The sequence below is a fragment of the Hydrogenophaga sp. genome (assembly GCF_050182545.1).
Classification (GTDB): domain Bacteria; phylum Pseudomonadota; class Gammaproteobacteria; order Burkholderiales; family Burkholderiaceae_C; genus Hydrogenophaga.
The window spans coordinates 1-57204 of record NZ_JBFXCD010000014.1; the positions used below are offsets into that span (position 1 = coordinate 1).

Genomic DNA, 57204 nt, shown 5'->3' on the forward strand with positions numbered 1-57204 from the left:
AGATGAGAACTTAGGGCGAAACGGCCATCGTGCCGCCGCGCCTGGAATCGCCACTTCGCCGCCGCCAAGCCGCGGCAATCACCACGGTGTGTTCGGCCGAGCATCGAAACTGTTTACACACAGCCTCAGTCTTGAGCCGTCGTAGTGGAATCAGAGGGTCGCTCCGCAGCGGTTGCCGCCGATCAGCTCGTCGCTACGACGGACTGCCACGGCTGGTAGGGGATAGGTCAAGTTCGCGTGCTTCCGGACACCCGTACCTATTGGTGACATTCTTGCGAATCACCGATTCCATCTGAAAAGGGGCGCAAGCATCTTTTCGTAGTCACGACCAATCGCCGTTATCAGGCTGAATCCGATGAGCTGGAATAAGAATGGGCGCATCTCAGTCGCTACTGCAAAGGGCCAGCTCACTACAACAAGCAGTATCGAGACAACTGCAGTCCAGCCAAATACTGCGGTCACGACTTCCCATCGAAACGATGAGCGTGGTCCACTGAAGACTGCGGCGATGAGCGTAACCATGGCCGGGATGATCTGGGATGCGAGGTCCATAGGCGCCCTCAGTTTTTGATGACGTTGACTGATGTTGAGGTCAAACTCGAGGAGCACCTGGACTGAGGAGCAAACCCGCTGCCGGATGCGCGCATCATCGTGACCTCCAATACCGTAATGTTCGCCAACTGCTCTCCCACATCTTTGGGCTGACCTTTGGATTGGTAGCCTCCCTCATGGCTGAATAGTGTTGCCATCACCTCGGGCGCTGCTTGGATCTGCTCCTTTGCCTCCCACGCGTAGTTCAGGAATGCGCCCTTCGCCTTCTTGATGTGTTCAATACAAGCTGCATCCGTGACGGCGCTCGCGTCTCCAGTGAACATCGCGTTCAGCTTGATCCGGTTTTCCTTCCAGTCGTACTGAGCGGAGGCGTGGAAATACTTGGCCGAAAACGTGACATCAACAGCCTTCAGCCTCTCTCTCATGTGCTGATCAGTCTTGTACATGCCCCAGTCAAAGAGGGACATTGGCTCGTTCATCAGCCAATTCGGGACTCGACTTGGTTCAGCCTGGGCAGTCGATGCCAGCAGGCAGGTCAGGGCTGCAGCTTGAGGAAATAACTTAATCATGCGGGCACTTTATCCGAGGCGCTGGCGCGCCCCAAAAAATACGGGCTCCAATCTTCGGTCGACTGCGGTCAAATGGCAGCTTCTCTGCGGCCATCGAACGCGCATCCTCCCTGCGAAGGCTTGCGCCATCTATACCGGGAACGCCAGGTCTTGACAACAGCTGTCATTCGACGGCTGGTGATGAACTACAGCAACCAGTCTAGATCTGACGGTACACACCAAAAGGCGAACAGCTGCTCATAGCCGATTCCTGAAGTCCAGCTTCTGCTCGCGCGAGCTGTCACCGGCTAAGGTTGGATGGCAGGACGCATTCGGAAGCCCAGCACAGGTTGACCAAAGAAGCTCCCTGATTGCGGTGGTGACCGCATTGTCAGCGGTGCCGACTTGATATCCAGGACGTCCGAAAAACGCACGCGCACACTATCCGGTCACTTCCGTCGCCGAAATGCTTTTTCGGCAGGTCCGATCAATTCCACTACTTCGCAGTCGAGCCCCTTGGCCAACTTTAGCAACGCGAGAAGAGTTGGTTGGCTACCTCCACGTTCAAGTCGGCCAACATACGAGCGCTCCAAACCCGAAGCGTCGGCCAACTGTTCTTGCGACATCTCGTTGAGCAAACGCCTTTCTCGGGCGGCTGCGCCAAGCATTTTCGCAACGTTTTCATCAAAGCTCCGTGCTCCTTTGGGGCGGCCAGACTTTGGAGCTGTCTTTGGTCGGATTGGCATCCGCCCAAGACTCCAAGAAGTGAGTTATTTACACCACGTTATAAATAACTCAAAAAAGCGAAGAAAATCAGGCCTGTGCTCTCGAAGAGGCTCTGCGGCGTATCAGTCGTGTGTCCGTTGTGGGGTGCTGTCGGAGTTCCGCATCTAGGCCGCTTACAAAACCAATAAAGTCTGCGTCGAGAGCGTCGAGCCAGTCCCGTAACTCAATCACATCAAGCCTGCGCTCGCCACGCTCGACCTTGCTCACAAGACCTTGACCTCGACCGAGACGGACTGCGAGGTCGGCCTGGCGCAGCCCGCGCTCCAGGCGTAGCCCTCGCAACATGGCGAGGAAAACTCCGTTGTGTCGGCTGTACAGAATCTTGAGCATGGTTACCTTTCCCGGCAACCCTAGCCCACTTCAACGTGTATTCGGAAAGCGAATTTTCTCCATGCATCAGACCTGAGCATAGGTGAAGCGACTTTGCGATTTGACGATGATCGAGCAAGATGTAGATGAGTTATTAAAACACCTTCCAAAATTCAACCACGGCTGAAAAAGCTCGGTCTAAACGAATGTTCGCTACGCACCCGGAGCACGAGTTCCCTGTACCCAAGGGCTTGGCGGATCCCGGCTCTCAGCACTGGCGTCTGATTGAACTCGTGCTGCATGTGCCCTGGTACCTTCTCACGGTCGCTGCCGTTCCAGAAGAGGACGAAGTCATGTTGACGCAAACCTGGTGCCTTGCATGGGAGCACGATCTCACGCACCTGTTGACAACTTTAGACACCAGTAGGGTGAGTGGGTTAGTTTGCATGATGCCGGGGCGGACTTCGAAGAACCATCAATGGACATCTAGAGAGGTACGGGAGGTCTGGCTGGCTCGCACTCATGATGATTCAGAGTTCGTGCAGTTCATCGACTTCGAAGGAAATGAAATGGAAGAGTGCTCGAGAGTTCATTCCTCCGCGAGCGTGGTGGAACGTAGACTTTTACTTCGGATGGGACCATTGCATCCGTACTCAGCCTAGTCATGGGGAATGTGCATGACCGTGACAAATCCCGAAGTACCTAGAGGTGAGAGGGTATACACATGACTACACCCGAAGAACGTACCCGTGCTTTGCGCCTCGCCGGTGAACTGCTGCAGGACTTGGTACAAAACGAAGAAGTACCTACCACTCTTCGTGTTCGAGTACGGGGCGTTTTGCGCCACTACCCGGAGGAGTGGCAGCTGCGCATGATGGCCGAAGATTGGCTACGCTTAGGTGAGCCCACCTTCGGGCTGGCGCCGGAGCCTGGACGGCCTGACCCGCTGCTGATGTTGAAGCCCAGCCATGGTTGATCTGATCTGTCGTCCCACATAGAAGCGATTCTTCGGCAGCTACAAGCCCGACATGGGCGAAGCATTTCAAGACGCACGCCATGAATGCATTGACTTCCCCCGTTTCTGTCTCCTTTGACGCTGTCAAACCGCGTCGCTTTGTCACGGTAGACCCCTACGCCAGCGAGGCGCAGACCACTGCACTGTTGCGCCGCGGTGCCGAATACAGGTTCCACCGAATCAATGCTTCTGACATGATCACAACCGATGAAGCGGCTCTGCTGAGCAGCACAAGCCGCGTGACGATCAATGCATGGATAAAGAGCGGCCGTTGCATTGGTGTGGCGTATCTGCGCAGCGGCATCAAGATCCCAAAATGGCAATTTGAGCCATCCGTATTCCCCGTGCTTCCGGCGGTGTCCGAGGCCTTGGGCGCCACGGATTGGTGGCACGTGCTGTCTTTTTTGGAAACCCCGCACGTAGCACTTGCCGGACTGCCGCCACGCATCGCCCTGGAGCGAGGCATGACGAGGCAGCGCATTTTTGAACTGGCAACAGCAGAAGGGCATTGACCTTGGCTGCCCATGAAACTGTGGCCGGAGTGGCCGATACGCACTGGAGAGCAGTCGTGCAAGGCGCGGGCAATTGCAGAAGTCTGGAAGCGCATGTGTTGCGAAGGGCCATGACCACCGTAGCCGAACTGCAAGAACTGATCCAGCGTGCCGTGTTAGTCAAAACCAGGCGCGCGTTTTTCCAGGATTTGGCCGACCGCCACGATGTGGTCCGAGGTGTTGGGGCAAATATCCTAGGCCGCGCGGCTCCGCCCTTAGTACCCGTTGTAATCGAAACCACAGCGGAGCAGCGCCTCGGTGGGACCGTACTCTCCGCGTCTGCCACGCGATCGACCCGCCTCCGAGATCAGGTGCAAGTTTTTTCGAGCGCGCGAAGCCAGGACGTATAGCAACTTGCTCGCCGCGACATCACCGTCGATATCGCTGAAGTGGGGCACCATGCCCTGAAGAAGTCCGAATGCAATAACGACGTCAAATTCGGCGCCCTTGACTCCGTGGATAGTCGACACAGTAATCCCGCTTCGCTCGCGGAACACCTTTCTGAAGAACGAAATGTCAGTGATGTAGGCCGCCCCTGAGTTCTGCAGCTTCTCCAGCCGCACCTGGGAACTGGCAAAGAACGCCTCGCGGTGCTCCAGCAGCCCGGGAAACGAACTCAAGTTGATCCCCAGGCGATCAAATAAAGCGACGAACGCCTGGTCCAGATACGCCAGGCCATCTGTTTCGGTAATGTTCAGGGAGTTGGACTCCCGCAGAAACGTCCTTTGGGTAATCCCCGACGTATCGACACCGAGATCTCTCAGGTCGGCGATGACGTCCCTGGCCCATCGCATGCGTCGCACCAGCATCTGGGGTGACGACTCCGTCAGCAAGATCTTGGAGAGTTTGAACCAGAAGTTGTCAGGATCATTGCTGAACGGCACCAATCCTGGGCCATCGAACTGCTGCTCGGGGAGCAGCGCCACGAGTTTTCGGGTGGTCGATGCCAGCAAGATCCACCACGGAGCAAGCACGCAAATCTCTTCGGGTGCATGTCCTTCGGCCAAGCTCTTTTGAATGAGCCTGACCAGCTCATCGTGAAGGTCTTCGTGCGCAACGAGTCGGTTGTAAGAGACTTGGCTCGGAAATCCAACCATCTTCCCTGCGCCCTCGATGTCGGTGGCGTGCACCTTGAATTTGGAGAAGTGCCCGATGATCCTGGCGCTTGAGCGGTAGTTCAAACGCAGCGCCATCTCCCGAATGGGGATGTTCGTGAGCGCGCGAAAGTCCGCCGCTGAAATGGCATAGCCGCCTAGCGAGCCGTAAATCGCCTGATTGGGATCTCCCACGATAAACGTTTTGATGCTGCCGGCACCCGCCCGCAGGATGGCTCCCACCAAGTTGTATTGGATCCGCTTCGTATCCTGGTACTCGTCGACGAGGACATAGAGGAACACTTGGGACAGCAGCCCCGCGATATGCGGTTGATTTCGGATCAGCACCTGGGAGTACCAGAGGATCAACTCGAAATCGATTCTTCTCGTGTCCGCCAGTTCTTGGAAGTAGGCCGTCAGCACCTGACGGATCGCGTCATGCTTCCATGTGTCTGCGCACCCCAGCCGGTACTCATCCCCTTCGAAGTAATAGTCGCAGTCCCATGAGGTCACGCCGCGATACGGTGCGCAAAGCCGCTCCAGCATCTTCTCCCGGTCGTGCCGATCCAACACCGCGTACCCACGTGCCAGTTCCGGGACGTAGATCCCGTAAGGCTTGATGATCCATTCGAGACAGAACGAATGGATCGTCCCGATCCAAAGGGCAGTGGTGTCAACTCCAAGGGCCTCGATGCGCTCCTGAATCTCGTCAGCGGCCCGGTGCGTATAGGTGATGGCCACGACGATGCGCTTGTCCGTGCGCCGGGACAGCTCATAAGCGATCTTGTATGTCAGCGTGCGCGTCTTCCCGCTGCCCGGACAGGCGACAAGAAAAACGCTCAACGGTTCCTCGACGGCGGCCGCTTGCTCAGGATTGAGCTCGGTGGCATCCCAGATAAACATCAGGTCATCCCTGCCAGGAACTCATGGACCGCGTCGCCCGGCAACGCCGTTGCGGCGGCCGCGCGAAGTGCAGGCAGATCGATCTTCTGGTCACGGAATCGCTCAAGGTCCGGGGCAAACGCCTTCAGACGAGCATGCGAGGCGACATCAGTGCGCCGCGAGCATGTCATCCGGTGGTGGAGGATTCGAATGATCAGCGGGCGCGAGAACGCTCCATGCGCGAACAGCACCGCTTCTCGGATGTAGGGCGGCACCACGACTTGGTGATCCAGAGTTTGGGCGAGCAAGACCGCAAACCATCCTTTGCCTTCCTGCTCGGCCATCGTCAGGGTGCGGAAGCCACTCTGATGAGGGAGGCCCGAGCGAAGGTCGGTCGTTGCCTGCGTGATCGTCGCAGGCGCCTTGTAAACCTTGTCGACGCTGCGCACGATCGCTTCATGGTTGCCAGCCCCGACAAAATCCACCTCGAAGGTATGCGTGGCGTAGAAGCTCCGCACCCAACCGTTTCCAGCTCCAAATGCGTCCAGATCGATCTTTCGATGCGCCCCGGCCGTTTGCGAGCCGATCGCCTTGCGCTTCCTGGCGGCCATGGCGTCGCCGTCCGCCGGATTCGGCGTGGTGTCGAAAAAGATCATGTCCAGGTCAGTGACGATCGCGCACCGCTTGCGGATCCTGGTGTCGTGAAACAGGACTGCGACGTTCTTAAACCCGGTGCTGCGGATGTTGATGACGCTGAGCCCCAACTCGTCCACGCTCAGGCCCAGGACCTGCTTCACGAGCGCAGGGATCAGGATCTCTTCCGCATCCCCCTCCACCAGGATCACGCTCTTGGCGAACAGCAGGTTGCTCCGCACCGCGTCCAGGTATCGCTGGATGCTGGTCACCTGGGTAGGATCCAGCCCGGTCGCCGGTTGATAGGCCTCACAGAATGCGCCGCGTCTACCCAAGATGTTGACGTTGCTCACATTGCTCACTTCGGAGATCTGCGTGGAGTGGGTCGTGTAGATGACCTGGGCATCCTCGTAGGCGATTCGATCGAAGAGCGTCTTCTGGATATGGGTGTGGATATGCGCTTCGGGCTCTTCTATGAGCAGGAAATTCGCGATCGCCATCTTCTCGCGCTGATACTTAAACTCCAGCAGTTTGAGGGTCAGGTAGATCAGATTGGCGCCGCCGAGGCTGAGTTCGTTGATAGTCCCTTCATACCCGTCCTCCGACTCCCCGACGAACAGACGCAGCGACTGAAACAGCTGCTCCGCTTCCTCGGGCAGGTCCGACCGGATCGACAGCGACGTCGGGGAGTAAGTTTCGCCGGCGGTGTCCTTGATGGTCTTGCGGATGTGCTTGCGGACAGACTGCACGTCCTCGAGTCCTTCAATGGCGCTATTGAGATCGCGCACCTGGCCCACGATAGGCACGAGGGCCGCCGCGTCGATCTCACCGCTCTTGCTCTTGAGCAGAGTGAGCAGCGGATTGGTGCGGTTGTTGTGAAACTCGGCCACGACGTCGCGAAGTGCCTGGATGAAGGTAAGTGACACCTCCTTGGTAACCGACAGAAACCCGGGCACCTTGGCCCCAATCTCAGGGAACTCGGTTTCGTCAGAGAAGGAACAAAAGTCGAAGTCTCCAACGATCCGCTTATAAGTCGCCGGATCACCAAAGTCAGCACTGCTTCGGCCGGTGAAGATGGTCTCGTAGTCGTCGATGGTTAAGCCATCCCGAATTGCCTTCAACTCCGCATAGTCAAAGTCATCGACGGCCGCCAGCTTCAGCCGGATTTCCTTCTTGGGGCGGAAGATGAGGTTGTAGGTGGCCTTGGAAATCGGTCCAGCGTCGATACCGGCGGTGCCGTGCAAGAACAGCGCCTGGACCGCCTCATCCGGGCTGAGGTCCTCGAACTCCATGCTGATGATGATCCAGTGGCCCTGCCACTGATCCAGCGCGCGGCTGAAATCGGACTCTTCAAGCCGATAAGCTGCGCGGACCATGTTGTCGTCCAGGAGCAGCCGGATAGCGCGGAGGATGTTGGACTTGCCCGCGCCGTTCTCTCCGATGATGGTATTGACGCCGCGCTGAAACGTCAGACTGGTGTTCTTGAAGTTACGGTAGTTGACCAGCTTGAGTTTGGAGATATGCATGTCTTAGGCCTTCGTGCTCCCTGGGGCGCCAGTGTCTATTTGTAAGCTATCGTAGTGTGTAAGTAACGGCGTGGGCGCAGTCCTGGCGGCCGACTGCCGCAAACCCGCTGCGAGAGAGGGTTTCCACACAAAGGGGACGGACTGGACAGGTGTTGATAGCGCCCGGCGTCTGCGCAGAGCGACGACGCCGTTAGACCATCGACGCATGAACAGCGACAGGTGGCGGCGCCGCGTGCCTGGCAGGCATTGAGTCAGTTGCGCCTGCGTCTGCTCGGCGACACGCTCGATGCTGGCAATCGCTACCTTTTTTCACCTTCGCTGACCAAGGTGCTCCCTGCTCCCGCACCAAGTCCAGCAGATTGCCCATCGCCACGTTGACATCGACCAGGGGCAGGCCCCAGCGGACGGCCTTGATGGCCTGAGGGGATTCGTTGGTACCCTCCGGAACTCAAAGGCCACCGACATCGAACTTCGTGATCTCCGGATTCAAACCCGAACCGAAGCACTATTAGCAGGTGAGCCGACGCCACTTTTCAAACGCCATGTAGCGGCCGAACCTTCTGCGCGAGTTGAGCCTTGAGTTCCTGGACCTGGCTCTCCAGCGCGAGGTTCAGTGAGGCGATTTCCGTCAATTCGGCCAGCAAGGTCGCCACGTCCTCGGTCAACTCGCGCACCCGAAACCGCGCTTGCGCCAGTTCGACATGCTTCTTGTCGCGTTGCGCGCGCGAACCGCGCCCGCTGATCGCGCGGATCTCCTCCGCGATGTCCGGATAAACGTGATGGACCAGCGACGGGTCTACTCCAGCCTCCTCCGCAACCGCCTTGATGCTGATGCGCCTGCCAGCGTTTTTCACCCGCAGCATCGCGTAGCGCAGTGCGGTAGCGGTCTTCGCTCGATCACCGGTGGCGCCAGCCACCCTCTGTTGTGTTGCCATCGCTTCTGTCCTATGCAGCGTCTTCTGCTTGCACATCGACGCCCAAGTCGCCCAGGACCTTCGCGGATCGCGCGATCTCGCGTTCCACCCGCTGCGCGACGGCCGGTCCGCAGTCCTTCACACTGCGCAGTTCCAGGTTCTGCAGGTGGATCTGACGCCAGGTTTCGAGGTACGACGCGTCGATCACACCCGAGCTGCAGTCCACACACCGCGTCGCCTCGTACATGCCCTCGCCGACACAGCCTCGCTGCTGCGCAAGGCACCAGCCATGTCCGGTCGCACGAATGTTCACGCTTTGCGCAGTGTGGCGCAGCAAACTGGCCCTGCTCTCAACGCGCACGGCGCGGGTGTCCATGATCTTGCGGCCTGCCCCACCAGACAGCAGGCTCCCCTCTTCAAACCACGACGAGATGAGCTGGCCCTTAGATTCGACGATCTCGCTGTAGAACTCGTCATACAGGGCATCGTCCTGCAGCGGGTTCGAGGCGTAGAGCTCGGTCATGCTGATGCTGGAGTGCTTGAACTGCCACTTCAGGAAGATCAGAGCTCGACGGCCGAGTTTGCTCTGAGCGACGTTCCACGCAAAGGTGCGTCGGCATTGGTGATTCGCGATGCGCCACTGTACGCCCGCTGCGCGCGCTAACGTCGCGAGCTGGTAGATGCACGCTTGCCTAGTCATCACCGCGACCCGTGTCAGCGAGCCGGGCAAGTCGCCGGCGCTGCGGCTTATCGCCAGGAAGAGGCAATCTACGGTTTCACGCGCGACCTGCAGGCGAAGCAGCGCGTCTGTGCGCGTCATAGAGTTGCTCAGACGCTCTAATGAAGGCGATCGGCGAAGTTCCTGCTCCAGATACGCGATCTCCACTCGGAGGCGCTCCTGGTACGGCGCCGCATAGCGCTGCGCGAGCTCCAGCGCAGCGAGTGTTTCCGGTGTTGCGAGGAATTCAACGAGGCCCTTGCCTGTCTTGTGCTCGAACGTGCGAACCCAGTGGTACGTCACGCCATTCTTGACTTCCGTTCGCCATGAGCCGTTCTTCACGCCCATGGCCTCGCTGTTGCGCATGCCCGTGCTGATCAGCAGCATGAAGAGGACCGCGTCCCGCACCTCTGTATCGCGATCCCCGCAGATGCCACGGATCGTAGCGACACCGCGCTGCTCGAAGATTTCGTCGGCTCTGGCCAGTACCGACTCGGCATGGTTGAACACTGCGGCCTGCACTGACGGAGGGATCACCGGCGTTTTTCCGATGGAGCCTTTCTTTGTCTGGTGGATGCCACAGAAGTCGAAGAGCCCACGACGTCCCCACGGGTCAAACGTCAGCGGGTGTTGCAGCTCGCTCGCAAAGCAAGCCACCACGTCGATGAGATGCAGCTTGTGGTAGATACCCTTCGGGGCGCGCCCGAGGTCCACACGCTGCTGCAGGTAGTCTGCCAGGTGAATCGGCTTCACTTCCGCGAAGGTCGTAACTCCGCGCGCCGCAAGGTAACGAAGCACGGAAGCGCCTTGACGAATCGACGAGATCAACGAATTAACCTTGACCGTTTTCCAGCCCGGTTTCCCCTGCTTCCACCAAACATACATTGCGGCCTTCGCGTCGTCGATCAGCGGCCGGGGAACCTCAAGTCGCCATGAGAGGAACCGCTGGTTGAACACCGTGTTCTGGGTGCCAATCAAACCTTGGAAGTCCCAAACGTCGTCCCCGAATCGGCTGACCACGTGCTCGGCTCCCAGGTGATCAGAGACGGCCGTAACGACGATCGCGTTGCGCTCCTCGGCGCTCAGGCCGATGAGGGACGCCGGTTGGGCTGCAAGCAACTCGTACGCTCGGTTGCTTCGCGCCGGAAGTACGGTAACAGCTGTGGCTTGCTCCTCCTGCACATCCGGGGTGGAGACGGCCGCACGATGTCGGCGCGTTACGCTGCTATTCATGCTTGGAGCCCTCCGAACGCAGATGGCCGGTCGCTGTATCGTGCAACTGCACTCCGTCACGTCTCATCGCGCTGCGCTTCATGAGGTGCTGCCAGAACGGATGCACCTCGCGCTGCACACGGTGCTTTGCCTGGACGCACATCGCCTTGCCGAACGACTGCTCGCAGAATCTATCAATGAATGGAATCGCGGCCTCGTAGAGCAGGCGCAGATCGTCGGGTTTGGCTATGCCTGAGGGCTGGTCGCCATTGACTGCGGCAAGGTGGTCAAGCTCCGCCATCGCATAGCGCTGGAAACTGTAGAGCCGCCAGAGATCGTTCGACTCACCCGCTACCGCGAACGAAGGGCAGAAGAGGCACATGACGAACTGGTCGCAGTGATTGCCTCCATCCTTAGGCGCATACGCGCCAAACAGGCTGTTCTTGCATCGGCCGGTAGGCGTCAAGGTGCTGGTCGAGCTGCCGTCGTTAACCACGAGCGGAACTGTCCTGCGACCGTCAGCACCGGCACGCAAGTGAACGCTCAGCTCCCGGCCCATATAGGATGCGGCCTCTGCCTGCAGTTGTTCGTCGATGCGAAGGTAGTTCGAGTCGGCAACCCGAGGTGTATTGCCAAGAACTGCAGCGACGGCCACAGGATCGCCTTCGCTGAGACGCCAGGCGCGTTTACCGAGCGACTGCCGCAGCCTAGTAGTTGCGACGAGCAATGGCTTGCCGGAGTCATCCAGGAGGTTTCTGCGTTTTGCCATGCTTCTCGTTGCGGTGATGATCGTCTCTCGTCGCAGGCACTTGATCACGCCCCTTTGGCGGGAGTCGAGCGAGCGGAACAGCCAGACCCGATTGGTCAGATGAGGCGGTGCGTGAGATGCGAGTTCAGCGGTTTCGTCCAGCGCGCGCTCCAGGACGGCGACTGCGTCCATCGGGATGACGAGTGTCTCGCCGCCATCTCGCTCGGCCTCCTTGAGAACACGGCTCACGATTCTTGCACCACGATGCTTGCGCAGTCGCAGGAACTGGGTGCCCGGCACCAACCCTGGTCGGATCGCGTCTCGGGCGACCTCCAGTAGGGGCGTCAAGTTGCACCCGGTGCGCATGGCGACCACCAGGAAGTAGGTGACCAACACGGCCGACGGCGCGAGGTGCAGACGTCCGTGATGTACATCGATGAGGTCCGCCCTCAGTGCATCCGCCAATCGCTGCTGCTCGGCATCGGAGTACGGCTGCGCCCTTGCAGGAGCGAAGTGCTTGTTCGGCAACGCACGCGCCGGGAAGAACAGCTTGGGGTCGCCCTCAATGAGGCCATGGTGCATCAGCGTCACGAAGGTCGACTTGGCGCCTTTGTAGACGCTTCGCGTCGACTCTGAACTCAGGCCGCGGGCTTCCTGACGACGCTGCAGCCACCCGACGAATTGCGTCACGTGAAGCGGCCGCAGCTCGCCGGGTACCACGAGCAGAGGTTGCCCCCTTCCGTCCAGAAGGAATTCGAAGAACTTGGCTACCCCTCTCGATTCGTTGTGCACGGTGGACGTCTGGCACGTGCCCGAGCGAAGCTTCGCGACGTAGCAGTCGAGCGCAGCCCACACCCACTCGTCGATTCCACGGCCAAGCCACTCGGTCAGGTCAATGCCCCGTGCCGATGGCGTACGCACTCCAACTCCCAAGAGCTCGGTAAAGACGATCCGCGCCGTCGCAGGCCTCGCGGGAACTGCGTCCGGCGCTTTCCCGACTGCCGGGGGTATCGGCATGAGCATCGCTGCCTTGTAGTTTTTCTGTCGCGGCATGCTTCTCGATCCCCTCAGTTCTTCTCAAACATCTCGTTGAACTCGTCCTCGATGGCCAACGCGACGCCGCCAGCAAGTTGCTCCAGTTGCCGGAGGTAAACCATCGTTGTCTGGACGCTCGAATGTCCCATTCGGTCTCGCACGTACAACAAGGGCTCGCCCGCGTAGCTTCGATCAGTGCGTAGCCGCGCCAGCGTGTGAATCGCATAGCTGTGGCGCAGTTGCAGCGGCCGCACCCTAAATCCGGTTCGCTTCGACAGCGCCTTGAATACCTCGACGACCGCGCCTTTCGTGTAAGGCCTGCCTGTCGCATTCAGAACCAGCGCGTCTCTATCGGCGCCGGAGATATCTATCAGCCGGTTGCGCTCGTAGAGCGTGTAGGCATGCAGGTCCTGCATCAACGAATACGGGATGTCTACCTCCCTTGGCTTGCGGAACTTGATCCACATATCCGCGGGATCGAGCCGGACCCGGATCATCTGCCGCGGTTCGCAGTCTGCACGCGCTCGGGGGTCGAAGACGTACTTGAGCGGGAAAGTGCGCGCCTCGCAAGAGCGCAGGCCGACACGCACCATCAGGTCGAACATCAAGCGGGCCCCCGCGCCAAGCCGTTGCATCAAGCAAGCTCGCACCTGCTCACGCGACAGGAACTCGGGAGGCGCGGACCATTCGCGCTGCAGGAGCACCGGGACAGATACCGTTGTCGTCTCCTGCGCGTGCGCGAGTAGCCCGACGCGCTTGACGGTCTTCGCGTTGTCGAAGGCGTAGGGTAGCTTTTCGATCAGGCCTTGCTCTTTCGCCCAAGCGTAGAACGCCATAACGACGCGCAATCTGCCGTTCAGCGTCGAAGGGTTGAGCGCCAGTTCGAACAGGGACCAGTCTCGATACCGAGCGATGGCACTTTTGCCTGGCGCAGTGCCGATCTCGTCCCATGGGAGATCATTCGCCTCTAGAAATGCGATGAAGTCCCACAGCCGCCTGCCGTAGTCTTCCCACGTCAGCCGGCTCAGAGCCTTGCCACGCCCCAGCAGCAGCCAAATTAGATACTCCTGTGCGGGTTGCAAAGGACGCATGTCGTCGCCGAGGATGATGGGGAAGCCTGGGCGCGGGCGCCCCGCATAGCGGAAGCTGTCTGTGCTGAACACCAACCGCATGGCCTATACGCCGCGATTGCGAAGCAATGCGACAGCCTGCTTGAACTTGCGCGTCCAAAGGTGCATTGCCAAGTCGATCGCGCCACCGCCCGCACCGCTTCGTGTGTCGAACCACTTCGGGCCGGTCAGCAGCAATTCCCAGTCGTGGCCCGCGGCAGCCGCGTGGAACCGCTTAGGGCCGGGATCTCGCAGTGCTTGGAGATTCCGGTCCACTTTGGGGTGGTCGGCCAAGCGCGCCAACGCTACGGAAGCATCCATGGTCTCCTACCTCTCCAGTTCGAAACTATCCACACCTCGCATCTTCCCCCGGACCCCCACCTGCGACTCGTTTCTACGAGTAGTTCACATTACCATGCAATGAATAGATATTTCAACTCACACAAATGACCCAACAGAACAGCGCTCGCGGTCGAAGCCGTGCGGGTTGGCATTGCCGTGCGGGCTGCGCAGGCGCACGGTGAAGCGCCAGCGCTCCCCGGCGCGCAGGCCGGGACTGACGGTGGCCAACGCCCACCCACCATCTTCGGCACCTGCGATGGGGCCACCGTACCAGCCCAGCTGCAGGCGCTCGGGCACGCGTGCGTCCACGCCGTCCCGGCGCGCCGTGTCCACCAGAAACTCGAAGCGTTCGCCCTGCACACTGCGACGTGGCAACGAGGCGATGCGCCCTGTGACCTCGATGTCGATACCCTGCAGCGCAGGGTCGAGAGCGCCGGCGGCGAAGTGCACGGCGCGCGCACCGGTCAGACCGGCACCGACCAGGGCACCGGCCAGCAAGGCACTGACCAGCACCACGCCACGCGGCAGGGACCCGATGGCGCGCGGCCAGGCCAGCGCCAGCACCACGGAAGCGCCGAGCAGCAAGATGGCCACGTACACCGGCCCGGCCCAGAGCGCGGGCTGCTGCAGTTGCAAGGCCACCCCCAGCACCCAGCCGGCCAGCACCACGAAACCCCCGTGCGCCACGGTCAGACCGGCCGGCATGCGCCCGTGCAAATGTCATCGTGCGATGGCGCAAGACTTGCTAGCATGGCTGCAAGCCGCCCCGGCCAATGTCGTGCCTGCGGATTCATTGTTGTTCCCCCCTGCCTGGAAAGTCTTTCGTATGGCCATCCATGTCGCCCTGAGCCACATCACCCATTATCGGTACGACCGTCTGGTCAAGCTGGGGCCCCAGGTGGTGCGGCTGCGGCCTGCGCCACACAGCCGCACCAAGGTGCTGTCGTACTCGCAGCGCATCGAGCCCGAGGGCCACTTCATCAACTGGCAGCAGGACCCGTTCGCCAACTACCAGGCGCGCCTCGTGTTTCCCGAGCCCACCACCGAGTTCAAGGTCACGATCGACCTGGTGGTCGAAATGGCGGTCTACAACCCGTTCGACTTCTTTCTCGAACCCTCGGCCGAGAATTTCCCCTTCAAGTACGACGACGCGCAGAAGCAGGAGCTCGCACCCTACCTCGCCACCGCACCGCTCACCCCGCTGCTCAAGGCCTATGTGGACGCCGTGGACCGCAGCGAGCGCCGCACCATCGACTTCCTGGTGGAGATCAACCAGCGGCTGCAGCGCGACATCGCCTACACCATCCGCATGGAGCCCGGCGTGCAGACGCCCGAGGACACGCTCAAGCTCAAGAGCGGTTCATGCCGCGACAGCGGCTGGCTGCTGGTGCAGATCCTGCGCCACATGGGGCTGGCCGCGCGCTTCGTCTCGGGCTACCTGATCCAGCTCACGGCCGATGTGAAGTCGGTCGATGGACCCAACGGCCCCGAGAAGGACTTCACCGACCTGCACGCCTGGTGCGAGGTCTTCCTGCCCGGCGCGGGCTGGATCGGGCTGGACCCGACCTCGGGCCTGCTTGCCGGCGAGGGCCACGTGCCGCTGGCCTGCACGCCACAGCCCTCGAGCGCGGCACCGGTCGAAGGCGGCGTGGACAAGAGCGAGGTGGAATTCAGCCACCACATGGGGGTCACGCGCGTCTACGAATCGCCGCGCGTGACCGCGCCCTACACCGACGCGCAATGGGCCGGCGTGCTGGCGCTGGGCGAACAGGTGGACGCCGACCTGGAGCGGCACGACGTGCGCCTGACCATGGGCGGCGAGCCGACCTACGTGGCCACCGCCGACCGCGACGCGGCCGAGTGGAACACCGATGCGCTCGGCCCTACCAAGCGCGGCTATGCCACCGAACTGCTGGGCCGCCTGCGCGCCGAGTACGGCGAAGGCGGCTTCGTGCACATGGGCCAGGGCAAGTGGTACCCAGGCGAGCAGCTGCCGCGCTGGGCGCTCTCGCTGTTCTGGCGCGCCGACGGCGAGCCGATCTGGCAGAACCCGGCGCTGCTGGCCGACGAGCGCGATGCCGCCCGGTACACGAGCGACGACGCGCGCCGCTTCACGCAGGCCCTGGCGCGCAAGCTCGGCCTGTCGACGCAGTACATCACCCCCGGCTACGAGGACACCTGGTACTACCTCTGGCGAGAGCGGCGACTGCCCGTGAACGTGGACCCGTTCGACAGCAAGCTCGACGACGAGCTCGAGCGCGCACGCCTGCGCCGCGTGTTCGGCCAGGGCCTGGAGGCCACCGTGGGCTATGTGCTGCCGCTGCAGGCCTCGGGGCCGAACGGCGCACTCTCCAGCAACGGCAAGAGCGGCTACCCGCGCATCTCGGGCACCGTGTGGTCCACCGGACCCTGGTTCTTCCGCGACGAGCGCATGTACCTCATTCCCGGCGACTCACCCATGGGCTACCGGCTGCCGCTGGACTCCCTGCCCTGGGTGTCGGCGGGCGACTACCCGTACCACATCGAGCAGGACCCGCACTCCGCGCGCGACCCGCTGCCGCGCGGCGCGGCCGTCAGGCACCAGGTCTCGCCGCACCAGGTCGGCGGTGGTTTTGCCGAAGGCGGCACGGTGTCCATGCAGGGCATGGACTTCGACCCGGATGCCGAAACCGTGGAAGGCCTGCGCCCGGGCCAGCCCGGCCCCGGTGCCGCGCCCGCGCAGGCGCTGGCCGCGCGTTTCCCGCAGCGCGGCGAATCGGCCGCCTGGCTCACGCGCACCGCACTGTGCGTGGAAGCGCGCGACCCGAACCGGGCCAGCGGCCCCAAGGCCGAGAAGGCCGGTGGCGGCCAGAACAGCCACCTCTACGTGTTCATGCCACCCATGGCCCAGCTCGAGGACTACCTCGACCTGCTCGCCGCCGTGGAAGCGACCGCGGAAAAACTGGGCATGTCCATCGTGCTCGAAGGCTATCCACCACCGCGCGACCCGCGCCTGAAGATGCTGCAGGTCACACCCGACCCCGGGGTGATCGAAGTGAACATCCACCCCGCGCACAACTGGCGCGAGCTCGTCGAGCACACCGAGTTCCTCTACGAGGCCGCACACCAGACCCGCCTGTGCGCCGAAAAATTCATGACCGATGGCCGCCACACCGGCACCGGGGGTGGCAACCACTTCGTGCTCGGTGGCGCCACGCCGGCCGATTCGCCCTTCCTGCGCAAGCCCGAGCTGCTCGCCAGCCTGCTGGCCTACTGGCACAACCACCCCTCGCTGTCCTACCTGTTCAGCGGCCTCTTCATTGGCCCGACCAGCCAGGCGCCGCGCGTGGACGAGGCGCGCAACGACCAGCTCGTCGAGCTGGAGATCGCGCTCGCTCAGATCGAAAAGAACCGCAAGACCTACGGCGAGGACATGCCGCCCTGGCTGGTGGACCGCACGCTGCGCAACATCCTCATCGACGTCACCGGCAACACCCACCGCAGCGAGTTCTGCATCGACAAGCTCTACTCACCCGACGGGCCCACCGGCCGCCTGGGCCTGCTGGAGCTGCGCGCCTTCGAGATGCCGCCGCACGCGCGCATGAGCATCGTCCAGCAGTTGCTGCTGCGCGCCATGATCGCGCGATTCTGGCAGCAGCCCTGGTCCACGCCGCTCACACGCTGGGGCACCGAGCTGCACGACCGCTACCTGCTGCCGACCTTCGTGCGCATGGACTTCGAGGATGTGCTCACCGACCTGGCCGACTTCGGCTACGCCTTCGACATGGCCTGGTTCGAACCGCATTTCGAGTTCCGTTTCCCGCTCGTGGGCGAGGTCACCGCGCGCGGCATCGAGCTCACCATCCGCAGTGCGCTCGAGCCCTGGCACGTCATGGGCGAGGAAGGCGCGCCGGGCGGCACCGTGCGCTACGTGGACTCGTCGCTGGAGCGCATCGAGGTGCGCGTCAGCGGCTTCAACGACAACCGCCACGTCATCACCTGCAACGGCCGCGCCTTGCCGCTGCAGAGCACCGGCACCGTGGGCGAATACGTGGCCGGCGTGCGCTACAAGGCCTGGAGCCCGCCGTCGGCGCTGCACCCGTCGATTCCGGCGCACGCGCCGCTCACGTTCGATGTCGTCGACACCTGGCTCAAGCGCTCCATGGGCGGCTGCCAGTACCACGTGGCCCACCCGGGCGGGCGCAACTACGACACCTTCCCCATCAACGCCTTCGAGGCCGAAAGCCGCCGGCTCTCGCGCTTCTTCCAGATGGGACACACGCCGGGGCGCATGGACGTGGCGCCGGTCACCCGCGCGCGCGAGTTTCCGTTCACCCTCGACCTGCGGACCTGAGCATCCGCGGGCCCTGTGTGAACGATGCAACAGGGCGAAGAGCGCACGCCGGGGCCACCGAAGGGCCAGCGGGCATACTCAGGCTCCGTGACACCTGAACCCACCGACTCGCTGTTCGACGAACTGCGCCCCGAATCGCCCGGCGACTGGGCGCTGTCCCTGTCCGTGCCGGCCGACCCCGGCCACCGCGACGAGTTGCGTGCCGAGGGTTCGCCCGAGGCCGCCGGCCTGGCTCCCATCTGGGCCAGCTTCTTCGACCACATTGGCACAGACGGCCTCGCGGACCTGAACCGCCGCGCCGACAACCTGCAGCGCCAGATCCGCGACAACGGCGTGACCTACAACGTCTACGCCCATGCGTCCAAGGGACTGGAACGCCCCTGGGCGCTGGACCTCTTCCCCAAGATCATCGACAGCCAGGAATGGGCGCAGATCGAAACTGGCGTGTTGCAGCGCACGCGCCTGCTCAACGCCATGATGGCCGACCTGTATGGCGAGCGCGAGCTGCTCAAACGCGCGCTGCTGCCCGCCGCGCTGGTGCAGGGCCACCCGGGCTACCTGCGCTCCATGCAGGGCATGCGCCCACCAGGTGACACCTGGCTGCACATCGTCGCCTTCGACCTCGCCCAGGGCCCCGACGGCCGCTGGTGGGTGGTGGGCCAGCGCACGCAGGCACCCTCGGGCCTGGGTTACCTGCTGGAGAACCGCATCGCGATCTCGCGGCAGTTCCCCAAGGCCTTCGCCGGCATGAAGGTGCAGCGCCTGGCCGCGAGCTACCGCGCGCTCATGGACGGCATCAAGCGCATGGCGCCCGAAGGCGAGAACGCGCGCATCGCGCTGCTCACGCCTGGCCCCTACAACGAAACCTACTTCGAGCACGCCTATCTGGCACGCTACCTCGGCCTGACTCTGGTCGAAGGCAACGACCTTACGGTGCGCGACCAGCGCCTGTTCCTCAAGACCCTCAGCGGCCTGGAGCCGGTGCACGCGCTGATCAAACGGCTGGACGACGAGTGGCTGGACCCGCTGGAGCTGCGTTCGGACTCGCGCCTGGGCGTGCCCGGGCTGCTGCAGGTGCTGCGCGCGGGCAACCTGCTGCTGGCCAACACGCCCGGCTCGGCGCCGCTGGAGTCCAGCGCGCTGCTCGGTTTCCTGCCGGCCATCAGCCGCCACTTGCTGGGCGAGGAACTGGCCCTGCCCTCGCTGGCCACATGGTGGTGCGGCGAAGACGCCGCGCTGCGCGAGGTGCTGCCCCTGCTCAAGGGCAGCGTGATCAAGCCCACCTACCCACGTTCGGGCCTGGAGACCGCGATGGGCCAGAGCCTGAGCGAACGCGAGCTCGACGAATGGTCGGGCCGCATGGCGCGCCACCCCGACAACTACACCGTGCAGTCCTGGCTGCCGCTGTCGCAGACTCCCACCTGGAGCGGTGAACGTCTCATTCCCCGGTCGGCCATGCTGCGCGTCTTCGCGCTGGCCGACGGTCCCAAATCCTGGCGCGTGCTGCCCGGTGGCATGGTGCGGCTCGCGCCGCGTGGTCAACTCATCGCCGCCATGCAGCGCGGTGGCAGCAGCGCCGACTGCTGGGTGCTCACCGAAGGCCCCGTGGACCACACCAGCCTGCTGCAATCGGCTCCCAGCACGCTCGCACTGGCGCAGCAGAAGCAGCCCGTGACCAGCCGCGCCGCCGAGAACCTGTTCTGGCTCGGCCGCTACACCGAGCGCGCTGAAAACAGCGTGCGCCTGGCACAGATCGTCCTGAACCACATGGGTGGCGAGGAGCCCACCTCCCGCGCGCTCATGGCCTGGCTGTCGGACATCGCGAGCGAAAACGCACTGGTGCTGCCCGACGCGCCCGCGGCCACGCTCTCGCCGCGCGTGTTCGCGCGCAGCCTGATCGCAGCCCTCTCGCCGCAGGCTGGCGATGCCATGGCCGAGCAATCGCGCAGCATCGGCTTCAACCTGCGCGCTCTCAGGGCCGCCGCGGCGCAGGTGCGCGAGCGCCTGTCGCAGGAACACTGGAGCCTGATCGAACGCACCGAGGCGAACTTCGCGCGCGACTGCGCAACCCTGTCCACCGACGCCGAGTACGCCACCGCCGAGGCCATGGCGGCCTTGCAGAATGCCAGCGAAATGCTCGCGGCCATCACCGGTTCGCAGACCGACCGCATGGTGCGCGACGACGGCTGGCGCCTGCTCTCCATGGGCCGCCACATCGAACGCCTGATCGCCCTCTCGCGCGCCCTGTCGCTCGCGCTGGAGCATGGCTGCGTGCACGACGCCACCGGCTTCGAGGCGGTGGTCGCGCTGTTCGACAGCACCATCACCTTCCACGCCCAGTACCAGCAGAGGCGCGACATGGTGTCGCTGATCGACCTGCTGGTGATGGACCGCGACAACCCACGCTCCCTGGCCTGGGTGGTGCACACGCTGCGCTCCCGCCTGGCCAAGCTGGCCAACAGCGCCACGCCACAGGACGCGGTGCTGGCGCGCAATCTGCCCGACCCCGGCACCTGGGTGCTGCTGGACCTGAGCAACTGGCAGCGCAACGCCGAGGGCTTGCGCACCTGGAGCGACCTGGCGGCCTTGCTGGACAGCTGCGAGGCGGCCGCGGTGGACCTCTCCGACGAGATCACGCGCCTGCATTTCAGCCACGCCGACCAGCGCAGCCAGAGTCTGGGCGCCTAGCAGCATGGACGCCCACGCTTCGCACCGCATGTCGTCGCAGCTCCCCGAGGGGGCGCAGGCCTTCCCTGGGGCGGCCCGCCGGAGGCTCTGACATGCTCCTGCGCATCCTGCACCGCACCGAATACGACTACCAGGGCAGCGTCGACATGGCGCAGCACATGGCGCACCTGCGCCCGGTCGACACGCCGTCGCAGCGGGTGCTCGCGCACGAACTTCGCATCACACCCGAGCCGGCCGCGCGCAGCGACACCACCGATGTGTTCGGCAACCAGCGCAGCTTCTTCTCGTTGCAATCCATTCACAGCACGCTCACGGTGGAGGCCGACAGCCTGGTCCAGACGCAGGCACCACAACCGTTGCCCGAAGGCGCGCCCTGGCACGGCATGAGCTGGGAGCGGGTGCGGGAACATTTCCGATACCGTGCACAGGCGCCGTTCGACGCGGCCAGCGAGTTCCTCTTCGCATCCCCTCATGTGGCGCGCGACGACCGCTTCGCCGCCTTCGCCCGACCGGCCTTTGCGTCAGACCGCCCGGCGCTGGTGGCCGCGCGCGCGCTCATGGAGCGCATCCACACAGAGATGACCTACGAGAGCGAGAGCACCGAGGTCAGCACCCCCGCGCTGCAGGCGCTCGAACAAGGCAAGGGCGTGTGCCAGGACTTCGCCCACATCATGCTCGGCTGTCTGCGCACGCTGGGTCTGCCGGCGCGCTATGTCAGCGGCTATCTGCTCACGCGGCCGCCACCAGGCAAGCCGCGCCTGATCGGTGCCGACGCCTCGCACGCCTGGGTATCGGTGTACGTGCCCGCGCCCGCGGACGCGGACGCGGCGGTGGATGGTGATGACGGCACCGCGACGTCCGGCGGAGCGTGGTTCGACTTCGATCCCACCAACAACCGCTGCGGCTGGGGCAGCCCGGGCGAGGACTACGTGACCCTGGCCATCGGCCGCGACTTCGCCGACGTATCTCCCATGCGCGGCGTGATCCAGAGCGGCGCAGGGCACAAACTCTCGGTGGCGGTGACGGTCGCGCCACCCGATGAGCTCGACCTGTTGCAGGCGGGTGCAGGCACCTGAGCGGCCACCACCTTTGCGGGGCCATGAAAGCCCCTCATGCAGGAGGCGGTCGCAAGGGCCGTCGATAGAATCAAACGCCCAGCCACCAGGAGTTTTTTCATGAGCGTCCACGACCAGTTGTCCCGCCTCGGCATCACGCTGCCGCCCGTTTCGGTGCCGGCCGCCGCCTACGTGCCCTTCGTCCAGACCGGCAAGCTGATCTTCCTCAGCGGCCATATCGCGCGAAAGGATGGCAAGCCCTGGGTGGGCCAGTTGGGCCTGACGATGACGACCGACGAGGGCAAGGCCGCGGCGCGCGCCGTGGCCATCGACCTCATGGGCACGCTGTCGGCGGCCTGCCTCGCGGCCGGCAAGACGCTGGACGACGTCAAGCGCATCGTCAAGGTGCTCAGTCTCGTCAACTCCACCCCCACCTACACCGAGCAGCATCTGGTCACCAACGGCTGCAGCGAACTCATCGGCGAAGTCTTCGGCCCCGCGGGCGCGCATGCGCGCAGCGCGTTCGGCGTCGCGCAACTGCCCATGGGCGCCTGTGTGGAGATCGAGCTGATCGCCGAGTTGGGATAAACCCCCCGCGCGCCTTCGGCGCTCCCCCATTGGGAAGGGGGGCGACACCTGGGGCCGGCGGAGCCGGGCCCTCGGTTTCCCTGGATTCGGCGCCGTAGCGCCGGCAAGCTGGCTCAAGCGTCGCGGCTCACTTCTTCTTGCGCTCGTTCGCACGCCGCACCTGGCGGCTCTGCGTGGCTTGGGCAGCCGCCTGGTCCCGGGCTGCACGCCGCCTGGCAAAGTGGCGCACGGCGAAGCGCGCGACGCCAAAGGACAGTGCCGCCACCACCGCCGCGATCAGCAACCCGATCCATTCGCCGTTGTCCATGTTCAGTTCTCTGGTTTCAGGAAGACCTCGAAGCGCGCCAGCTCTTCGTCCAGCGCGCGCTTGAACCCCGCATCGCGTGGGCGCGCCACGGCAAATCCCGGCTCATGGTGAAGCCGCCCGCGCTCCAGGCGCAGATTGGCCCAGCCCACCATGTCTTCGCCCCAAAGCAGGGGCAGCGCATAGTGGCCCATGGTGCGTTTCGCCGCGGGCACATAGGCCTCGAAGCGGTAGGCCCAGCCCCACAGCATCTCGAAGCGCCGGCGGTCCCACACCACGGGGTCGAAGGGCGCAAGCAGCCGCACGCCATCGACGGGAAGATGACGGCGCGAAGTGGGGTTTTCATCCGCTGGCCAGAACCACGTGACGCCATCGACGACCGCGTGGCCGTAGCGCGCGTGCGCCGACTTGATCACCGCGCGGGCTTCCACTGTCAAGTGCGGCGCACCGTAACGCAACAGCGTCACAAGGTAACCCAGGCTGGGTGACGGGATGGGAGCGTACAGCGCCACGATGGCGTCGACCAGCGCCTCGGCGCGCGCCAGACGCGCAGCGGGACTGTCGTCCTGCGGAACATGCTGCATGGCCTCGTACACGCGCGTGCCGGATTCGCGGCGGCGCACGCGCAGCCAGCCGTGGTGGTGCATGTCCTCGAGCAGGCGCGTACTGGCATTGAGCTCACCACCCCAGTAGCCGGCCACGCGACCGTGGTGGGCGAAGGCCTGGCCCACTTCGCGTGGGTGCACCACACCGCGCTCGCGCACGAATTCCAGTACTTCGCGCGCGCGCCGCGTCGTGGCGGCATCCCACGGCTGGCGCGGTGTGCGCGGGTGCAGCAGGGCGAGCATCTCGCGCGGCAGGAAACCGTAGTTGACGAAAGCGTCTTCCTCGATGCCCAGCCGCTCGTAGCGGCGCTCCAGATCGCCCGCGCGGTAGCCGCGCACGCGCTGAAAAAGAATGAGATCCTGCGCGCGGGCGGGCGCGCGCATCGGGTCGGCCTGCACAAAACCCAGCCGGCGGATCGCCGACGGCAGCGTCACTGGCTTGAACAGGCTGCGCGCAATCGCGTGGCGGCGCAGCTCGGCCAGGGTCGGCGAGCGCGCCATCCCCTCATTCCACCCGCGTGATGCGGCCCGGCTTGAAGCCCAGATCCGCCGCCTTGCCCTTGCGGCCGCGTGCGGCGCGCGCGTTGTTGAGGCTGCGGATCTCCAGCGTTTCCTCACGCTCCTTGCCGCCGCGGCCGATGCCTTCGATCTTCACGCTGCGAGTGTAGGCCGCTGCGCCGGCCAGCGTGTCCTTGGCGTCGAGGTCGATCAGCATCAGGCCGCGTCCCCCTTTCTCCATCAGCTTGAGTTCGCCGATCTCGAAGGTGAGGATGCGCCCGCCCGCGGACGCGCAGCACACGTGCGTGGCCGGCGCCAGCGGCTGGCTGGCTGAGGAAAAGGCGGCGTGCGACGGTGCGCACGGGGTCTCTCCCGTGCCCAGGTTGAGGAATGTCTTGCCCCCGCGCTGGCGCGAGACCATGTTCTCCACCGTGGCGAGAAAGCCGTAGCCACCGGAGCTCGACAGCAGCAACGCCGCGTTGGCCGGGCCGGCGAAGTAGTGCAGCGGTTGCGTGCCGCTTTCCAGGTCGATCAACGTGGTGATGGGCTGGCCATCGCCACGCGCGCCGGGCAGGCTGGCCACCGGCACCGAGTAGACGCGGCCGTTGCTGCCGAAGGTGATGAGCGTGTCCACGGTGCGGCACTCGAAGGTGCCGTACAGACCGTCGCCGGCCTTGAAGGCAAAGCTGCCCTTCTCGTGACCGTGGCCTGTGCGCGCGCGCACCCAGCCCTTGCTGGAGATGACCACCGTCACCGGCTCGTCCACCACCTTGATCTCGGCCACGGCCTTCTTCTCGGCCTGGATCAGCGTGCGGCGCGCGTCGGCGAAGGTTTTGGCATCGGCCTCGATCTCCTTGACCATCAGGCGCTTGAGACTGCCGGGGTTGGCCAGGATGTCTTCGAGCTTGCCCTGCTCTTCGCGAAGGTCCTTCAACTCCTGCTCGATCTTGATCGCTTCCAGCCGCGCGAGCTGGCGCAGGCGGATTTCCAGGATGTCCTCGGCCTGCCGCTCGCTGAGTTTGAACCGCTCGATCAGTGCGGCCTTGGGCTCGTCGCTCTGGCGGATGATGGCGATCACCTCATCGATGTTGAGCAGCACGAGCTGCCGCCCTTCGAGGATGTGGATGCGGTCGAGCACCTTGGTCAGCCGGTGCTGCGAGCGGCGGGTGATGGTGCCCTGGCGGAATTCGATCCACTCGGTGAGCATCTGCCGCATGGACTTCTGCGTCGGCCGCCCGTCCAGCCCGATCATGGTCAGGTTGACAGGCGCCGAGGTCTCCAGGCTGGTGTGGGCCAGCAGTGCGGTGATGAGCTCCTGCTGCTCGATGCGGCTGCTCTTGGGTTCGAACAGCAGGCGCACCGGCGCGTCCTTGCTCGACTCGTCGCGCACGCCGTCGAGCACCATCAGGATGCTGGCCTTGAGCTGGGTCTGCTCCTGCGTCAGCGCCTTCTTGCCCGCCTTCACCTTGGGGTTGGTGAGCTCCTCGATTTCCTCCAGCACGCGCTGCGTGCTCACGCCCGGCGGCAGCTCGGTCACCACCAGCTGCCACTGGCCACGCGCGAGCTCCTCGATCTTCCAGCGCGCGCGCACCTTGAGGCTGCCGCGGCCGGTGCGGTAGGCGTCGGCGATGTCGCCCGCGGGGCTGATGATCTGGCCGCCGCCGGGGTAGTCGGGCCCGGGCAGCAGCGCGAACAGCTCGTCGTCGGCCAGCTTGGGGTTCTTCACCAGCGCCACGCAGGCGTCGGCCACCTCGCGCAGGTTGTGGCTGGGGATCTCGGTGGCCAGGCCCACGGCAATGCCCGAGGCGCCGTTGAGCAGGTTGAACGGCAGGCGCGCGGGCAGCTGTTTCGGCTCGACGGTGGAACCGTCGTAGTTGGGCACAAAGTCGACCGTGCCTTCGTCGATTTCATCGAGCAGCAGCGTGGTGATCTTCGCCAGCCGCGCCTCGGTGTAGCGCATGGCCGCGGCGCCATCGCCGTCGCGGCTGCCGAAATTGCCCTGGCCGTCGATCAGCGGGTAGCGCTGCGCAAAGTCCTGCGCCATGCGCACCAGCGCGTCGTAGGCGGCCTGGTCGCCGTGCGGGTGGAAGCGGCCCAGCACGTCACCCACCACGCGCGCGCTCTTGACCGGGCGTGCCGCCGTGTTGCGGTTGGGTCCGCTGAAGCCCAGCCCCATGCGGTCCATGCTGTAGAGAATGCGGCGCTGCACCGGCTTCTGGCCGTCACACACATCGGGCAGGGCCCGGCCCTTGACGACGGACAGGGCGTATTCAAGGTAGGCGCGCTGCGCGTAGTTCGCGAGGTTCAGGCCGTCGTCGGGCTCGGACAGCGGCAGTTCGGGATTCAGGATGTCGGACATGCGTCAGTTCAAAAATGGGGCGATGTTCAGATGTCGATCTCGACCGAGTCGCCGTGCAACTCCATGAGCTCGCGGCGCGAGGCGGCCTCGCCCTTGCCCATGAGCTTGGTGATGAGGGCCTCGGTGCTGGCGAAGTCGATCGCACCGAGCACCACGGGCATGAGGCGGCGCGTGTCGGGGTTGAGCGTGGTGTCCCACAGTTGCTCGGCGCTCATCTCGCCCAGGCCCTTGAAGCGGCTGATCTGGCACTTCTCGGGCGCCACGCCGTCCTTGCCGCATTTGTCCAGGATGGCGTGCAGCTCGCCTTCGTCCAGCGCGTACTGTTTGGCCGCAGGCTTCTTGCCGCGCGCGGGAATGTCGACGCGAAACAGCGGCGGGCGCGCCACGAAGACGTGGCCGGCCTCGATCAGCTTGGGGAAGTGGCGGAAGAACAGGGTGAGCAGCAACACCTGGATGTGCGAACCGTCGACGTCGGCGTCGGACAGGATGCAGACCTTGCCGTAGCGCAGGCCGCTGAGGTCGGGCGTGTCGTTCGGGCCATGGGGGTCGACGCCGATGGCCACGGCGATGTCGTGGATCTCGGTGTTGGCGAACAGGCGGTCGCGCTCGACCTCCCAGGTGTTGAGCACCTTGCCGCGCAGCGGCAGCACGGCCTGGCATTCCTTGTCGCGACCCATCTTGGCGCTGCCACCGGCCGAATCGCCCTCGACCAGGAACACCTCGTTGTGCGTCAGGTCCTTGCTCTCACAGTCGGTCAGCTTGCCGGGCAGCACGGCCACCCCCGAGCCCTTGCGCTTCTCGACCTTCTGGCCCGCCTTCTGCCGGGTCTGCGCGGCCTTGATGGCGAGCTCGGCGAGCTTCCTGCCGTAGTCCACGTGCTGGTTGAGCCAGAGTTCGAGCGCCGGGCGCACGAAGCTGCCCACCAGGCGCACCGCGTCGCGCGAGTTCAGGCGCTCCTTGATCTGACCCTGGAACTGCGGGTCGAGCACCTTGGCTGAGAGGACATAGCTGGCGCGCGCGAACACGTCCTCGGGCAACAGCTTCACACCCTTGGGCAGCAGCGCGTGCAGCTCGATGAAGCTCTTGACGGCCTGGAACAGGCCGTCGCGCAGGCCGCTGTCGTGCGTGCCGCCAGCGCTGGTGGGAATGAGGTTGACATAGCTCTCGCGCACCGGCTGGCCTTCTTCGGTGAAACCCACGCACCAGGCCGCGCCCTCGCCTTCGGCAAAGCTGTCGTGCCCGCTGTCGGCGAAGCCCTCGCCTTCGAACAGCGGGATCACCGGATCGCCGGTCAGGGTCTGCTGCAGGTAGTCGCGCAGGCCACCCTTGTAGAGCCAGGTCTGGACGTCTTTCGTCTTTTCGTTCACCAGCGTGACGCTCACGCCCGGCATCAGCACCGCCTTGCTGCGCAGCAGGTGGGTGAGCTCGGCCATGGGCAGCGCGGCGGATTCGAAGTACTTCGCATCAGGCCAGGCGCGCACGGTGGTGCCCTGCTTGCGGTCGCCTTCGCCCCGTGGCGCGAGCGACAGCGGCTCCACCACGTCTCCGGCCGCGAACGCCAGTTTCGCCACCTGGCCGTCGCGAAAGCTGGTCACCTCCAGGCGCGTGGACAGCGCGTTGGTCACGCTCACGCCCACGCCGTGCAGACCGCCGGAGAAGCTGTAGGCGCCGCCCTTGCCCTTGTCGAACTTGCCACCCGCGTGCAGCCGGGTGAACACCAGCTCGACCACCGGCGCCTTTTCTTCCGGGTGCATGCCAAATGGAATGCCCCGGCCGTCGTCTTCCACGCTGACCGAATGGTCGGTGTGCAGCGTGACCTTGATCTTCTTGCCGTGCCCGGCCAGGGCCTCGTCGGCGGCGTTGTCCAGCACTTCCTGGATGATGTGCAGCGGGTTGTCGGTGCGGGTGTACATGCCCGGCCGCTGCTTGACCGGCTCCAGGCCCTTGAGGACGCGGATCGAGCCTTCAGAGTATTCGTTGGGGGTTTGGGTCGCCATGGGGGCGGATTGTATGCCCCGAAGACTGTATGCAAGTACAGACTTTTGACCTCCTGCTCGCCGTCGATGCGCGCACCACATCAATGGCGCCGCGAAATATCAAGGCGCCGCGCCATGCCCGCGACAGGCAAAGCCCATGCATCTTCGCTACAGTTCCGCCATGCCGACCGCCCCCTCCCTTCCCAATCCGCCCCGCCTGTCTGCCATGCAGGTGCTCGCCTGCGGCGCCCTCATCGTCACGCTGTCCATGGGCATCCGCCACGGCTTCGGCCTGTGGCTGCAGCCGATCACCCAGGCCCAGGGGTGGACGCGCGAGACCTTCTCGTTTGCGCTGGCCATCCAGAATCTCTCCTGGGGCGTGTTCGGCATCTTCGCCGGCATGGCGGCAGACCGCTTCGGCGCCTTCCGCGTGCTGGTGGGTGGTGCCATTGCCTATGCGCTGGGCCTGGCGGGCATGGCGCTGAGCACCACCTCGATCGGCTTTGCACTCACGGCCGGTGTGCTGATCGGTGCGGCCCAGGCCGGCACCACCTACGCGGTGGTCTACGGCGTGATCGGTCGCCAGATCCCGGCCGAGCAGCGTTCCTGGGCCATGGGTGTGGCCGCGGCCGCCGGCTCCTTCGGCCAGTTCCTCATGGTCCCGGTCGAAGGCTGGCTCATCAGCAGCTTCGGCTGGCAGGAAGCGCTGCTGTTCCTGGGTGCCGCGGTGCTGCTGATCATGCCGCTGGCCCTGGGCCTGCGCGAACCGGGCTTTGGCGGCGGCCAGGCGCCGGTGCGCGAGCAAACCATCGCGCAGGCACTGCGCGAGGCCTTCCGCTACCGCAGCTTCCAGTTGCTCATGGCGGGTTATTTCGTCTGCGGCTTCCAGGTCGTGTTCATCGGCGTGCACATGCCCAGCTACCTGAAGGACAACGGCCTGTCGCCCCAGGTGGCGAGCTACGCGCTCGCACTGATCGGCCTGTTCAACGTGATCGGCACCTACGCGGCCGGCGCGCTGGGCCAGCGCCTGGCCAAGCGCCACATCCTCGCTTTCATCTACTTCGCCCGCGCCGCCGTGATTGCTGTGTTCCTGGCCGCGCCCCTGACGCCCATGAGCGTGTACGTGTTCTCCGCCGTCATGGGCCTGCTGTGGCTGTCCACCGTGCCCCCGACCAACGCGGTGGTGGCGCAGATTTTTGGCGTGGCCCACATGTCGATGCTGGGGGGCTTCATCTTCTTCAGCCACCAGATCGGCAGCTTCATGGGCGTGTGGCTCGGCGGCGTGCTGTACGACCAGACCGGCAGCTACGACATCGTCTGGTACCTCGCGATCGCACTGGGCGTGTTTGCCGGCCTGATCAACCTGCCGGTGCGCGAAACCCCGATCGTTCGCGTGCCGCAGCGCCTGGGGGCCACTGCGTGAAGGCCCTGGCCACGCGCACCCTGGTCTGGGCCGCCGTGGCCGCGGGCCTGCTGGCCACGCTGGCGCTGTACCAGCGCCCCGAATTTCTGGTGAACCTGGCCGATCAGATCTGGAGCTGTTTCTGATGCACGGCACCGAGGCGCCGTCGGACTGGGTGCTGCGCTGGTCGCACCTGGTGCCCGCAGGCGGCTCGGTGCTGGACGTGGCCTGCGGACACGGCCGCCACATGCGCTGGTTCGCGCAGCGCGGCCACACCGTCACCGGTGTCGACCGCTCGCCCGAGGCCATCGTTGCCGTGCAGCCCGTGGGGCGTGCCGTGCTGGCCGACATCGAGAACGGGCCCTGGCCCTTCGGAGGCGAACGATTCGACGCCGTGATCGTCACGAACTACCTCTGGCGCGCGCTGCTGCCCACCCTCGTGGCCTGCGTGGCGGAAGGCGGCGTGCTGGTCTACGAAACCTTTGCCGACGGCAACCAGAGCGTCGGCAAGCCCTCGCGGCCGGACTTTCTGCTGCGGCACGGCGAACTTCTGCAGGCCGCCTCGGGTCTGCACGTGGTGGCTTACGAAGACGGCTTCTGCGACCGGCCCGAACGCTTCGTCCAGCGCCTGGCGGCCGTGCGAAAACGACCGGGAACACCCGTGTCGCCCCCTAGGTATCCACTGGATGCCGCTGGGTAGAATGCAAGGTTCGCGCGCGCTGCCCATCCCGACGGAATGGAGCCAGAGGACGCCCCCCCATCAAGTCTGCACCTATGACACCCATCACCGGCAGCATCGTGGCCCTGGTCACGCCCATGCATGAAGACGGCAGCGTCGACTACCCCGCGCTGCGCAAGCTGATCGACTGGCACATCACCGAAGGCACCGACTGCATCGGAGTCGTCGGCACCACAGGCGAGTCGCCCACCGTTTCGGTGGAGGAGCACTGCGAAATCATCCGGGTCTCGGTCGAACAGGCCAGGACGCATGGCGACAAGCGCGTGCCCATCATGGCTGGCTGCGGCGCGAACTCCACCGCAGAGGCGATCGAGCTGGCGCGCTTCGCGCAGAGCGTGGGCGCGGACTGCCAGCTCCAGGTCGTGCCGTACTACAACAAGCCCACGCAGGAAGGCCAGTATCAGCACTTCAAGGCCATTGCCGAGGCCGTGGGCGACCTGCCCACCGTGCTCTACAACGTGCCCGGACGCAGCGTGGCCGACCTGCAGCACGACACCGTGCTGCGCCTGGCGCAGGTGCCCGGCATCGTCGGCATCAAGGAAGCCACCGGCAACATTGAGCGTGCGCAGTGGCTGATCCGCGACGTGCCCAAGGGTTTCGCGGTCTATTCGGGCGACGACCCGACCGCCGTGGCGCTCATGCTGTGCGGTGGCCAGGGCAATGTGAGCGTGACCGCCAACATCGCGCCGCGACAGATGCACGAGCTGTGCGTGGCCGCGCTCGCGGGTGATGTGAAGCGCGCCATGGCCATCCAGTTCCAGCTCATGCCGGTGCACAAGCACCTGTTCGCCGAGGCCAATCCGATCCCGCTCAAGTGGGCCATGGCCCGCATGGGCCTGTGCAAGGAAGCCATGCGCCTGCCCATGACACCGATGTCCCGGACCCTGGTGCCCACGGTGGAAGGCGCGCTGCGCGACAGCGGCCTGATTTCCTGACGCGGCGCACCCGCACCTCTTCGCGACCGACCCCTCTTCCTGACGAGCCCCCAACATGCCCATCCGTAACCCGAACCCGATCCTGCGCACCGAGACCCCGTCGAAGCGAAACGCACTGGCCCGGCTCGGCCTGGCCGCCGCCGCGGCCCTGCTGGCCACTGGTTGCTCGATGCTGCAGGAGGACAAGATCGACTACAAGAGCGCCCAGCGCGGCAGCACACTCGACGTGCCTCCCGATCTGACGCAACTCAGCCGCGACTCGCGTTACAACGTGCCCGGCTCGGTGGTCACCGCCAGCGGCTACGCAACGGCCCAGCCCTCGCAAGCCACGGCCGCCAGCACCGCCATGACCAGTGTGGGCGACGTGCGCATCGAGCGCGCGGGCACCCAGCGCTGGCTGGTGGTCAACCGCCCGGCCGACAAGCTCTGGGCTCCGCTGCGCGACTTCTGGCAGGAGAACGGCTTCCTGCTGGACATCGACCAGGAGACGCTGGGCATCATGGAGACCGACTGGGCCGAGAACCGCGCCAAACTGCCGCAGGACTTCATCCGCTCGACCATCGGCAAAGTGTTCGAGAACCTCTATTCCACCGGCGAGCGGGACCGCTTCCGCACGCGCCTGGAGCGCAGGGCCGACGGCGGCACCGAGATCTACATCAGCCACCGCGGCATGGTGGAGGTCTATTCCAACAAGGAAAAGGACCAGACGGTGTGGCAGCCGCGACCGGCCGACGTGGAGCTGGAGACAGAATTCCTGCGCCGCCTGATGGTCAAGCTCGGAGTGAGCGAGGCGCAATCGCAGGCGGTGGCCGCGAGCGCTCCGGTGCAGGCCGCAGCCAAGGTGGCCATGGTGAACAACGCGCCGGTCGTGCAGTTCGACGACAACTTCGACCGCGCCTGGCGCCGCGTGGGCCTGTCACTGGACCGCACCGGCTTCACCGTCGAGGACCGCGACCGCAGCAAGGGCCTGTACTTCGTGCGGTATGTCGAGCCTGTGGTCAACGCCAAGGAGCCCGGATTTTTCTCCAAACTGTTCGGCGCCTCCAAGGAAGAGGCCAGCACGGAGCGCTACCGCGTTTCGGTGCGCAGCGACGACAACAAGACCACGGTGGCGGTGCTCGATGCACAGGGCCGGCCCGATGGCTCGGCCGCGGCGCAGCGCATTGCCAGGCTGCTGGCGGAAGACCTGAAGTAAGGACCGCTGCGCCCGTTCACAGACCCAGCGTCGAGGCCGGAAACGCGGGCGTGCCTTTCAGCGACCACTGCTGCAGCATCTCCTGCAAGGCCACGCGTCGCTCGGCGCTGCGGCTGGCGACCATGGTGCATCGCACCGGATCGAGGCGTTGCAGCGTCCAGGACGGCGACCACAGCAGGCTCGGCAGTTCATCCCCTGGCGCGCTCGCACAGGCATGGGCCTCCACCAGGTGCGACCAGGTCACGCGCCACTGCACGAAGCGCGGGTGCATCTGCCGCAGCACCCCGTACTCGCGCGCCAGCATCTGGAGCGAGCGTCCGCGCGTCGACCACGCATTGAGCGAAGCCACGACATCGCGCTCGCCCAAGGGCCAGTCCGCGAAGTCGGCATCGCACAGCACGATGCGCGACCACCCTTCCCGCGCCGCCGTGTCAAAGGCCAGGCGCACCAGATCCACGAAAGCCTGACGGCCGGAGAGACGGCCTTCGGGCAGAAGCATCTCGGGCTGGGGTTCGGTGTCGGTCATGCAAGGCTCCAGTCCTCTGTGACAGCGATATCTCAGGCAGGTTCCATCCGATGCAGCCAACCGGCTTCGAACCAGTCCCGCAGCAGAGCCCGCGCGTCCGCGCTGGCGCGCGTCACCTGGTGATCGTCCAGGCCGCGCCGATCGGCCAACGCGCGCATCAGGCGGGCGTCGGCACCACCGGCGCGAAAACTCTCGCCATTGATGAACACATGGCGGTCGTCGTACATCATGCGCGTGCGCCGGTCCAGGCGCACGGCACCGGGCTCCCACTCCCCGGTTGCCTCGTCGAACCACACGTGGGGCTTGGGCTCGGTCATGACCTCGCCCAGCGCGCAAGCCAGCGAGGCCCGATCGTCCAGCAGGCGGTGCAGCGCATCCACCGCGAAGGCCTCGAGCGCGGCCGGCATGGCCGCGGGCGTCGCGGTGGCCGGCTGATGCGGGTCGCGGTAGAGCGTGGTGTCCTCCAGCGCGTCGGCCATGCGTTGCAGCAACTCGCCCGCCAGACCGCCGCGCTGCGGGGCGCGAAATCCGATGGAATAGGTGCTGCAATCGCCACCCACCGCGTCGCCGTCGTGCGCCCAGCGCGGCGGCAGGTACAGCATGTCGCCTGGGTCGAGCACGAACTCCTCCTCCGGCTCGAAATGGCTCAGGATCTTCAGGGGAACGTCGGGCTGCAGCGACAAGTCCTTCTGTCGCCCGATGCGCCAGCGCCGCTGCCCTGTGGCCTGCAGCAGAAACACGTCGTAACTGTCGAAGTGCGGCCCGACACCGCCGCCATCGCTGGCCCACGAAATCATCAGATCGTCGAGCCGCGCATCGGGGATGAAGCGGAACTTCCGCAGCAATTCGTGCACGGCGTTCAGGTGCTGGTCCACGCCTTGCACCAGCAGCGTCCAGCCCGGTTGCTTCAGCGGCGGCAGGCGGTGGCGCGCCAGTGGACCATGTTGCAGCGTCCAGCCTTGTGGCTTGCGCACGATCAGGCGGGACTCGACGGCCTCGTCGGTGGCCATGTCGAAAAGCTGCCGGCGACCCAGCAGCGGCGTGAAACCCGGGAACGCGCCCCGGATGAGCAGTGGCTTTTTCTGCCAGTGACGGCGCATGAACTGCGCGGGGCTGAGGCCGCCGAGCAGGGCAAGCGATGCATCGGGCGCAGGCACTGCGGGGATCGGCGGGCTGGATTTGCGGACAGGGAGCATGGGACAATTGTCGGATGAAAATCAACCAACAATGCGTGGTGGCGCTGACCTGGACCCTCAAGGACACGTTGGGCGAAGAACTCGACGTGCTCGACGAGCCGGTGGAGTTCCTCATGGGTGGCACCGACCTGCTGGCCAGGATCGAGGAAGCCCTGCTGCACCACTCGGCGGGTGACACGATCGAACTGCATCTGGAGCCCACCGACGGATTTGGCGACTACGACGATCGCCTGTTGTTCCTGGAACCGCGCCACCTGTTCCCCGACGACATCGAGGAAGGCATGGGTTTCGAAGGTCTGCCCCCGGGTTGCAACCCGGCCGCGCCGAAAGACCGTCTGTATTTCGTCAGCGACATATACCCCGAACACGTGGTGCTCGACGGCAACCACCCGCTGGCCGGCATCGCGTTGCGCATCAGTCTGAAAGTGCACGCGGTGCGTGAGGCGCAAGAGAGTGAGGTGGGCAAAGGCAGCCTGGGGACCGGTTTCTTCCGCATGCAGGTGGACGCACCGGACGAACTGCAGGGCCCGGGCATCACGCCGCCCGGCCCTCACACACTGCACTGAATTCGGAAACACCCCCGCCGCGCTGCGCGCGACCCCCTCCAGGGGGCGGTGCCTGCGGCCCGGCAGAGCCGGTTCCGCGGCACCTCTGGACGGATACCGCCCCGTTTGTTGCGGATTTCTCAGCCCCGGCCTGTTGAACCGTAACCACCCGCGCCGCGCTCGCTGGCGCCGGCGAAGTCATTCACCACATTGAAGCGGGCCTGCACCACAGGCACGATCACCATCTGCGCGATGCGCTCCAGCGGCTGAATGGTGAACGCCACGTCGCTGCGATTCCACGCACTCACCATGAGCTGTCCCTGGTAATCGCTGTCAATCAGGCCGACCAGGTTGCCCAGCACGATGCCGTGCTTGTGACCCAACCCCGAGCGCGGCAGGATCATGGCCGCGTAACCGGGGTCGGCCAGGTGGATGGCCATGCCCGTGGGCACCAGCTGCCACGCGTTGGGCGCGAGCGTCAGGGGTTCGTCCAGACACGCGCGCAGGTCGAGCCCGGCGCTGCCGGGGGTGGCGTAGGCGGGCAGCTGGTCCGCGATGCGCGGGTCCAGCACCTTCACGTCAATGTGCATGCGCCATTCACTCCGTTCGGCTGTGCGTTCATCAGTTCTTCTTGAGGCTGTTCTGAAGCGCCTTCAACGGGTCGTCGGCGTTCTGCTCCAGGCTGGGCGGTTCGGGCATTGCACCCTCTTCGCCCTCCTCGCCCTCCTCTTGCGCGGCTTCTTCCGCGGCTTCCTCGGCCGCTTCCTCCAGGCTGGGCATGTTGCGCAGCATGTCGGTCACGGCCGCGTCGTCCACCTTCACCGCCGCCTTCAGATTGCCGGTGACGATGGTCGGGTTGAACACGATCACAGCCACCATGATGATCTGCAGGATGATGAAGGCGATCGAACCCTTGTAGATCTGCGCCGTGGTGACGGCCGGAATGCGCTTGCCTGTCACGACATCGTCGTAGTCCTCGCGCGCCGCCACGCTGCGCAGGTAGAACAGCGCGAAACCAAAGGGCGGCGTGAGGAACGAGGTCTGCAGGTTCATCGCCAGGATGATGCCGAACCAGATCAGGTCGATGTCCAGCTTCTCGGCCACGGGCGCCAGCAGCGGGATGACGATGAATGCGATCTCGAAGAAGTCGATGAACATGCCCAGCACGAAGACCAGGAAGTTCACCACCAGCAGGAAGCCGAGCTGGCCGCCCGGCAGCTTGTCGAACAGGTGCTCGACCCAGACGTGGCCGTCGGCCGCGTTGAAGGTGAAGCTGAACACCGTCGATCCGATCAGGATGAACATCACGAAGATGGCCAGCTTGGTGGTGTTCTCCAACGCCTGCTTGAGCAGCGAGAACGACAGCGTGCGCCGCGCACCTGCCATGATCAGTGCGCCCAGGGCCCCCATGGCACCGCCCTCGGTGGGGGTGGCCACGCCCAGGAAGATCGTGCCGAGCACCAGGAAGATCAGCACCAGCGGCGGGATCAGCACGAAGGTGACGCGTTCGCACAGGCGCGAGAGCAGGCCCAGGCGGAACGCGCGGTTGAACAGCGCCAGACCCAACGCCAGGAAGGCCGAGACGGTGAGCGACATGATGAAGACCTCGTCGCCCGGCGCGGACATCTCACGCCCGAGGAAGGGGTTCATGATCGATTCATGCACTTGGGACCAGGCATAGCCGGCAGCACCGCACAACACAAGCAAGCTGACCAGCGACACGTGACCACTGGCGCCATTGGGCTCTGAATAGATGCGGGCCTCGGGCGGCAGGGCCGGCACCCACTTGGGCTTGACGATGGCAACGACCACAATGAAGAGCAGGTAGAGCCCGACCAGCATCAACCCGGGGACCAGGGCGCCGGCGTACATGTCGCCCACCGAACGCCCCAGCTGATCACCCAGCACAATCAGCACCAGCGAAGGCGGCAAGGCCTGCGCAAGCGTGCCGGAGGCGGTGATGGTGCCCGTGGCGATGGTGCGGTTGTAACCGTAGCGCAGCATGATGGGCATGGCGATCAGGCCCATGGAAATCACCGAGGCAGCGACCACGCCGGTGGTGGCCGCCAGCAGCGCACCCACCAGGACCACGGCCACGCCCACGCCACCGCGCAGTGGACCAAACACCTGACCCACTGTTTCGAGCAGGTCTTCGGCCATGCGGCTGCGCTCAAGAATGATGCCCATGAGCGTGAAGAACGGAATCGCCAGCAATGTGTCGTTCTGCATGATGCCGAACACACGCAGCGGCAGAGCCTGGAACAGGTTGGGCGGGAAAAGCTCCAGCTCCATGTCGATCAGGCCGAAGAACAGCCCGGTGGCGGCCAGCGATAAGGCGACCGGAAAACCGGCCAGCAGAAAGATGAGCAGGCCCGTGAACATCACGGGCACGAAGTTCTGTGCGAGCAGTTCCATCATGACGCGGCCCCTGCCTTGCGGTTCTTGTCCTGTGCGGCGATGTCTGCGGCCAGTTGCTGGACCTCGTCAGGGCCGGTGTGGCTCAGGGCGTCCGGGCCGTTGCCTGTCAGGAACGCAAAGCGCTTGATCAGCTCCGATGCGCCCTGGAGCATGAGCAGCGCGAAGCCCAGGGGAATGAGGCCGTACACCGGCCATCGGATCAGGCCGCCCGCGTTGGACGACATTTCACCGGTTTCCCAGGCGCGCTCGAACAGGGGCCAGCCAAGGGTCATCATCATGTAGCAGAGTGGAAACAGGAAGATCACGATGCCGGCCACATCGATCCAGTTGCGCGTGCGCGCGCTGAACCGGCCCGAGACGAAGTCGATGCGCACATGGGCGTTGCGCAGGAAGGCATAACCGCCACCGAGCATGAACACGGCGGCGAACAGGTACCACTGGACTTCCAGCAGGCTGTTGGAGCTGACGCTGAAGATCTTGCGCACGATGGCATTGCCCGCGCTGATGAGGGTGGCGGCCAGGATGAACCACATGGCCAGCTTGCCGATGAGTTCGGCCAGGGCGTCGATGAGTCGGGATATCTTGAGCAGGAGCGACATGGGAATTCCCATCTGAGAAAGGCCTGTGCGGCCAGCCGCAAAGTCTAGCGGGCAAGCCCGCCCGAGACTGAACCGCGGCTGACGGCGGATGCCATGGACCGGCGGCGACAACCCGTCCGCGCGGTCCGAGCAAAAAGCCCCGCAAGGGCGGGGCTTCTTGTCGAACGCCGGGACCGCTTAGAGCTTGGCCCTTTGCATGTAGTTGTCGAATTGCGCTTCGGTGAAGCGGAACCAGAGGTTCTGGTCCTTGCGGAAGTTCGAGTAATCCGAATAGATCTTCTTCCACTTCGGGTTCTTGGCACTGATATCCGAGTAGAGGGCCATGGAGTTCTTGAACGCCGCGTCCATCACGGACTTGGGGAAGGCCAGCACCTTGGTGCCCGAGGCCACCAGTTGTTTGAGCGCGCCCGGGTTGAGTGCGTCGTACTTGGCCTGCATGGTGGTGTGTGCGATCGCGGCGGCACATTCCACGATGGCCTTGTTCTCGGGCGACAGACCGGCATAGGCCTTGTTGTTGACGTACAGCGAAAGCTGCGGGCCACCTTCCCACCAGCCGGGGTAGTAGTAGTACGGCGCGACCTTGTTGAAGCCGAGCTTCTGGTCATCGTACGGACCGAACCACTCGGTGGCGTCGATGGTGCCCTTCTCAAGCGCCTGGTAGATCTCGCCACCCGGGATGTTCTGCGGCACACCACCCATGGTGGTGAGCACCCGGCCGGCGAAGCCGCCGATGCGCATCTTCAGGCCCTGGATGTCCTTGAGCGACTTGATTTCCTTGCGGTACCAGCCACCCATCTGGGCGCCCGTGTTGCCCATCGGGAAGTTCACGATGTTGTAGCCCTCGTAGAACTCGCGGAACAGCTTCATGCCATTGCCTTCGTACATCCAGGCCGTCATCTGGCGGCTGTTGAGGCCGAAGGGAATCGCGCAGTCCAGGGCAAAGGTATCGTCCTTGCCGAAGAAGTAATAGGGCGCGGTGTGCGCGCACTCCACGGTGCCTTCCTGCACGCCGTCGACCACGCCGAACGCGGGCATGAGCTCGCCACCGGGGTGCACGGAGATCGTGAACTTGCCGCCGGACATTTCGCCCACTTTCTTCGCGAACACGTCGGCAGCGCCGTAGATGGTGTCGAGCGCCTTGGGGAAGCTCGAGGCCAGACGCCAGCGGATGGCGGCCTGGGCATGCACGGCAGGCGCAGCGCCAGCGGCGAGCACGCCCGCAATGCCGGCATGCTTGATGAGGGAACGACGATCCATGTTGATTGACTCCGTGGTTGGTATGTGAATACACCCGGCCCAGCAAGGCAGGCAGGAGACTTGTCAGTCAAGGGGCATTGTAGGAAGCCCCTCCCGCAGGGATTCGGGGGTTTTCCCTCGAAGAACGGCCTGCGCGGGGCAGGCGTTCAGCGTCTTGCAAGCTTCGCGGCCATCGTGCGGCGCTGCCGCTCAACCCACGCGCTTGAGGCCCGGCGAGGCGTTCAGCAGCGGACCAAAGCGCTTGCGCACCGAACTCTCGATGCCGGTTGCGTCCAGGCCTTCCATGGCGAGCAGTCGGGCCGGGTCGCCATGCTCGATGAAGGTGTCCGGCAGGCCCAGCTGCAGCACCGGCAGCATCAGCCCCTCGGCCTGCAAGGCTTCGAGCACCGCCGCGCCCGCCCCGCCCTGGATGCAGCCCTCCTCCACCGTCACCAGCGCCTCGTGGGTGCGCGCGAGTTCGCGCAGCAGATCGAGGTCCAGCGGCTTGACCCAGCGCATGTTAGCCACGCTCGCGCCCAGCGTCTCGGCCGCGGCCAGCGCGGGTTGCAGCAGCGTGCCGAAGGCCAGGATGGCGACACCGCGACCTTTGCGCCGGAGTTCACCACGACCGTAGGGCAAGCCTTCCAGGCCGGCAGGCTGCGCAATGCCTGCGCCCGCGCCGCGCGGGTAGCGTACCGCCACCGGGTGGTTTTGCGCGAACGCGGTGCTGAGCAATTGCCGGCACTCCGCCTCGTCGGCCGGGCAGGCCACGGCCATGTTGGGAATGCAGCGCAGATAGGCGATGTCGTAAGCGCCGGCGTGGGTGGCGCCATCGGCGCCCACCAGGCCTGCGCGATCCAGCGCGAACACCACGGGCAGGTTCTGCAGCGCCACGTCGTGGATGAGCTGGTCGTAGGCGCGTTGCAGAAAGGTCGAGTAGATCGCCACCACCGGCTTGAGGCCTTCGCAGGCGAGGCCGGCGGCGAAGGTCACGGCGTGCTGCTCTGCGATGCCGACATCGAAATAGCGCGCGGGGAAACGGCGCTCGAACTCGACCATGCCCGAGCCCTCTCGCATGGCCGGCGTGATGCCGATGAGGCGATGGTCGGCCTCGGCCATGTCGCACAGCCACTGGCCGAACACCTGGGTGAAGGTGGTCTTGGGCGGCTTGGCGGGCTTGGTGAGGCCCACCGACGGATCGAACACGCCCGGGCCGTGGTACGCCACCGGATCGGCCTCGGCCAGCTTGTAGCCCTGTCCCTTCTTCGTCACCACGTGCAGGAATTGCGGGCCGCTGTCGGTGTCGAGCAGGTGGCGGATGTTCTCCAGCGTGGGAATCAGCGAGTCGAGGTCGTGGCCATCGATCGGGCCGATGTAGTTGAAGCCGAACTTCTCGAACAGCGTCGCCGGCACCACCATGCCCTTGGCATGCTCCTCGAAGCGCTTGGCCAGTTCGAACAGGGGCGGCGCGCCCTTGAGCACCTGCTTGCCCACGTTCTTGGCGGCGGCGTAGAACTGTCCGCTCATGAGCTGGGCCAGGTAGCGGTTGAGCGCGCCCACGGGCGGCGAGATCGACATGTCGTTGTCGTTGAGCACCACCAGCAGGCGGCCATCGGCCACACCCGCGTTGTTCAGGGCCTCGAAGGCCATCCCGGCGGTCATCGCGCCGTCGCCGATGATGGCCACGGCCTTGCGCGGGTCGCCCTGGATTTTCGACGCCAGCGCCATGCCCAGCGCAGCCGAGATGCTGGTGGACGAGTGCGCTGTGCCGAAGGTGTCGTATTCGCTCTCGCTGCGGCGAGGAAAGCCGCTGATGCCGCCCAGCTGGCGCAGCGTGTTCATGCGCTCGCGCCGGCCGGTCAGGATCTTGTGCGGATAGGTCTGGTGACCCACATCCCAGACCAGGCGGTCCTCGGGCGTGTTGAACACGTAGTGCAGCGCCACCGTGAGCTCCACGGTGCCCAGGTTGGAGCTGAGGTGCCCGCCGGTGCGCGCCACGCTCTCCAGCAGGAAGGCGCGCAGTTCGGCGGCCAGCGGCGGGAGCTGCGCGCGCGTGAGGCGGCGCAGGTCGGCGGGCGAGTCGATGGTCGACAGCAGGGAGCTCATGGGCACAGACGCTTGGGTCATGGGAGTATCGGGCTTGCGCGGCCCGTCAGGAAACGCGCCGCCCTACCCAGTCGGCCAGGGCGTGCAGGGTGTGGGCATGGCGGTGGTCGAGGCCGCTGCGGCGCAGGGCGTCGTGGGCCTGGTCCAGCACGCGGTCGGCATAAGCCTGCGCTCCGGCCAGCCCCATCAGGGAGACGAAAGTCGGTTTGTCGGCGGCGGCATCCTTGCCGGCGGTCTTGCCCAGCGTGGCCGAATCCGCGGTCACGTCCAGGATGTCGTCCACCACCTGGAACGCCAGGCCCAGGCTGGCCCCGTAGCGCGCGAGCAAGGCCTGCACGTCATGCGATGGCGTGCCGGTGGCCGCCCCCATCACCACGCTGGCCTGCAGCAGGGCGCCGGTCTTGCGGCGGTGCATGGCTTCGAGCGAAGCGAGGTCCAGGGCCACGCCGACACTGGCCAGGTCGACAGCCTGTCCGCCGGCCATGCCGTCGGCACCCGCCGAGAGCGCCAGCAGGCGGCACAGTCGCGCGCTCATCGCGTCGCTCACACTGCCATCACCCGGCACCAGCAATTCGAACGCCAGCGCTTGCAGCGCGTCACCCGCCAGCAGCGCCTGGGCCTGGCCAAAGCGCACATGCACCGTGGGTTTTCCCCGGCGCAGCACATCGTTGTCCATGCAGGGCATGTCGTCGTGCACCAGCGAGTAGGCGTGAATCAGCTCCACGGCGCAAGCTGCGCGCAGCGCGGCCTCGTGGTGTCCACCCACGGCCTCGCAGGCGGCCAGCACCAGCAGGGGGCGCAGACGCTTGCCACCGTCGAGCACGGCGTAGCGCATGGCTTCCCCCAACCCGGCAGGCGCATCCGGGGGCACCCAGTGCTCAAGCGCGCGCTCCACCGCGGCCTGCTGCGCGCTGCGCCAGGCCGCGAACACATCGGTATCGGACAGCACGGCGTTCAAGCAGCGTCCCAGGGTTTGAGCACGCCGCCTTCGAGCACCTTGATCTGGTTTTCGACCTCTTCCAGCCGGGTGCGACAGAAGGCAAGCAACTCGGCACCCCGCTGGTAGCGGGTCAGCAACTGGTCCAACGGCAACTGGCCGGCGTCGAGCTGGGCCACCAGCTGCTCCAGCTCTTCCAGCGCCGCCTCGTAGCTGACAGCGGCGGGAGAAGTGGCGGCCGCGCGCGGCGCGCGGGATGGGGAAGGTGTGGGCATGGATCCGGTGTGCTCAGGCCCTTCGCGGGCCACCAAAAGGGCTTTGCCGCGGATGGCGCCGGTCCTCGTCTCAACCGATCCCCGCGCCCCGCAGACAGCCATGTAAAACGGGCATTTTATGCCCGGCAAGGGCATTGCCCCCCGGGGTACAATCCGCGTTCTTTTTTTCTTCACTTCTCTTCACTACGGACAGCTCCTGTCCGGAGGGACGCACCACCCCACCCATCCCGCGCGAATTCGTCTGACGAGCACAGCGCTTACCCTGCCCCTTCATAGGGGGAGTCTCTAGGTCAGGACCACCATGTCTGATTTAAGTCTTCAACTGCAGCAGGCCGCAAGCCAACTACCGGTTTCCAGCTACTTCAGCGAGGCGCTGTTCCAGCGCGAAAAGGAAACACTCTTCCAGCGCGGGCCCCGTTATGTGGGGCACCAACTCGCGGTCCCCAACGTGGGGGACTACCACGCCCTGCCCCAGGAAGCGGGTGGTCGCGCGCTTGTGCGCACCGGCAAGGGCGTCGAGCTGATCTCCAATGTCTGCCGCCACCGCCAGGCCGTGATGCTCACCGGGCGGGGCAACCTGGGCGAAACGCGCAGCGGCAGCGCTGGCGGCAACATTGTCTGCCCGCTGCACCGCTGGACCTACAGCGGCGCGCATGGCGAGCGGGCGGGCCAGTTGCTGGGGGCCCCACACTTCGAGCAGGACCCCTGCCTGAACCTCAACAACTACCCGCTGCGCGAGTGGAACGGCCTGCTGTTCGAGGACAACGGCCGCGACGTGCAGGCCGACCTGGCGAACATGGGGCCACGCGCCGCGCTCGATTTCGAGGGCATGGTGCTGGACCATGTGGAACTGCACGAGTGCAACTACAACTGGAAGACCTTCATCGAGGTCTACCTGGAGGACTACCACGTCGCCCCGTTCCACCCCGGTCTGGGCGGCTTCGTCACCTGCGAGGACCTGCGCTGGGAATTCAAGCCCGAGTACTCCGTGCAGACGGTGGGCCCGGCCAATTTGATGGGCAAGGCCGGCAGCCCGGTCTACCAGCGCTGGCACGAGCAGCTGATGCGGTACCGCCAGGGACAGATGCCCGCGCACGGCGCGATCTGGCTGACCTACTATCCGCACATCATGGTCGAGTGGTACCCGCACGTGCTGACGGTCTCCACCCTGCACCCGGTGAGCGTGGACAAGACGCTCAACATGGTCGAGTTCTATTACCCCGAGGAAATCGCGGCCTTCGAGCGCGAGTTTGTCGAGACCCAGCGCGCGGCCTACATGGAAACCTGCATCGAGGACGACGAGATCGCCGAACGCATGGATGCGGGGCGCAAGGCCCTGCTCGCGCGCGGCGACAACGAGGTCGGGCCGTACCAGAGCCCGATGGAGGACGGCATGCAGCACTTCCACGAGTGGTACCGCCGCCATATGGCAGGCGCCGTCTGATGGGCCTCGGCTCCGGCCAGACTGCCCGCTCCGCCACCACGGGAGCCTGACGCATGCAGGCCCTGTGGATGCTGCTGGCCTCGCTGTTCTTCGCCAGCATGGGCGTGTGCATCAAGTTCGCGTCCGCCCACTTCAACAGCTTCGAGATCGTCTGTTACCGCGGCATGGTAGGCGTGGTCTTCCTGATCGGGCTCACGCGCATGAACGGCGTGACGCTGGGTACCAGCGTGCCGATGATGCACGCCTGGCGCAGCGTGGTGGGCGTGATCGCCCTGGCTTCCTGGTTCTACGCCATCGGTGCGCTGCCGCTGGCCACGGCCATGACGCTCAACTACATGAGCAGCGTGTGGATCGCCGCCTTCCTGCTGGGTGGCGCGGTGCTGCTGCAGGGGCGCAACGCCCCGGTTCGTCGGCAAGGCCCCCTGTTCCTGACCGTGCTGGCCGGCTTCGTGGGCGTGGGCATGATGCTGCGCCCCACGCTGCAGGAAGACCAGGCCCTGGGCGCGCTCGTCGGGTTGCTCTCGGGCATCTTCTCTGCCTTTGCCTATCTGCAGGTGGCCACGCTCGCGCGCGCGGGCGAGCCGGAAAGCCGCACGGTGTTCTATTTCTCGATCGGCGCCATGATCGTGGGCGCGCTGGGCATGCTGTTCACCGGCGCGAGCGCCTGGCACTGGCCCGGCGCGCTGTGGCTGCTGCCGATTGGCCTGCTCGCGGTGTTCGGCCAGCTCTGCATGACGCGCGCCTACTCGCGCGGCGCCACCATGGTGGTGGCCAATCTGCAGTACTCGGGCATCGTGTTCGCGGCACTCTACGGGCTGCTGATCTTCGGCGACGAGTTGCCCCTGATTGGCTGGCTGGGCATGGCGCTGATCATCCTCAGCGGCATCGCCGCCACGCAGTTGCGCAGTCGCGCCGTCGCCAACGCGCCCGCCGAGGAGCACTGAGCGGCGCGTCTGCCGCACAATGCGCGCATGTACACGACCCTGATCACCGTCCCCCAGTTGCAGCAGCTCATGGCCAGTGGCACGCCGCTGCGGGTGATGGACTGCAGCTTCGATCTGATGAACCCCGATGCCGGGCTTGCCCAGTTCGAGGCCGAACACATTCCGGGCTCGGTGCACGTGCACCTCGACCACCACCTGAGCGACAAGTCCGGGCCGGACCGCGCCAGCGGCGGACGCCATCCGCTGCCTTCGCGCGAGACGTTCGCAAGGCGCCTGGGTGCGCTGGGCCTGCACAACAGCATGCAGGTGGTCGTGCTTGACCGCGCGGCCATCACCACCAGCGGGCGCCTGTGGTGGATGCTCAAGTGGTGCGGGCACGAGGCCGTGGCCGTGCTCGACGGCGGCCTGGCCGCCTGGAAGGCCGGTGGCGGAGCGGTTGCCACAGGCCCGGCGGAGCAGCCCGTTCCCACGTCTTTTGAGCTGCGCGATCCCTTGACCGGCACGGCGTCGACCGAACAGGTCGCCGCCTCGCTGGGCCGTCCTGAATTCACGCTGGTGGATGCGCGCGCCGCCGCCCGCTTTCGCGGCGAGACCGAGCCACTGGACCCGGTGGCCGGCCACATCCCGGGCGCGCTCAACCGCCCCTTCGGCGACAACGTCCTGCCCGACGGCCGCTTCAAGCCCGCGGCCGAATTGCGGCGCGAGTTCGAGCGCCTGCTGGCCGGCCGCGACCCCGCCAGCGTGGTGCACCACTGCGGCAGCGGCGTGAGCGCGGTACCCAACCTGATCGCGATGGAAGTCGCAGGACTGGGCCGCACACGCCTCTACCCGGGCAGCTGGAGCGAGTGGTGCAACACGCCGGGCCTGCCGGTGGCGCGTAACTGACGAGGCACCCTTCATCCATGCCGCCGCATTCGTCCCACTCCCAGGACGTGGCCGTCACCCCGGTGCCGTCGGCCAGCCAGCGCAAGCGGGTGCTGGAACTGCTGGCGCTGTTGACTGGCCTGGCGGCATGCGTGGTGTTCGTGATCGATCTGATGGCGGCCAGTCCCGGCCGGCGCGAGTCCTGGATCGCGGGCTGTCTGATGGCGGTGTCTGCCCTGGCCTACGTCCTGGTGCGGCGTGAGCGCACGCAATACGTGCCCCACCTGATCGTGGCGGGCACGCTGGGCGCGGCCGTCCTGTCGGTGATCACCTACGGCTCGGTGCGCACGGCGGTCGGTTTCCTGTTCGTGGCCGCGGTGGCCGGCGCGGGCACCCTGCTGGGGCGCACCGCGCTGATCGCCACCGTGGCCGCCGCCGTGGGGGCGCTGGGCCTGCTCACGCTGGCGGAAGTCAACGGTTGGTTGACTGCAAAGCCGTATTTCGAGGTCGGACTGCGGGTCTGGATCACGCATTCTGCGACCCTGATCGTGGTGGGCGTGATGGTCTACCACAGCGGCCGCCAGCTGCGCGAAGCCTTCGAGCGCCAGAAGGAAGCGCTGGAACAGCGCAAGAAAACCGAACAGGAGCGCGACCGCAATCTCGACCGCTTCGCCCGCATCTTCCACACCAGCCCCAGCCCCATGGTGGCGCAGTCCGCGCGCTCGGGCATGATCCTGGACGTCAACCCCGCGTTCGAACGCTGCTACGGCTACACGCGGGCGCAGGTGCTCGGGCGGCAGGACGACTTCCTGTGGGCGGACCCCGCACAGCGCGAGGCCTTCATGGAACAACTGTTCAGCACCCGCCGCGCCGAACAGCATCCGGCGCGTGGCCTGCGCGCGGACGGCAGCACCTTCGAGGCGCTGGTCTCCAGCGAGATGGGGGACGACCCCGAGGAGAAACTCATCATGACCACGGTCAGCGACATCAGCGCGCAGACCGAAGTCATGGAGCGGCTGCGGCGCTCCGAGGAAAAGTTTGCCAAGGCGTTCAACTTCAGCCCGCTGAACATGACGATCAGCCGCCTCTCCGACGGCTCCTTCATCGACGTCAACCGGGCTGAGGACCGCGCGCAGGGCATGGCGCCCGAGGACCTCAAGGGCAAGACATCGGTCGAGGTCGGTTCCTGGCTCACCCCGCAGGACCGCGAGGCCTTTGTCGCGCAGTTGCTGCGCGACGGCCACATCGACGGCTACGAAACCCGCATGCGGCACAAGGACGGCTCGCTGGTGGACACGCGCCTGTGGGCCGAACTGATCGAGGTCGACGGCGAGCCCTGCGTGCTCTCGTGCACCGTCAACATTTCCGAGGAGAAGCAGCGCGAAGCCCTGCTGCTCAGCGTGGCCCGGGGCGTGGCCGCCGAAACGGGCGAGGCCTTCTTTGGCGCGCTCACGCGCCACCTGGGCGAGGCCATCGCAGCGGACATGGTGATCGTCGGCGAATGCCGCGACGACGGCCGCGTACGCACGCTTGCCGTGCGGCAGAGAGGCCAGGCGCGCCCCAACTTCAGCTTCGACGTGGAGAACACGCCCTGCGCCCAAAGCCTGCGACAGACCGAAATGCTGATCTGCGCAAGCGACCTGCCGCGGCACTTCCCCCTGGCCCGGGGGCTGATCGACTCCGGGTGCCAGGCCTACCTGGGCAAGGCCCTGAGGGACGACGACGGCACGGCCATCGGTGTCGTCTTCGCGGTCTGGCGCGAGCCCCTGCAGTTGCGACCCGACGTGCAGGCGCTGATCGCCATCTACGCCAGCCGGGCCAACGCCGAGCTGGCGCGGCTGCGCCGCGACCGCGAGATCCAGCGCCTGAATGAAACGCTCGAACTGCGCGTGCGCGAGCGCACGGCCGACCTGCAGCGCCTCAATGCCGAGCTGGACTCGTTCGCCTACTCGGTTTCGCACGACCTCAAGTCACCGCTGCGGGCCATCGACGGCTTCACCCGGCTGCTGGACGAGGAAGTCGGCAAACGCCTGGACGCCGGGGAACGCGAGCTGCTGGACCGTGTGCTGAGTTCGACCCGGCGCATGGGCGCGCTGATCGACGATCTGCTGGCGCTGGCGCGCGTGAGCCAGGGTCGCCTGGAACGCCAGCAGGTGGACCTGAGCGAGATGGCCGGCGCCATTCTGGAGCACGAGCGGCGCAAAGATCCGCAGCGCGACATCGAACTGCGCATTGCCCCGGGCCTGCAAGCCCACTGCGACCCGCGGCTGGCGCGCATCGTGCTGGAGAACCTGCTGGTCAATGCGCTCAAGTACAGCCGGACGAAAACGCAAACGGTGATCGAGTGGGGGCAACTGCCACCGGTGGGCAGCGAGCCCGCCATGTACTTCGTCCGCGACAACGGCGTGGGCTTCGACATGGCCTATGTCGACAAGCTGTTCAAGCCATTCCAGCGCCTGCACATGCCCAGCGAATTCGAAGGCACCGGCATCGGCCTGGCCACCGTGCGGCGCATCATCGAGCGCCACGGTGGCCAGATCACCGGCGAGGGCTGGCCTGGCGTGGGCGCGCGCTTCTGCTTCTCTTTCGGGGACCAGGCAACACCCCCCGCCGTGCTGCGCGCGTCCCCCCGCGAGGGGGACGCACCCTAGGCCCGGCAAAGCCGGTTCCCAGGGTGCCCGGGATGGGGCGCTCCTTCCCCTCAGTGCGCCAGGCCGCTCACGACCGTGACCAGCGCAATGCCCGCCCCGAGCCAGGCCACCTGCGCCGCCGTGGCAGCCAGGCTCAGGCGCTTCTGCAACTGGGGAATCAGGTCGGCCAGCGCCACGTAGACGAAGCTGCTGGAGGCCACCACCAGGAAGTACGGCAGGTAGTCCTGCAACTGCGTCAGCAGGAAATACCCCGCCAGGCCGCCCAGCGCGGTCACGGTGCCCGCCAGCGAGACCTTGACCAGCGCCGCGCGCGAGGTGCCCGACGTCTGGCGCAGCACCACCAGATCACCCATGTGGTGCGGCACCTCGTGCGCCAGCACCGCCAGCGCCGTGATCACGCCCAGGCGCATGTCGGCCACAAAGGCCGACGCAATCAGGATGCCGTCGCCGAAGGCGTGCACGCTGTCGCCAGCGAGCACCGTCCAGCCCCCTGATCGCGGCGCGTGGTGGTGCCCGTGCCCATGGTGCGCATGGGCACGGTCGTGGGCGTGCCCACCCTCGTCGTGGTGGTGCTCATGCCCGTGGTGCCACAGCTCGGCCTTGTCCAGCAGGAAGAAGAACACCAGCCCGACCAGCAGCCAGGCAAACAGCTCGTGCGCACCCGCTTCGCTCTCGAAGGCCTCGGGCAGCAGGTGCATGAACGCCGTGGCCATCAGCGCCCCCGCCGCCAGGCTGAGCATGTGCTGCGTGTAGCGCGCCAGCATGGCCAGGCCCAGCAGGGCGGCCAGCCAGACGCTGCCCACGCCGGCGGCGACGGTTCCGATCAGGATCGCGATCAAGGTCATGTTGTTGTCTGCTCGATTCAGCCAGATTCAGCCACAAAAAAGGGCCGCATTCAGCGGCCCCGGTCATTGGTGAGGGCGCAGCCTCAGGCCACGCCGTGCTGCTTGAACCACGCCAGGGCGCGTTTCCAGCCGTCCTCGGCCGGCTCCTTGCGGAAGCTTGGCCGGTAGTCGGCGTGGAACGCGTGCGGTGCGTCCCGGTACAACACGAAGGTCGATTTCCTGGCGGCGGCACCGCCGCCGGCCAGGGCATCCTGCATCTTAGCAACCGTGTCAACAGGGATGCCGGTGTCGGCACCACCGTAGAGGCCCAGCACGGGGCCGTTGAGTTGCGCGGCCACGTCCAGCGGGTGCTTCGGATTGAGCGGGCTGGCCGCGCCCACCAGCCGGCCGTACCAGGCCACGCCGGCCTTCACCGCCGGGTTGTGCGCGTTGTACAGCCAGACCTGGCGCCCACCCCAGCAGAAACCGGTGATGCCCAGCTTGCGGGTGTCGCCGCCGTTGGCGGCCGCCCACTTCACCGTGGCGTCCAAGTCGCCCATCACCTGCGCGTCCGGCACCTTGGACACCACCTCGGCAATCAGCTTGCCGATCTCGCCATAACTCTGCGCATCGCCCTGGCGCACGAACAGTTCGGGCGCAATCGCCAGGTAGCCGGCCCGGGCAAAGCGGCGCGCCGTGTCGGCGATGTACTCGTGCACGCCAAAGATTTCGGAACACACCAGCACCACCGGCAACCCGGTCTTGCCGGCGGGCGCGGCGCGGTAGGCCGGCATCTTGAAGCCGTTGACATCGATCATCACCTCGCCCACCGTCAGCCCGTCCGACGGCGTGCGGATCGCCGTCTGTGCCATCAGCGGCGCGGCCGCGGCCGCATAGCCCACACCCAGCGCGGCCTTGAGCGCGGTGCGTCGGGTGGCGCCCTGTTCGGTGGACTGGCCGGGCAGCAGGGCGTCGAGGTCCTGTGCGTGTCGTTCGTCGAGCATGGTCGCGTCTCCTTCGGTGGTTGAAAAGATACCTGATCCTGCACGGGGCCTGAAGTTCAAACACCAGGCGCGAAGGGCCTCCATCCACAGATGCCGCGGAACCGGCTTCGCCGGGCCGCAGGCGTCGCCCCCTGCAAGGGGGTCGCGGCGCAGCCGCGGCGGGGGCGGGGGCGGACTTTTAATGCGCCTTGTCCCAGTTCGACCCCACGCCCACCTCGGCCAGCAGCGGCACCTTGAGCGCGGCCACGCCGGCCATGAGGTGCGGAATCTCGCTGCGCAGCCAGTCGACTTCGCCCTCGGGCACCTCGAACACCAGTTCGTCGTGCACCTGCATGATCATCTTCGTGCCGCGGCGCTGCTCGTCCAGCGCCTTCTGCACGGCCACCATGCTGAGCTTGATCAGGTCGGCCGCCGTGCCCTGCATCGGCGCGTTGATGGCGGCGCGTTCGGCGCCGCTGCGGCGCGGGCCGTTGGGGCTGTTGATCTCGGGCAGGTACAGGCGGCGGCCGAACACGGTCTCCACGTAGCCCTGGGCCTTGGCGCTCTGGCGGGTTTCGTCCATGTAGCGCTTGACGCCCTCGAAACGCTCGAAGTAGCGCTGGATGTAGTTCTTGGCCGCGGTGTTGTCGATGGCGAGCGCCTTGGCCAGGCCGAAGGCGCTCATGCCGTAGATCAGGCCGAAGTTGATCACCTTGGCGTAGCGGCGCTGCTCGCTGCTGACCTGCGCGGGCTCCACGCTGAACACCTCGGCCGCCGTCGCGCGGTGCACGTCCTGCCCTTCGTGGAAGGCGCGCAGCAGGGCCTCGTCGCCGCTGATGTGGGCCATGATGCGCAGCTCGATCTGCGAATAGTCGGCGCTGGCGATCACATGGCCGGGCGGCGCCACGAAGGCCTCGCGCACGCGCCGGCCCTCGGGCGTGCGGATGGGGATGTTCTGCAGGTTGGGGTCGTTGCTGGAGAGGCGCCCGGTCACGGCCACAGCCTGCGCATAGTGGGTGTGCACGCGCCCGGTGCGCGGCAGGGCCAGTTGCGCGAGCTTGTCGGTGTAGGTGCCCTTGAGCTTGGAGAGGCCGCGGTGCTCCAGGATCTTGGCGGGCAACGGGTAGTCCTCGGCGAGTTTTTCCAGCACCTCCTCGTCGGTGCTGCGCGCGCCCGTCGCCGTCTTCTTGACCACGGGCAGGCCGAGCTTGTCGAAGAAGATCTCGCCGAGCTGCTTGGGGCTGCTGAGGTTGAAGGGCTGGCCGGCGATGGCGTAGGCCTCCTGCTCCAGCGCGACGATGCGCTGGCCAAGTTCGTTGCTCTGGCGGGCCAGCGTGGGCGCGTCGATCAGCACGCCGTTGCGCTCGATGCGGTAAAGCGCCTCGCTGCTGGCGATCTCCAGCTCGTAGATGAACTTCAGCTTCTCGTCGGCCTGCAGGCGCGGCCACAAGGCCCCGTGCACGTCCAGCGTCTGGTCGCTGTCCTCGCAGGAGTATTCGGCGGCCCTGGCCACATCGACCTGTGCGAACGGAATCTGGTGCGCGCCCTTGCCGCACAGGTCTTCGTAGCTGATGCCCTGGCGCCCGAGGTGGCGCTCGGCCAGACTGGCCAGGCCGTGCGGCTTGTGCACTTCGAGCACATAGCTCTGCAGCATGGTGTCATGCGCATAGCCCTGCACCTCGATGCCGTGGTTGGCGAACACGTGGCGGTCGTACTTCACGTGCTGGCCGAGCTTGAGGTGCTTCGGATCTTCCAGCCAGGGCTTGAGTTTCGCCAGCACCTCGTCGAACGGCAGCTGCGCAGGCGCATCGGGCCCGGCATGGCGCAGCGGGATGTAGGCCGCCTCGCCGGGCTTGACGCTGAAGCTGATGCCCACGATCTCGGCGCGCATCTCGTCGATGGAGGTGGTCTCGGTGTCCAGCGCCACCAGCTCGGCCGCCAGCACGCGCTGCAGCCAGGTGTCGAAGGCCTCCCAGGTGAGGATGGTGTCGTAGGCCAGGTTCGTCGCGCGCGGCGCGGCTGGGGCGGGGTCGTCGAACAAGCCCGGGTTTGCACTGTCCACCGCGTCGGCCTGCACCTCGCGCAAGGCCTCCACCACCTCGGGTTTCACCGACGCCTTGGCCGCCAGGCCCTTGAAGCCGTACTGCTCGTAGAACGCCTTGAGCGCTTCGTTGTCGGGCTCGCCGACGCGGATCGCGTCAAGCGCGGGCAAGCCGGGCACAAAACCGTTCAGGTCGCAATCGGTCTTGATGGTCAGCAGCGCGCGCCCGGTGGGCAACCAGTCCAGCGCCTTGCGCAGGTTCTCGCCGGCCACGCCCTTGATCTCGCCGGCGCGCGCCACCAGCGCGTCGAGCGAGCCGTATTCGTTGAGCCACTTGGCGGCGGTTTTGGGGCCCACTTTCTCCACGCCGGGCACGTTGTCGACCTGGTCGCCCACCAGCGTCTGGTAATCCACCATCAGGCGCGCGGGCACGCCGAATTCGGCCTCCACGCCGGCCAGGTCGCGCTTGCGCCCGTTCATGGTGTCGATGATGGTGATGTGTTCGTCCACCAGCTGCGCCAGGTCCTTGTCGCCGCTGGAGACGATCACGCGGATGCCCTGGCGCGCAGCCGTCACGGCCAGCGTGCCGATCACGTCGTCGGCCTCCACGCCGGGCACATCGAGCACCGGCCAGCCCAGCAGGCGCACCACCTCGTGGATGGGCGGGATCTGTGCGCGCAGGTCGTCCGGCATGGGGCTGCGCTGGGCCTTGTACTCGGGGTAGATGGCGTCGCGGAAGGTCGGACCCTTGGCGTCGAACACGCAGGCCACGAAATCGGCCGGCACTTCCTTGCGCAGGCTCTGCATCATGTTGACCATGCCGCGGATGGCGCCTGTGGCCGGGCTGGTGGGATCGCCAGGCACGGCCCGCAGGTCGGGCATGGCGTGGAACGCGCGGTACAGGTAGCTGGAGCCGTCGACCAGCAGCAGGGTCTGGCCAGCGGAGGCGTCGGGGGTATGGGCGTCGTCGGACATGGAGCGATTGTGGCGGAGATCGCCACACCCGGGCCGGACGCCGGGGCGGCGTATCCAGCGGTAACCGCTTACCCCCGCGCGCCGCGCGCCGGGCCCGCCCTGCCTACAATGCCGCATGAACGCTGCTACCCGCATTCCCCTGGCCGCACTGGCCCTTGGCCTGTATGCCGCCCTGCCAGCCCTGGCCCAGGTGGCGCCGGTGGACAGCCCGCGCGAACCGGTCTCGCCACGCGACCGCATCGAGCGCATCACGCACGAGGACAAACTCACCCGCATCGACGAGGTGCGCGTGGGCGGTCAGACGCAGAGCATCGAGGTGACGCCCAAGAACGGCGCGCCCGCCTACCAGATCCAGCCCGAGACCGCCGGATCGGCGGGCAGCGAGACGGGTGGCAAGCGCACCGGCAACGCCGGGCGCAGCAGCTGGCGCATCCTGAACTTCTGACCACCCCTCCCATGGCCGTTTACACCGAAGTCGCGTTCGACGAAGCCGCTGCCCTGCTCCACACCCTGAACCTGGGCGACCTCACCGAGTTGCGGGGCATCCAGGGTGGCATTGAAAACACCAACTACTTCGTGACCAGCGAGCGCGACGGCGCCACGCTGGAGCACGTGCTCACCGTGTTCGAGCGGCTGGACTTCGCGCAGTTGCCGTTCTACCTGCACTTCATGAAGTTCCTGGCCGGCCAGGGCATTCCGGTGCCCGAACCCAAGGCCAACGCGAATGGCGACATCCTGCACACGGTGCAAGGCAAGCCGGCCGCCGTGGTGGACAAGCTGCGCGGCAGGAGCGACCTGGCCCCCGGGGTGGCGCAGTGCGAAGCCGTTGGCGCCATGCTCGCGCGCATGCACCTGGCCGGACGCGACTTCCCCATGAACCAACCCAACCTGCGCGGCCTGCCCTGGTGGAATGAAACCGTGCCGGTGGTGCTTCCCTTCCTCACCGAGGCCCAGGCCGGGTTGCTGCGCGCGGAGATCGCCTACCAGAACCACGTGGCGCAAGGCCCTGCCTTCGCGGCCCTGCCGCGCGGCCCGATCCACGCCGACCTGTTCCGCGACAACGCCATGTTCGAGGACGGCGAGCTCACCGGCTTCTTCGACTTCTACTTCGCCGGTGTCGACAGCTTCCTGTTCGACATCGCGGTCTGCCTGAACGACTGGTGCGTGCTGCACGACCGGGACCACGACGGCTCGCTCGACACGCCGCGCTCGCTGGCGCTGCTCGGCGCCTACCAGGCGGTGCGCCCCCTGAGTGCGGCAGAGCGCGCATTGCTGCCGGCCATGCTGCGCGCGGGCGCCCTGCGCTTCTGGATTTCGCGCCTGTGGGACCTGCACCTGCCGCGCGAGGCGGCCCTGCTGCAGCCCCACGACCCGAGCCACTTCGAGCGCGTGCTGCGCGCCCGCGTGCGCGACACCCACGACCTGGCGGCGCTGCTGCGCGACGACGCGCTGCAGCCGGCCTGACAACCACGTCACGAATGAAACTTCATCCTGTTCCCGCCCGCACCGGTCTGCAATGGGTGCGGCTCGGCGCCACGACCTTCCTGCGCCAGCCGCTGGCCATGGCCGGCCTGTTCTTCATGTTCATGGCCACCGTCTCGGTGCTCTCGCTGGTGCCGGTGGTGGGCACGCTGCTCTCGCTCGCGCTGGTACCGGCGGCCACACTGGGCCTGATGGCGGCCACCCGCGAGGCCGCGCAGGGGCGCTTCCCGATGCCGTCCACGCTGGTCTCGGCCTTTCGCGCCGGCCCCGACAAGACGCGCTCCATGCTGGTGCTGGGCGCAATGTATGCCGCTGCACTGATGCTGGTGCTGGGGGTGGCGGCCCTGTTCGCCACCGAGGCACCGCCGCCGCCGGCCCTGCCCGGCGGCGCCGAGGTCTCGGCCGAGCGCGTGCGCTCGATGTTCAGCAGCCAGGGCCTGTGGGCGGCGATGGTGGTCTACCTGCCGGTTCTCATGGCGTTCTGGCACGCGCCGGCGCTCGTTCACTGGCATGGGGTGAGCCCGCTCAAGAGCCTGTTCTTCAGCCTCATGGCCTGCTGGTCCAACAAGGGTGCCATGCTGGTCTACGCCGCCGGCTGGGTGGGCGTGTTCATGCTGACGGGCCTGCTCATGAGCCTGCTGGCCTCGCTGCTCGGTGGCACGGAGGCGCTGGGCATCGTGCTCTATCCGCTGGTGCTGCTCATGGCCTCCATGTTCCACACCTCGATCTGGTTCACCTTCGTGGACAGCTTTGAAGCACCCGACGGCCCCGGCGCCGCCACAACCGGAGAACACGCATGACCCAGCACACCCTGCAAGGCCGCCGTGAAGACGAAGTAACCTGGTTCCAGCGCCGCGACACGCTCAAGGCCGCCGCCGCCTGGGTGGCCACGGGTGGCATGCCGGCGGCCCTGGCGCAACAGCGCAGCAACGTGGTGGACTTCGTCGGCGACATCCTGCTCAACGGCCAGCGCATGCTGCCGCAGCAGGTGGTGCAGACCGGCGACGAAATCGTCACCGGTGCCGCCTCGCGCCTGGTGTTCGTGATCGGCAACGCCGCCTTCCATGTGCGGCAGAACTCGCGCCTGCGCGTCGAGCGCGGCGCCACGCTCAACACCATGAGCCTGCTGCGCCTGCTCAGCGGCGCGGTGATCAGCGTCTTCGGCCGCGGCGTGGCCCGCTCCATCGTCACGCCCACCCTGACCGCGGGCATCCGGGGCACCGGCGTGTACACCGAGGTCATGGCCGACCAGGGCGGGCGCAGCTACTTCTGCAACTGCTACGGCACGGTGGACATGCAGGCCGGGGGCAACCGGGCGCTCTCGGTGTCCAGCTACCACCAGTCATTCTGGGGCGAGGTCGAACCCCGGGGCGGGCGCTTCCTCACGCCTGCACCGGCGCTCAACCACACCGACGAGGAACTCGAATTCCTCGCCCGCCTGATCGACCAGCGCACGGCCTGGCAGATCGCCGGGCGCACCGGCGTGAAGGACGGGCGCGGCTACATGGAGCAGCAGCCACCCGAGATGCACCCGGCCATGCCGCGCTGAGAACGCGCCTCGCCCAGAAAAAAGGCCCGGCATGTCCGGGCCTTTTCATGACATGCCGGGTTCTCAGAGACCGATGACGCCGCCGTCGTTCCGGGTGATCACGATGGTGGCCGAGCGCGGCCGGCCGGCGGGTGCGTAGTTCACCGCGCTCACACCCGGCCACTGGCTTTGCAGCACGAAGGGGCCGGTGCCATAGGCGTTGGTGCGTTCGCCGGGATACTGAATGTTCACGAACAAGGTCCTGCCGTCGGCCGTCTCGGTGATGCCGGTGACCTCGCAACCTCTTGGCCCCACGAGGAAGCGGCGCAGTTTCGCCTCGCCCAGCGCGGCTCCGATGAAGGTGCCCTCGGTGCCCGTGCCGCCGCCCAGGCTGTTGTTCACCGTGACCGGTCCGCCATCGCCCACCGCACCGGGAATGGCGGCCAGCAGCATGCAGTTGGTCTCGTCGGTGTAGGCGCCGTCGTCGGTCTGGATCCAGCAGATGCCGCTGGCCGGGCTGAACCACAGACCGTCGGGCGAGGAAAAGTCGTTGGCGTCGGTCAGCCCCGAGAGGTTGATGTCCGCGCCCGCGTCGGCCTCGGCGCCGAACAGGAAGATGTCCCAGGTGAACGCCACGGCGGTCGAGGCCCCGCCCTGCTCGCTCAGGCGCACGATGTGGCCGTTGGGATTGCCGCTGCCGGCGTTGCCGTCGTTGTCGGCGTAGGCGCGCGGGTTGGCCGCATCGGTGTTGGCCAGGTTGCGGCTGCTGTTGTTGGTCATGGTGAAGTACACGTCGCCGTTCTTCGGGTTCACCGCGCCCCATTCCGGGCGGTCCATCTTCGTGGCGCCCACCGCGTCGGCGGAGTGGCGCGCATGGACCAGCACGTCGGCCTGGTGGGCGAAGGTGTACGGCGCGTACCCCGCGATCAACGGGTTGGCAATGTCGAGCTCCAGCCATTCGCCCGTGCCTGTGTCGTTG

General features: G+C 65.9%; 49 protein-coding genes (1 of these 49 only partly in view). 20 read left to right on the forward strand and 29 right to left on the reverse strand.

Annotated features, from left to right (window positions below; all coding sequences use genetic code 11):
* Positions 1-279: 279 nt before the first annotated feature.
* From AB7P10_RS14400 to AB7P10_RS14415, 4 genes are all read right to left on the reverse strand, one after another.
* Entirely contained in the window at positions 280-522 is a 243-nt protein-coding gene (locus AB7P10_RS14400; protein ID WP_428294534.1) for a hypothetical protein, read from the reverse strand.
* A gap of 38 nt (positions 523-560) precedes the next feature.
* On the reverse strand, positions 561-1121 hold the full coding sequence (locus AB7P10_RS14405) for a hypothetical protein (protein ID WP_428294535.1): 561 nt from the start codon (positions 1119-1121) through the stop codon (positions 561-563).
* A 428-nt stretch (positions 1122-1549) separates the two neighbouring features.
* A complete protein-coding gene (locus AB7P10_RS14410; RefSeq protein ID WP_428294536.1) occupies positions 1550-1846 on the reverse strand; it encodes a helix-turn-helix domain-containing protein in 297 nt (98 codons plus the stop codon).
* A 67-nt stretch (positions 1847-1913) separates the two neighbouring features.
* A complete protein-coding gene (locus AB7P10_RS14415) occupies positions 1914-2216 on the reverse strand; it encodes a helix-turn-helix domain-containing protein (RefSeq protein ID WP_428294537.1) in 303 nt (100 codons plus the stop codon).
* A gap of 703 nt (positions 2217-2919) precedes the next feature.
* Between AB7P10_RS14415 and AB7P10_RS14420 the strand changes: the two genes are divergently transcribed.
* Both AB7P10_RS14420 and AB7P10_RS14425 read left to right on the forward strand, forming a co-directional pair.
* Complete coding sequence (locus tag AB7P10_RS14420; protein WP_428294538.1) at positions 2920-3171, forward strand: BPSL0761 family protein; 252 nt, start codon at positions 2920-2922, stop codon at positions 3169-3171.
* A gap of 80 nt (positions 3172-3251) precedes the next feature.
* The gene (locus tag AB7P10_RS14425) at positions 3252-3722 is read left to right on the forward strand and encodes a hypothetical protein (protein WP_428294539.1); all 471 of its coding nucleotides are present in this window, start codon (positions 3252-3254) and stop codon (positions 3720-3722) included.
* Positions 3723-3976: 254 nt separating this feature from the next.
* Here AB7P10_RS14425 and AB7P10_RS14430 read toward each other — a convergent pair whose 3' ends face one another.
* The 8 genes from AB7P10_RS14430 to AB7P10_RS14465 form a co-directional block, all read right to left on the reverse strand.
* On the reverse strand, positions 3977-5758 hold the full coding sequence (locus AB7P10_RS14430; RefSeq protein WP_428294540.1) for a UvrD-helicase domain-containing protein: 1782 nt from the start codon (positions 5756-5758) through the stop codon (positions 3977-3979).
* Positions 5758-7896 carry an ATP-dependent nuclease gene (locus AB7P10_RS14435; protein WP_428294541.1) on the reverse strand — a complete coding sequence of 713 codons (2139 nt, stop codon included), beginning with the start codon at positions 7894-7896 and terminating at the stop codon, positions 5758-5760. Before AB7P10_RS14435 ends, AB7P10_RS14430 begins: the two co-directional genes overlap by 1 nt.
* A 533-nt stretch (positions 7897-8429) precedes the next feature.
* Positions 8430-8831, reverse strand: a complete 402-nt coding sequence (locus tag AB7P10_RS14440) for a TetR family transcriptional regulator (RefSeq protein ID WP_428294542.1) — start codon at positions 8829-8831, stop codon at positions 8430-8432.
* A gap of 10 nt (positions 8832-8841) precedes the next feature.
* Complete coding sequence (locus tag AB7P10_RS14445; RefSeq protein WP_428294543.1) at positions 8842-10761, reverse strand: tyrosine-type recombinase/integrase; 1920 nt, start codon at positions 10759-10761, stop codon at positions 8842-8844.
* Positions 10754-12541: a hypothetical protein gene (locus AB7P10_RS14450; RefSeq protein ID WP_428294544.1), complete on the reverse strand. Its 1788-nt coding sequence runs from the start codon at positions 12539-12541 to the stop codon at positions 10754-10756. The genes AB7P10_RS14445 and AB7P10_RS14450 overlap by 8 nt, the downstream gene beginning before the upstream one ends.
* Positions 12542-12555: 14 nt before the next feature.
* Positions 12556-13695: a tyrosine-type recombinase/integrase gene (locus AB7P10_RS14455; protein ID WP_428294545.1), complete on the reverse strand. Its 1140-nt coding sequence runs from the start codon at positions 13693-13695 to the stop codon at positions 12556-12558.
* A gap of 3 nt (positions 13696-13698) precedes the next feature.
* Positions 13699-13953, reverse strand: coding sequence for a hypothetical protein (locus AB7P10_RS14460; RefSeq protein ID WP_428294546.1), 255 nt, complete (start codon positions 13951-13953; stop codon positions 13699-13701).
* Between the two features lie 117 nt (positions 13954-14070).
* Positions 14071-14679, reverse strand: coding sequence for a ComEC/Rec2 family competence protein (locus tag AB7P10_RS14465; RefSeq protein WP_428294547.1), 609 nt, complete (start codon positions 14677-14679; stop codon positions 14071-14073).
* Between the two features lie 121 nt (positions 14680-14800).
* Here AB7P10_RS14465 and AB7P10_RS14470 point away from each other — a divergent pair, with 121 nt between their 5' ends.
* The 4 genes from AB7P10_RS14470 to AB7P10_RS14485 all read left to right on the forward strand — a co-directional run bounded on the left by AB7P10_RS14470 (position 14801) and on the right by AB7P10_RS14485 (position 22638).
* A complete protein-coding gene (locus AB7P10_RS14470) occupies positions 14801-18307 on the forward strand; it encodes a DUF2126 domain-containing protein (protein ID WP_428294548.1) in 3507 nt (1168 codons plus the stop codon).
* Positions 18308-18394: 87 nt separating this feature from the next.
* On the forward strand, positions 18395-20995 hold the full coding sequence (locus AB7P10_RS14475; protein WP_428294549.1) for a circularly permuted type 2 ATP-grasp protein: 2601 nt from the start codon (positions 18395-18397) through the stop codon (positions 20993-20995).
* Positions 20996-21087: 92 nt separating this feature from the next.
* The gene (locus AB7P10_RS14480) at positions 21088-22071 is read left to right on the forward strand and encodes a transglutaminase family protein (RefSeq protein WP_428294550.1); all 984 of its coding nucleotides are present in this window, start codon (positions 21088-21090) and stop codon (positions 22069-22071) included.
* 99 nt (positions 22072-22170) lie between these two features.
* The gene (locus tag AB7P10_RS14485) at positions 22171-22638 is read left to right on the forward strand and encodes a RidA family protein (RefSeq protein WP_428294551.1); all 468 of its coding nucleotides are present in this window, start codon (positions 22171-22173) and stop codon (positions 22636-22638) included.
* Between the two features lie 127 nt (positions 22639-22765).
* On the opposite strand, the gene AB7P10_RS14490 is transcribed toward AB7P10_RS14485, so the two are convergent.
* From AB7P10_RS14490 to AB7P10_RS14505, 4 genes are read right to left on the reverse strand one after another with little or no spacing between them, the layout of a single operon-like run.
* Positions 22766-22945, reverse strand: a complete 180-nt coding sequence (locus AB7P10_RS14490) for a hypothetical protein (RefSeq protein WP_428294552.1) — start codon at positions 22943-22945, stop codon at positions 22766-22768.
* 2 nt (positions 22946-22947) lie between these two features.
* On the reverse strand, positions 22948-24048 hold the full coding sequence (locus AB7P10_RS14495) for a DNA glycosylase AlkZ-like family protein (RefSeq protein ID WP_428294553.1): 1101 nt from the start codon (positions 24046-24048) through the stop codon (positions 22948-22950).
* Between the two features lie 4 nt (positions 24049-24052).
* A complete protein-coding gene (gene parC, locus AB7P10_RS14500; RefSeq protein ID WP_428294554.1) occupies positions 24053-26404 on the reverse strand; it encodes a DNA topoisomerase IV subunit A in 2352 nt (783 codons plus the stop codon).
* 26 nt (positions 26405-26430) lie between these two features.
* The gene (locus AB7P10_RS14505; RefSeq protein WP_428294555.1) at positions 26431-28401 is read right to left on the reverse strand and encodes a DNA topoisomerase IV subunit B; all 1971 of its coding nucleotides are present in this window, start codon (positions 28399-28401) and stop codon (positions 26431-26433) included.
* 160 nt (positions 28402-28561) lie between these two features.
* On the opposite strand from AB7P10_RS14505, the gene AB7P10_RS14510 reads away from it, so the two are divergent.
* From AB7P10_RS14510 to bamC, 5 genes are all read left to right on the forward strand, one after another.
* Positions 28562-29803 (forward strand): MFS transporter, encoded by a 1242-nt coding sequence (locus AB7P10_RS14510; protein WP_428294556.1) that lies wholly within the window; start codon positions 28562-28564, stop codon positions 29801-29803.
* Positions 29800-29928, forward strand: a complete 129-nt coding sequence (locus AB7P10_RS14515; protein WP_428294557.1) for a hypothetical protein — start codon at positions 29800-29802, stop codon at positions 29926-29928. Before AB7P10_RS14510 ends, AB7P10_RS14515 begins: the two co-directional genes overlap by 4 nt.
* Positions 29928-30482 (forward strand): class I SAM-dependent methyltransferase, encoded by a 555-nt coding sequence (locus AB7P10_RS14520; RefSeq protein ID WP_428294558.1) that lies wholly within the window; start codon positions 29928-29930, stop codon positions 30480-30482. Before AB7P10_RS14515 ends, AB7P10_RS14520 begins: the two co-directional genes overlap by 1 nt.
* Before the next feature lie 74 nt (positions 30483-30556).
* Positions 30557-31456, forward strand: a complete 900-nt coding sequence (gene dapA / locus AB7P10_RS14525) for a 4-hydroxy-tetrahydrodipicolinate synthase (protein ID WP_428294559.1) — start codon at positions 30557-30559, stop codon at positions 31454-31456.
* 55 nt (positions 31457-31511) lie between these two features.
* On the forward strand, positions 31512-32651 hold the full coding sequence (gene bamC, locus AB7P10_RS14530; protein WP_428294560.1) for an outer membrane protein assembly factor BamC: 1140 nt from the start codon (positions 31512-31514) through the stop codon (positions 32649-32651).
* 16 nt (positions 32652-32667) lie between these two features.
* Here the strand turns inward: bamC and AB7P10_RS14535 are convergent, their stop codons facing one another.
* Positions 32668-33177, reverse strand: coding sequence for a hypothetical protein (locus AB7P10_RS14535; RefSeq protein WP_428294561.1), 510 nt, complete (start codon positions 33175-33177; stop codon positions 32668-32670).
* Between the two features lie 32 nt (positions 33178-33209).
* Complete coding sequence (locus AB7P10_RS14540) at positions 33210-34373, reverse strand: JmjC domain-containing protein (protein ID WP_428294562.1); 1164 nt, start codon at positions 34371-34373, stop codon at positions 33210-33212.
* Between the two features lie 14 nt (positions 34374-34387).
* On the opposite strand from AB7P10_RS14540, the gene AB7P10_RS14545 reads away from it, so the two are divergent.
* Positions 34388-34939: an FKBP-type peptidyl-prolyl cis-trans isomerase gene (locus tag AB7P10_RS14545; RefSeq protein ID WP_428294563.1), complete on the forward strand. Its 552-nt coding sequence runs from the start codon at positions 34388-34390 to the stop codon at positions 34937-34939.
* A 119-nt stretch (positions 34940-35058) separates the two neighbouring features.
* Here the strand turns inward: AB7P10_RS14545 and dut are convergent, their stop codons facing one another.
* From dut to xseB, 7 genes are all read right to left on the reverse strand, one after another.
* Entirely contained in the window at positions 35059-35508 is a 450-nt protein-coding gene (dut, locus tag AB7P10_RS14550; protein ID WP_428294564.1) for a dUTP diphosphatase, read from the reverse strand.
* A gap of 31 nt (positions 35509-35539) precedes the next feature.
* A complete protein-coding gene (locus AB7P10_RS14555) occupies positions 35540-37336 on the reverse strand; it encodes a TRAP transporter large permease (RefSeq protein ID WP_428294565.1) in 1797 nt (598 codons plus the stop codon).
* Complete coding sequence (locus AB7P10_RS14560) at positions 37333-37935, reverse strand: TRAP transporter small permease subunit (protein ID WP_428294566.1); 603 nt, start codon at positions 37933-37935, stop codon at positions 37333-37335. The genes AB7P10_RS14555 and AB7P10_RS14560 overlap by 4 nt, the downstream gene beginning before the upstream one ends.
* 177 nt (positions 37936-38112) lie before the next feature.
* Entirely contained in the window at positions 38113-39192 is a 1080-nt protein-coding gene (locus AB7P10_RS14565) for a TRAP transporter substrate-binding protein (protein ID WP_428294567.1), read from the reverse strand.
* 189 nt (positions 39193-39381) lie between these two features.
* Positions 39382-41277, reverse strand: a complete 1896-nt coding sequence (gene dxs / locus AB7P10_RS14570) for a 1-deoxy-D-xylulose-5-phosphate synthase (protein WP_428294568.1) — start codon at positions 41275-41277, stop codon at positions 39382-39384.
* Positions 41278-41323: 46 nt separating this feature from the next.
* The gene (locus AB7P10_RS14575) at positions 41324-42226 is read right to left on the reverse strand and encodes a polyprenyl synthetase family protein (protein WP_428294620.1); all 903 of its coding nucleotides are present in this window, start codon (positions 42224-42226) and stop codon (positions 41324-41326) included.
* A gap of 5 nt (positions 42227-42231) precedes the next feature.
* Positions 42232-42489, reverse strand: a complete 258-nt coding sequence (gene xseB, locus AB7P10_RS14580; RefSeq protein WP_428294569.1) for an exodeoxyribonuclease VII small subunit — start codon at positions 42487-42489, stop codon at positions 42232-42234.
* A 301-nt stretch (positions 42490-42790) separates the two neighbouring features.
* Here xseB and AB7P10_RS14585 point away from each other — a divergent pair, with 301 nt between their 5' ends.
* The 4 genes from AB7P10_RS14585 to AB7P10_RS14600 are packed head-to-tail and all read left to right on the forward strand — an operon-like array spanning position 42791 to position 48392.
* Positions 42791-43933, forward strand: coding sequence for an aromatic ring-hydroxylating oxygenase subunit alpha (locus AB7P10_RS14585; RefSeq protein ID WP_428294570.1), 1143 nt, complete (start codon positions 42791-42793; stop codon positions 43931-43933).
* A gap of 53 nt (positions 43934-43986) precedes the next feature.
* Positions 43987-44877, forward strand: coding sequence for a DMT family transporter (locus tag AB7P10_RS14590; RefSeq protein WP_428294571.1), 891 nt, complete (start codon positions 43987-43989; stop codon positions 44875-44877).
* A 27-nt stretch (positions 44878-44904) separates the two neighbouring features.
* On the forward strand, positions 44905-45762 hold the full coding sequence (locus AB7P10_RS14595) for a sulfurtransferase (RefSeq protein ID WP_428294572.1): 858 nt from the start codon (positions 44905-44907) through the stop codon (positions 45760-45762).
* 17 nt (positions 45763-45779) lie between these two features.
* Complete coding sequence (locus AB7P10_RS14600; RefSeq protein WP_428294573.1) at positions 45780-48392, forward strand: PAS domain-containing sensor histidine kinase; 2613 nt, start codon at positions 45780-45782, stop codon at positions 48390-48392.
* A 50-nt stretch (positions 48393-48442) separates the two neighbouring features.
* Here AB7P10_RS14600 and AB7P10_RS14605 read toward each other — a convergent pair whose 3' ends face one another.
* From AB7P10_RS14605 to polA, 3 genes are all read right to left on the reverse strand, one after another.
* Positions 48443-49237: a ZIP family metal transporter gene (locus AB7P10_RS14605; RefSeq protein ID WP_428294574.1), complete on the reverse strand. Its 795-nt coding sequence runs from the start codon at positions 49235-49237 to the stop codon at positions 48443-48445.
* 83 nt (positions 49238-49320) lie between these two features.
* Positions 49321-50220 carry a dienelactone hydrolase family protein gene (locus AB7P10_RS14610; RefSeq protein ID WP_428294575.1) on the reverse strand — a complete coding sequence of 300 codons (900 nt, stop codon included), beginning with the start codon at positions 50218-50220 and terminating at the stop codon, positions 49321-49323.
* A 178-nt stretch (positions 50221-50398) separates the two neighbouring features.
* Positions 50399-53215 carry a DNA polymerase I gene (gene polA / locus AB7P10_RS14615; protein WP_428294576.1) on the reverse strand — a complete coding sequence of 939 codons (2817 nt, stop codon included), beginning with the start codon at positions 53213-53215 and terminating at the stop codon, positions 50399-50401.
* Positions 53216-53330: 115 nt separating this feature from the next.
* On the opposite strand from polA, the gene AB7P10_RS14620 reads away from it, so the two are divergent.
* From AB7P10_RS14620 to AB7P10_RS14635, 4 genes are read left to right on the forward strand one after another with little or no spacing between them, the layout of a single operon-like run.
* Positions 53331-53660 carry a hypothetical protein gene (locus AB7P10_RS14620; RefSeq protein ID WP_428294577.1) on the forward strand — a complete coding sequence of 110 codons (330 nt, stop codon included), beginning with the start codon at positions 53331-53333 and terminating at the stop codon, positions 53658-53660.
* 11 nt (positions 53661-53671) lie between these two features.
* Positions 53672-54679: a homoserine kinase gene (locus tag AB7P10_RS14625; protein ID WP_428294578.1), complete on the forward strand. Its 1008-nt coding sequence runs from the start codon at positions 53672-53674 to the stop codon at positions 54677-54679.
* 14 nt (positions 54680-54693) lie between these two features.
* Positions 54694-55497, forward strand: coding sequence for a BPSS1780 family membrane protein (locus AB7P10_RS14630; RefSeq protein ID WP_428294579.1), 804 nt, complete (start codon positions 54694-54696; stop codon positions 55495-55497).
* Entirely contained in the window at positions 55494-56246 is a 753-nt protein-coding gene (locus AB7P10_RS14635; protein ID WP_428294580.1) for an iron dicitrate transport regulator FecR, read from the forward strand. The genes AB7P10_RS14630 and AB7P10_RS14635 overlap by 4 nt, the downstream gene beginning before the upstream one ends.
* A 63-nt stretch (positions 56247-56309) precedes the next feature.
* Here the strand turns inward: AB7P10_RS14635 and AB7P10_RS14640 are convergent, their stop codons facing one another.
* On the reverse strand, positions 56310-57204 hold the end of the coding sequence (locus tag AB7P10_RS14640; RefSeq protein WP_428294581.1) for a PhoX family protein. 1352 nt of this gene lie beyond the right edge of the window; 895 of the gene's 2247 nt are visible here — the last part of the coding sequence; its start codon lies beyond the right edge, outside the window; the stop codon is at positions 56310-56312.

Bases quoted from the DNA above. Each gene is read 5' to 3' on its own strand.
- AB7P10_RS14430 (WP_428294540.1), bottom strand. From the start codon at position 5,758: ATGTTTATCTGGGATGCCACCGAGCTCAATCCTGAGCAAGCGGCCGCC.
- dut (WP_428294564.1), bottom strand. From the start codon at position 35,508: ATGCACATTGACGTGAAGGTGCTGGACCCGCGCATCGCGGACCAGCTG.
- AB7P10_RS14520 (WP_428294558.1), top strand. From the start codon at position 29,928: ATGCACGGCACCGAGGCGCCGTCGGACTGGGTGCTGCGCTGGTCGCAC.
- AB7P10_RS14505 (WP_428294555.1), bottom strand. From the start codon at position 28,401: ATGGCGACCCAAACCCCCAACGAATACTCTGAAGGCTCGATCCGCGTC.
- AB7P10_RS14435 (WP_428294541.1), bottom strand. From the start codon at position 7,896: ATGCATATCTCCAAACTCAAGCTGGTCAACTACCGTAACTTCAAGAAC.
- AB7P10_RS14405 (WP_428294535.1), bottom strand. From the start codon at position 1,121: ATGATTAAGTTATTTCCTCAAGCTGCAGCCCTGACCTGCCTGCTGGCA.
- AB7P10_RS14445 (WP_428294543.1), bottom strand. From the start codon at position 10,761: ATGAATAGCAGCGTAACGCGCCGACATCGTGCGGCCGTCTCCACCCCG.
- AB7P10_RS14555 (WP_428294565.1), bottom strand. From the start codon at position 37,336: ATGATGGAACTGCTCGCACAGAACTTCGTGCCCGTGATGTTCACGGGC.
- AB7P10_RS14635 (WP_428294580.1), top strand. From the start codon at position 55,494: ATGACCCAGCACACCCTGCAAGGCCGCCGTGAAGACGAAGTAACCTGG.
- AB7P10_RS14600 (WP_428294573.1), top strand. From the start codon at position 45,780: ATGCCGCCGCATTCGTCCCACTCCCAGGACGTGGCCGTCACCCCGGTG.
- dapA (WP_428294559.1), top strand. From the start codon at position 30,557: ATGACACCCATCACCGGCAGCATCGTGGCCCTGGTCACGCCCATGCAT.
- AB7P10_RS14465 (WP_428294547.1), bottom strand. From the start codon at position 14,679: ATGCCGGCCGGTCTGACCGTGGCGCACGGGGGTTTCGTGGTGCTGGCC.
- AB7P10_RS14490 (WP_428294552.1), bottom strand. From the start codon at position 22,945: ATGGACAACGGCGAATGGATCGGGTTGCTGATCGCGGCGGTGGTGGCG.
- AB7P10_RS14565 (WP_428294567.1), bottom strand. From the start codon at position 39,192: ATGGATCGTCGTTCCCTCATCAAGCATGCCGGCATTGCGGGCGTGCTC.
- AB7P10_RS14535 (WP_428294561.1), bottom strand. From the start codon at position 33,177: ATGACCGACACCGAACCCCAGCCCGAGATGCTTCTGCCCGAAGGCCGT.
- AB7P10_RS14545 (WP_428294563.1), top strand. From the start codon at position 34,388: ATGAAAATCAACCAACAATGCGTGGTGGCGCTGACCTGGACCCTCAAG.
- AB7P10_RS14495 (WP_428294553.1), bottom strand. From the start codon at position 24,048: ATGGCGCGCTCGCCGACCCTGGCCGAGCTGCGCCGCCACGCGATTGCG.
- AB7P10_RS14415 (WP_428294537.1), bottom strand. From the start codon at position 2,216: ATGCTCAAGATTCTGTACAGCCGACACAACGGAGTTTTCCTCGCCATG.
- dxs (WP_428294568.1), bottom strand. From the start codon at position 41,277: ATGAGCTCCCTGCTGTCGACCATCGACTCGCCCGCCGACCTGCGCCGC.
- AB7P10_RS14455 (WP_428294545.1), bottom strand. From the start codon at position 13,695: ATGCGGTTGGTGTTCAGCACAGACAGCTTCCGCTATGCGGGGCGCCCG.
- AB7P10_RS14460 (WP_428294546.1), bottom strand. From the start codon at position 13,953: ATGGATGCTTCCGTAGCGTTGGCGCGCTTGGCCGACCACCCCAAAGTG.
- AB7P10_RS14420 (WP_428294538.1), top strand. From the start codon at position 2,920: ATGACTACACCCGAAGAACGTACCCGTGCTTTGCGCCTCGCCGGTGAA.
- AB7P10_RS14595 (WP_428294572.1), top strand. From the start codon at position 44,905: ATGTACACGACCCTGATCACCGTCCCCCAGTTGCAGCAGCTCATGGCC.
- AB7P10_RS14400 (WP_428294534.1), bottom strand. From the start codon at position 522: ATGGTTACGCTCATCGCCGCAGTCTTCAGTGGACCACGCTCATCGTTT.
- parC (WP_428294554.1), bottom strand. From the start codon at position 26,404: ATGTCCGACATCCTGAATCCCGAACTGCCGCTGTCCGAGCCCGACGAC.
- AB7P10_RS14425 (WP_428294539.1), top strand. From the start codon at position 3,252: ATGAATGCATTGACTTCCCCCGTTTCTGTCTCCTTTGACGCTGTCAAA.
- AB7P10_RS14410 (WP_428294536.1), bottom strand. From the start codon at position 1,846: ATGCCAATCCGACCAAAGACAGCTCCAAAGTCTGGCCGCCCCAAAGGA.
- AB7P10_RS14440 (WP_428294542.1), bottom strand. From the start codon at position 8,831: ATGGCAACACAACAGAGGGTGGCTGGCGCCACCGGTGATCGAGCGAAG.
- AB7P10_RS14485 (WP_428294551.1), top strand. From the start codon at position 22,171: ATGAGCGTCCACGACCAGTTGTCCCGCCTCGGCATCACGCTGCCGCCC.
- bamC (WP_428294560.1), top strand. From the start codon at position 31,512: ATGCCCATCCGTAACCCGAACCCGATCCTGCGCACCGAGACCCCGTCG.
- polA (WP_428294576.1), bottom strand. From the start codon at position 53,215: ATGTCCGACGACGCCCATACCCCCGACGCCTCCGCTGGCCAGACCCTG.
- AB7P10_RS14480 (WP_428294550.1), top strand. From the start codon at position 21,088: ATGCTCCTGCGCATCCTGCACCGCACCGAATACGACTACCAGGGCAGC.
- AB7P10_RS14620 (WP_428294577.1), top strand. From the start codon at position 53,331: ATGAACGCTGCTACCCGCATTCCCCTGGCCGCACTGGCCCTTGGCCTG.
- AB7P10_RS14590 (WP_428294571.1), top strand. From the start codon at position 43,987: ATGCAGGCCCTGTGGATGCTGCTGGCCTCGCTGTTCTTCGCCAGCATG.
- AB7P10_RS14585 (WP_428294570.1), top strand. From the start codon at position 42,791: ATGTCTGATTTAAGTCTTCAACTGCAGCAGGCCGCAAGCCAACTACCG.
- AB7P10_RS14450 (WP_428294544.1), bottom strand. From the start codon at position 12,541: ATGCCGCGACAGAAAAACTACAAGGCAGCGATGCTCATGCCGATACCC.
- AB7P10_RS14540 (WP_428294562.1), bottom strand. From the start codon at position 34,373: ATGCTCCCTGTCCGCAAATCCAGCCCGCCGATCCCCGCAGTGCCTGCG.
- AB7P10_RS14560 (WP_428294566.1), bottom strand. From the start codon at position 37,935: ATGTCGCTCCTGCTCAAGATATCCCGACTCATCGACGCCCTGGCCGAA.
- xseB (WP_428294569.1), bottom strand. From the start codon at position 42,489: ATGCCCACACCTTCCCCATCCCGCGCGCCGCGCGCGGCCGCCACTTCT.
- AB7P10_RS14470 (WP_428294548.1), top strand. From the start codon at position 14,801: ATGGCCATCCATGTCGCCCTGAGCCACATCACCCATTATCGGTACGAC.
- AB7P10_RS14610 (WP_428294575.1), bottom strand. From the start codon at position 50,220: ATGCTCGACGAACGACACGCACAGGACCTCGACGCCCTGCTGCCCGGC.
- AB7P10_RS14625 (WP_428294578.1), top strand. From the start codon at position 53,672: ATGGCCGTTTACACCGAAGTCGCGTTCGACGAAGCCGCTGCCCTGCTC.
- AB7P10_RS14605 (WP_428294574.1), bottom strand. From the start codon at position 49,237: ATGACCTTGATCGCGATCCTGATCGGAACCGTCGCCGCCGGCGTGGGC.
- AB7P10_RS14630 (WP_428294579.1), top strand. From the start codon at position 54,694: ATGAAACTTCATCCTGTTCCCGCCCGCACCGGTCTGCAATGGGTGCGG.
- AB7P10_RS14510 (WP_428294556.1), top strand. From the start codon at position 28,562: ATGCCGACCGCCCCCTCCCTTCCCAATCCGCCCCGCCTGTCTGCCATG.